This window comes from Luteimonas sp. MC1828 (assembly GCF_016461615.1).
GTDB lineage: Bacteria > Pseudomonadota > Gammaproteobacteria > Xanthomonadales > Xanthomonadaceae > Luteimonas.
In genome coordinates this window covers 559,059-616,160 of record NZ_JAEMNY010000002.1, presented here as the reverse complement: position 1 = coordinate 616,160, position 57,102 = coordinate 559,059, and the positions used below count along the sequence as shown (strand labels likewise).

Annotated in this window: 49 protein-coding genes, 1 other RNA gene and 2 pseudogenes (1 of these 52 cut by a window edge); 10 read left to right on the top strand and 42 right to left on the bottom strand. The window is 70.5% G+C overall.

The features are described 5' to 3' along the window. Window positions 1-388, top strand: the 3' portion of a protein-coding gene (locus tag JHB91_RS12720) for a DUF721 domain-containing protein (protein WP_199373425.1). It extends 38 nt beyond the left edge of the window; only the last 388 of its 426 coding nucleotides appear in the window; its start codon lies beyond the left edge, outside the window; it ends in the stop codon at window positions 386-388. Between the two features lie 102 nt (window positions 389-490). Here JHB91_RS12720 and lpxC read toward each other — a convergent pair whose 3' ends face one another. The 15 genes and pseudogenes from lpxC to JHB91_RS12645 form a co-directional block, all read right to left on the bottom strand. Further along, complete coding sequence (lpxC, locus tag JHB91_RS12715) at window positions 491-1,399, bottom strand: UDP-3-O-acyl-N-acetylglucosamine deacetylase (RefSeq protein WP_199373426.1); 909 nt, start codon at window positions 1,397-1,399, stop codon at window positions 491-493. Window positions 1,400-1,529: 130 nt separating this feature from the next. After that, the gene (ftsZ, locus tag JHB91_RS12710; RefSeq protein WP_199373427.1) at window positions 1,530-2,768 is read right to left on the bottom strand and encodes a cell division protein FtsZ; all 1,239 of its coding nucleotides are present in this window, start codon (window positions 2,766-2,768) and stop codon (window positions 1,530-1,532) included. A gap of 128 nt (window positions 2,769-2,896) precedes the next feature. Further along, window positions 2,897-4,132: a cell division protein FtsA gene (ftsA, locus tag JHB91_RS12705; RefSeq protein WP_182824922.1), complete on the bottom strand. Its 1,236-nt coding sequence runs from the start codon at window positions 4,130-4,132 to the stop codon at window positions 2,897-2,899. 23 nt (window positions 4,133-4,155) lie between these two features. Next, a pseudogene (locus JHB91_RS12700) lies at window positions 4,156-4,836 on the bottom strand (cell division protein FtsQ/DivIB); the annotation flags it as partial. After that, window positions 4,833-5,774: a D-alanine--D-alanine ligase gene (locus tag JHB91_RS12695; protein ID WP_199473116.1), complete on the bottom strand. Its 942-nt coding sequence runs from the start codon at window positions 5,772-5,774 to the stop codon at window positions 4,833-4,835. The gene JHB91_RS12695 and the pseudogene JHB91_RS12700, both read right to left, overlap by 4 nt. After that, complete coding sequence (murC, locus tag JHB91_RS12690; protein WP_199473115.1) at window positions 5,771-7,219, bottom strand: UDP-N-acetylmuramate--L-alanine ligase; 1,449 nt, start codon at window positions 7,217-7,219, stop codon at window positions 5,771-5,773. Before murC ends, JHB91_RS12695 begins: the two co-directional genes overlap by 4 nt. After that, complete coding sequence (gene ftsW / locus JHB91_RS12685) at window positions 7,216-8,529, bottom strand: putative lipid II flippase FtsW (RefSeq protein WP_199473114.1); 1,314 nt, start codon at window positions 8,527-8,529, stop codon at window positions 7,216-7,218. Before ftsW ends, murC begins: the two co-directional genes overlap by 4 nt. After that, window positions 8,529-9,614, bottom strand: a complete 1,086-nt coding sequence (mraY, locus tag JHB91_RS12680) for a phospho-N-acetylmuramoyl-pentapeptide-transferase (RefSeq protein ID WP_199473113.1) — start codon at window positions 9,612-9,614, stop codon at window positions 8,529-8,531. Before mraY ends, ftsW begins: the two co-directional genes overlap by 1 nt. Next, complete coding sequence (gene murF, locus JHB91_RS12675; protein WP_199473112.1) at window positions 9,604-10,992, bottom strand: UDP-N-acetylmuramoyl-tripeptide--D-alanyl-D-alanine ligase; 1,389 nt, start codon at window positions 10,990-10,992, stop codon at window positions 9,604-9,606. The genes mraY and murF overlap by 11 nt, the downstream gene beginning before the upstream one ends. Continuing rightward, window positions 10,989-12,464, bottom strand: coding sequence for a UDP-N-acetylmuramoyl-L-alanyl-D-glutamate--2,6-diaminopimelate ligase (locus JHB91_RS12670; protein WP_199473111.1), 1,476 nt, complete (start codon window positions 12,462-12,464; stop codon window positions 10,989-10,991). Before JHB91_RS12670 ends, murF begins: the two co-directional genes overlap by 4 nt. Beyond that, window positions 12,461-14,293 (bottom strand): penicillin-binding protein 2, encoded by a 1,833-nt coding sequence (locus JHB91_RS12665; RefSeq protein ID WP_199473110.1) that lies wholly within the window; start codon window positions 14,291-14,293, stop codon window positions 12,461-12,463. The genes JHB91_RS12670 and JHB91_RS12665 overlap by 4 nt, the downstream gene beginning before the upstream one ends. Continuing rightward, entirely contained in the window at window positions 14,290-14,553 is a 264-nt protein-coding gene (gene ftsL / locus JHB91_RS12660) for a cell division protein FtsL (protein WP_199373436.1), read from the bottom strand. The genes JHB91_RS12665 and ftsL overlap by 4 nt, the downstream gene beginning before the upstream one ends. After that, window positions 14,550-15,506 (bottom strand): 16S rRNA (cytosine(1402)-N(4))-methyltransferase RsmH, encoded by a 957-nt coding sequence (gene rsmH, locus JHB91_RS12655; protein WP_343225102.1) that lies wholly within the window; start codon window positions 15,504-15,506, stop codon window positions 14,550-14,552. The genes ftsL and rsmH overlap by 4 nt, the downstream gene beginning before the upstream one ends. After that, a complete protein-coding gene (mraZ, locus tag JHB91_RS12650) occupies window positions 15,503-15,988 on the bottom strand; it encodes a division/cell wall cluster transcriptional repressor MraZ (RefSeq protein WP_199473108.1) in 486 nt (161 codons plus the stop codon). Before mraZ ends, rsmH begins: the two co-directional genes overlap by 4 nt. A 270-nt stretch (window positions 15,989-16,258) precedes the next feature. Then, window positions 16,259-19,156: a TonB-dependent receptor gene (locus JHB91_RS12645; protein WP_199473107.1), complete on the bottom strand. Its 2,898-nt coding sequence runs from the start codon at window positions 19,154-19,156 to the stop codon at window positions 16,259-16,261. Between the two features lie 388 nt (window positions 19,157-19,544). Here JHB91_RS12645 and JHB91_RS14135 point away from each other — a divergent pair, with 388 nt between their 5' ends. Both JHB91_RS14135 and JHB91_RS12635 read left to right on the top strand, forming a co-directional pair. After that, window positions 19,545-20,408, top strand: coding sequence for an AraC family transcriptional regulator (locus JHB91_RS14135; RefSeq protein WP_343225101.1), 864 nt, complete (start codon window positions 19,545-19,547; stop codon window positions 20,406-20,408). 127 nt (window positions 20,409-20,535) lie between these two features. After that, a complete protein-coding gene (locus tag JHB91_RS12635; protein WP_199473105.1) occupies window positions 20,536-22,902 on the top strand; it encodes a winged helix-turn-helix domain-containing protein in 2,367 nt (788 codons plus the stop codon). 171 nt (window positions 22,903-23,073) lie between these two features. Here JHB91_RS12635 and rnpB read toward each other — a convergent pair. Next, an RNA gene (gene rnpB / locus JHB91_RS12630) (RNase P RNA component class A) lies at window positions 23,074-23,442 on the bottom strand. 50 nt (window positions 23,443-23,492) lie between these two features. Further along, the gene (gene rsmI, locus JHB91_RS12625) at window positions 23,493-24,317 is read right to left on the bottom strand and encodes a 16S rRNA (cytidine(1402)-2'-O)-methyltransferase (protein WP_199473254.1); all 825 of its coding nucleotides are present in this window, start codon (window positions 24,315-24,317) and stop codon (window positions 23,493-23,495) included. 57 nt (window positions 24,318-24,374) lie between these two features. Here rsmI and JHB91_RS12620 point away from each other — a divergent pair, with 57 nt between their 5' ends. After that, window positions 24,375-25,556: a penicillin-binding protein activator gene (locus JHB91_RS12620; RefSeq protein ID WP_199373442.1), complete on the top strand. Its 1,182-nt coding sequence runs from the start codon at window positions 24,375-24,377 to the stop codon at window positions 25,554-25,556. Further along, window positions 25,553-25,924 carry a YraN family protein gene (locus JHB91_RS12615; protein WP_199373443.1) on the top strand — a complete coding sequence of 124 codons (372 nt, stop codon included), beginning with the start codon at window positions 25,553-25,555 and terminating at the stop codon, window positions 25,922-25,924. Before JHB91_RS12620 ends, JHB91_RS12615 begins: the two co-directional genes overlap by 4 nt. 11 nt (window positions 25,925-25,935) lie before the next feature. Here the strand turns inward: JHB91_RS12615 and thiL are convergent, their stop codons facing one another. The 10 genes from thiL to JHB91_RS12565 all read right to left on the bottom strand — a co-directional run bounded on the left by thiL (window position 25,936) and on the right by JHB91_RS12565 (window position 34,475). Continuing rightward, a complete protein-coding gene (thiL, locus tag JHB91_RS12610; RefSeq protein ID WP_199473104.1) occupies window positions 25,936-26,895 on the bottom strand; it encodes a thiamine-phosphate kinase in 960 nt (319 codons plus the stop codon). Window positions 26,896-26,911: 16 nt separating this feature from the next. Further along, entirely contained in the window at window positions 26,912-27,346 is a 435-nt protein-coding gene (nusB, locus tag JHB91_RS12605; RefSeq protein WP_199473253.1) for a transcription antitermination factor NusB, read from the bottom strand. Window positions 27,347-27,381: 35 nt separating this feature from the next. Further along, the gene (gene ribH, locus JHB91_RS12600) at window positions 27,382-27,849 is read right to left on the bottom strand and encodes a 6,7-dimethyl-8-ribityllumazine synthase (RefSeq protein ID WP_199373445.1); all 468 of its coding nucleotides are present in this window, start codon (window positions 27,847-27,849) and stop codon (window positions 27,382-27,384) included. 42 nt (window positions 27,850-27,891) lie between these two features. Next, window positions 27,892-29,016 (bottom strand): 3,4-dihydroxy-2-butanone-4-phosphate synthase, encoded by a 1,125-nt coding sequence (gene ribB, locus JHB91_RS12595; protein ID WP_199473103.1) that lies wholly within the window; start codon window positions 29,014-29,016, stop codon window positions 27,892-27,894. Between the two features lie 3 nt (window positions 29,017-29,019). Further along, on the bottom strand, window positions 29,020-29,613 hold the full coding sequence (locus JHB91_RS12590; protein WP_199473102.1) for a riboflavin synthase: 594 nt from the start codon (window positions 29,611-29,613) through the stop codon (window positions 29,020-29,022). A gap of 192 nt (window positions 29,614-29,805) precedes the next feature. Then, complete coding sequence (ribD, locus tag JHB91_RS12585) at window positions 29,806-30,885, bottom strand: bifunctional diaminohydroxyphosphoribosylaminopyrimidine deaminase/5-amino-6-(5-phosphoribosylamino)uracil reductase RibD (protein WP_233398699.1); 1,080 nt, start codon at window positions 30,883-30,885, stop codon at window positions 29,806-29,808. Between the two features lie 29 nt (window positions 30,886-30,914). Beyond that, on the bottom strand, window positions 30,915-31,634 hold the full coding sequence (locus JHB91_RS12580) for a DUF4272 domain-containing protein (RefSeq protein WP_199473101.1): 720 nt from the start codon (window positions 31,632-31,634) through the stop codon (window positions 30,915-30,917). 5 nt (window positions 31,635-31,639) lie between these two features. Next, entirely contained in the window at window positions 31,640-32,173 is a 534-nt protein-coding gene (gene nrdR / locus JHB91_RS12575; protein WP_199373450.1) for a transcriptional regulator NrdR, read from the bottom strand. A 54-nt stretch (window positions 32,174-32,227) separates the two neighbouring features. Continuing rightward, window positions 32,228-33,511 (bottom strand): serine hydroxymethyltransferase, encoded by a 1,284-nt coding sequence (gene glyA / locus JHB91_RS12570; protein WP_199473100.1) that lies wholly within the window; start codon window positions 33,509-33,511, stop codon window positions 32,228-32,230. Window positions 33,512-33,971: 460 nt separating this feature from the next. After that, window positions 33,972-34,475: an RcnB family protein gene (locus JHB91_RS12565; RefSeq protein WP_199373452.1), complete on the bottom strand. Its 504-nt coding sequence runs from the start codon at window positions 34,473-34,475 to the stop codon at window positions 33,972-33,974. 208 nt (window positions 34,476-34,683) lie between these two features. Between JHB91_RS12565 and ettA the strand changes: the two genes are divergently transcribed. Beyond that, window positions 34,684-36,345 carry an energy-dependent translational throttle protein EttA gene (gene ettA / locus JHB91_RS12560; protein WP_199373453.1) on the top strand — a complete coding sequence of 554 codons (1,662 nt, stop codon included), beginning with the start codon at window positions 34,684-34,686 and terminating at the stop codon, window positions 36,343-36,345. A gap of 81 nt (window positions 36,346-36,426) precedes the next feature. Next, window positions 36,427-37,239: an orotidine-5'-phosphate decarboxylase gene (pyrF, locus tag JHB91_RS12555; protein WP_199473099.1), complete on the top strand. Its 813-nt coding sequence runs from the start codon at window positions 36,427-36,429 to the stop codon at window positions 37,237-37,239. A 14-nt stretch (window positions 37,240-37,253) separates the two neighbouring features. On the opposite strand, the gene pncB is transcribed toward pyrF, so the two are convergent. The 14 genes and pseudogenes from pncB to gspE all read right to left on the bottom strand — a co-directional run bounded on the left by pncB (window position 37,254) and on the right by gspE (window position 50,957). Further along, a complete protein-coding gene (pncB, locus tag JHB91_RS12550; RefSeq protein ID WP_199473098.1) occupies window positions 37,254-38,444 on the bottom strand; it encodes a nicotinate phosphoribosyltransferase in 1,191 nt (396 codons plus the stop codon). Next, a complete protein-coding gene (locus JHB91_RS12545) occupies window positions 38,441-39,352 on the bottom strand; it encodes a glycosyltransferase family 2 protein (RefSeq protein WP_199473097.1) in 912 nt (303 codons plus the stop codon). Before JHB91_RS12545 ends, pncB begins: the two co-directional genes overlap by 4 nt. Then, entirely contained in the window at window positions 39,349-40,239 is an 891-nt protein-coding gene (locus JHB91_RS12540) for a glycosyltransferase (protein WP_199473096.1), read from the bottom strand. The genes JHB91_RS12545 and JHB91_RS12540 overlap by 4 nt, the downstream gene beginning before the upstream one ends. A 24-nt stretch (window positions 40,240-40,263) precedes the next feature. Beyond that, a complete protein-coding gene (gene gspD / locus JHB91_RS12535) occupies window positions 40,264-42,483 on the bottom strand; it encodes a type II secretion system secretin GspD (RefSeq protein ID WP_199473095.1) in 2,220 nt (739 codons plus the stop codon). 10 nt (window positions 42,484-42,493) lie between these two features. Further along, window positions 42,494-43,315: a general secretion pathway protein GspN gene (locus JHB91_RS12530; RefSeq protein WP_199473094.1), complete on the bottom strand. Its 822-nt coding sequence runs from the start codon at window positions 43,313-43,315 to the stop codon at window positions 42,494-42,496. Further along, entirely contained in the window at window positions 43,305-43,937 is a 633-nt protein-coding gene (gene gspM, locus JHB91_RS12525; protein ID WP_199473093.1) for a type II secretion system protein GspM, read from the bottom strand. Before gspM ends, JHB91_RS12530 begins: the two co-directional genes overlap by 11 nt. Next, the gene (locus JHB91_RS12520) at window positions 43,918-45,105 is read right to left on the bottom strand and encodes a PilN domain-containing protein (RefSeq protein ID WP_199473092.1); all 1,188 of its coding nucleotides are present in this window, start codon (window positions 45,103-45,105) and stop codon (window positions 43,918-43,920) included. Before JHB91_RS12520 ends, gspM begins: the two co-directional genes overlap by 20 nt. Further along, entirely contained in the window at window positions 45,105-45,956 is an 852-nt protein-coding gene (locus JHB91_RS12515; RefSeq protein WP_199473091.1) for a type II secretion system protein GspK, read from the bottom strand. Before JHB91_RS12515 ends, JHB91_RS12520 begins: the two co-directional genes overlap by 1 nt. 122 nt (window positions 45,957-46,078) lie before the next feature. Continuing rightward, a pseudogene (locus JHB91_RS12510) lies at window positions 46,079-46,690 on the bottom strand (prepilin-type N-terminal cleavage/methylation domain-containing protein); the annotation flags it as partial. After that, entirely contained in the window at window positions 46,687-47,103 is a 417-nt protein-coding gene (locus JHB91_RS12505) for a prepilin-type N-terminal cleavage/methylation domain-containing protein (RefSeq protein WP_199374304.1), read from the bottom strand. The gene JHB91_RS12505 and the pseudogene JHB91_RS12510, both read right to left, overlap by 4 nt. 5 nt (window positions 47,104-47,108) lie before the next feature. Then, window positions 47,109-47,582, bottom strand: coding sequence for a GspH/FimT family pseudopilin (locus JHB91_RS12500; RefSeq protein ID WP_199473089.1), 474 nt, complete (start codon window positions 47,580-47,582; stop codon window positions 47,109-47,111). Window positions 47,583-47,593: 11 nt separating this feature from the next. Further along, window positions 47,594-48,028 (bottom strand): type II secretion system protein GspG, encoded by a 435-nt coding sequence (locus JHB91_RS12495; protein WP_199373465.1) that lies wholly within the window; start codon window positions 48,026-48,028, stop codon window positions 47,594-47,596. A gap of 2 nt (window positions 48,029-48,030) precedes the next feature. After that, window positions 48,031-49,248 carry a type II secretion system F family protein gene (locus JHB91_RS12490; RefSeq protein ID WP_199473088.1) on the bottom strand — a complete coding sequence of 406 codons (1,218 nt, stop codon included), beginning with the start codon at window positions 49,246-49,248 and terminating at the stop codon, window positions 48,031-48,033. A 2-nt stretch (window positions 49,249-49,250) separates the two neighbouring features. Further along, window positions 49,251-50,957 (bottom strand): type II secretion system ATPase GspE, encoded by a 1,707-nt coding sequence (gene gspE, locus JHB91_RS12485; protein ID WP_199473087.1) that lies wholly within the window; start codon window positions 50,955-50,957, stop codon window positions 49,251-49,253. Between the two features lie 71 nt (window positions 50,958-51,028). Between gspE and JHB91_RS12480 the strand changes: the two genes are divergently transcribed. From JHB91_RS12480 to JHB91_RS12470, 3 genes are all read left to right on the top strand, one after another. Continuing rightward, entirely contained in the window at window positions 51,029-51,613 is a 585-nt protein-coding gene (locus tag JHB91_RS12480; RefSeq protein WP_199473086.1) for a hypothetical protein, read from the top strand. A 472-nt stretch (window positions 51,614-52,085) separates the two neighbouring features. Next, window positions 52,086-52,586 carry a hypothetical protein gene (locus JHB91_RS12475; protein ID WP_199473085.1) on the top strand — a complete coding sequence of 167 codons (501 nt, stop codon included), beginning with the start codon at window positions 52,086-52,088 and terminating at the stop codon, window positions 52,584-52,586. A 2-nt stretch (window positions 52,587-52,588) separates the two neighbouring features. Continuing rightward, window positions 52,589-53,098, top strand: coding sequence for a hypothetical protein (locus JHB91_RS12470; RefSeq protein ID WP_199473084.1), 510 nt, complete (start codon window positions 52,589-52,591; stop codon window positions 53,096-53,098). A 32-nt stretch (window positions 53,099-53,130) separates the two neighbouring features. Here JHB91_RS12470 and purL read toward each other — a convergent pair whose 3' ends face one another. Then, window positions 53,131-57,072 (bottom strand): phosphoribosylformylglycinamidine synthase, encoded by a 3,942-nt coding sequence (gene purL, locus JHB91_RS12465; protein WP_199473083.1) that lies wholly within the window; start codon window positions 57,070-57,072, stop codon window positions 53,131-53,133. Window positions 57,073-57,102: the final 30 nt, after the last annotated feature.

The following is a 57,102-nucleotide window of genomic DNA, read 5'->3' as shown; positions in this document are numbered from 1 at the left end:
TCCACGCGCTGCCCTCGACGCGCTTCTGGCCGATACCGCCGGCCGTCCGATCCAGCGCGCCATGTGGCTCGACGCTCTGGACCGCCTGCTCCGTCCCCACTTGCCACCTTCACTGGCCGCGCACGCGCGGCTTGCGAATGTGGATGGCGCGAAGCTGGTCTATCTGGTGGATTCGCCAATCTGGAACGCCAAACTCAGGCTTGCCGCTCCGGGACTCATCGAGGCCGCCCGATCGAACGGACTGGACGTCAACGAGCTCAAGGTCAGGACCACCACCCAGCCGCTTCTCCCGCCTGCGCGGACAGAAACAACCGTACTTCCCCTGTCGGCGACCGCTCCCGAATCGTTGCGGGCCGCCTTGGCATCCTTGCGCGACGGGACATCCTAAACGTCGAGGCGACGTGAAAAGTTAACGGAACCGGTGCTGCCGGCGCCATTTTCGTTAATTTTTCGTAAAATTGTGACCCGGGTTACCCGGATCGCGGCGCGTTCAGGCGGGTTGCAGGGCGCCGTAGACCACCGGGCCGGTGCCGGCCTCGGCAAAGGTGACTTCTTCCCAGGCCGAGCGGTCCGCGAGCAGCGCGCGCACCAGCGTGTTGTTCAGCGCGTGCCCGGACTTGAAGCCTTCGAAGGCACCGATGACCGGGTGCCCGGCGAGATACAGGTCGCCCACCGCGTCGAGGATCTTGTGGCGCACGAATTCATCGGCGTAGCGCAGGCCGTCGTCGTTGAGCACGCGGAAGTCGTCGAGCACGATCGCGTTGTCCATCGAGCCGCCGAGGCCGAGGTTGCGGTCGCGCATGTATTCAAGGTCGTGCATGAAGCCGAAGGTCCGCGCACGGCTGACCTCGCGGATGTAGTTCTCGGTGGAAAATTCCACCTCGGCGCGCGACTGGCTGGTCGGGATGGCCGGGTGGTTGAACTCGATGGTGAAGCCCAGGCGGAAGCCGTCGTAGGGCTCGAAGCGGGCGATCTTGTCGCCGTCGCGCACCTCCACGGTCCGCTTGACGCGGATGAAACGCTTTGGCGCGTCCTGCTCGACGATGCCCGCCGACTGCAGCAGGAACACGAACGGACCCGACGAGCCGTCCATGATCGGCACCTCCGGCGCCGACAGCTCGATCAGGATGTTGTCGATGCCCAGTCCGGCGAGCGCCGACATCAGGTGTTCGACCGTCTGCACCTTGGCACCGCCCTGCGACAGGCCGGTGCACAGCGTGGTCTCGCTGACCAGCATGGCGTCGGCCGGGATCTCGACCGGCGGCTCCACGTCGACGCGGCGGAACACGATGCCGGCGTCGGGCGCGGCCGGACGCATGGTCAGGTACACCTTTTCACCGCTGTGCAGCCCGACGCCGGTGGCGCGGGTGACATTCTTGATGGTGCGCTGCTGGACCATGGGGGCTCTGTGGGGACGCCGGCGTCGCAGCGCGGCAGATGAAAGCGGTTCGCAATTTACCACGCCATCCGCTGAACCTGAACGCACCGCCCCTTCCCCCGCGCACGGGGGAAGGAACGGCGGCACGCGGTCAGTCCGCCTGGCGGCGCAGGAACGCCGGGATGTCCAGGTAGCTGTCGCTGCCGAAGTCCGCCACGGCCGGGGTGGCCGCCGCCGGCTCCGCCGAACCACGGCGCAGGCCGAACCCGCCCACCGCGGACGCCGGCGCCACCGCCTGGCCGTCATCCTCTTCGATGAACATGCCGGTGGTGCCGTCGCGACGGCCCTGGGTGTTGATCAGCTGCACGTGCGGGCGCTGGCGCGGAGCTTCGCCGAAGGCCGTGTCGCGGCCGGTCTGGCGCACGTGGCCACGGTTCAGGCCGGTGGCGACCACGGTGACGCGGACCTCGTCCTGCATGTCCGGGTCGAGCACGGTGCCGATGACGATGGTCGCGTCCTCGCTGGCGAAGTTCTCCACGGTGCGGCCGACTTCGTCGAACTCGCTCATGGTGAAGTCCGGACCAGCGGTGATGTTGACCAGGATGCCGTTGGCGCCGGCCAGGTTGACGTCGTCGAGCAGCGGGTTCTGGATCGCGGACTCGGCGGCGGCCTGCGCGCGGTCGTCGCCGCGGGCGGTGCCGGTACCCATCATCGCCAGGCCCATCTCGCTCATCACGGTGCGCACGTCGGCGAAGTCGACGTTGATCAGGCCCGGGCGGACGATCAAGTCGGCGATGCCCTGCACGGCGCCGAGCAGCACGTCATTGGCGGCGCGGAAGGCCTGCACCATGGTGGCGTTGCGGCCGAGCACGGTGATCAGCTTCTCGTTGGGGATGGTGATCAGCGAGTCGCAATGCTGGCTCAGGTCCTCGATGCCCTTGAGGGCGACCTGCATGCGGCGGCGGCCTTCGAACGGGAACGGCTTGGTGACCACGGCGACGGTCAGGATGCCCATCTCCTTGGCCAGCTGCGCCACGACGGGTGCCGCACCGGTGCCGGTGCCGCCGCCCATGCCGGCGGTGATGAACACCATGTCCGCGCCCTGCAGCGCCGCCATGATCTGGTCGCGGTCCTCGAGCGCGGCCTGACGGCCGACTTCGGGGTTCGCGCCGGCGCCGAGGCCCTTGGTGACGCCAGTGCCGAGCTGCAGCTGCAGCCGCGCGCCGCAGGTGCGGATGGCCTGCGCGTCGGTGTTGGCTGTGATGAATTCCACCCCGTCCACGCTGCCGTTGACCATGTGCGCGACCGCGTTGCCGCCGCCGCCGCCCACGCCGATGACCTTGATGACCGCGTTGGGGGCCATTTTTTCAACCAGTTCGAAGTGCGCCATGTCCGTGTCCTTTATGTAGTTATGTATTGCTGTTGTCGTGTCGCGGCATTGCCAGGTGTTGCAAACTGCGTTTTCGTTTTCGTCGCCTCGCCCGCGGGGGTCCGGCGCGCGGTGTGTTCGCGTCCATCTCAGAACTCGCCGTTGAACCAGGTCTTGATCTTCTTCAGCAGGCTGCCGGCGCGGCCGCTCGGGATCACCGGGCGCCGCGGATGCTCGATCTGGCTGCCCATCAGCAGCAGGCCCACGCCGGTGGCGTGCACCGGGTTGTTGACCACTTCGCCCAGGCCGGTGACGTGCTGCGGGATGCCCACGCGCACCGGCATCTGCAGCATTTCCTCGGCCAGTTCCACCACGCCTTCCATCTTTGCCGAGCCGCCGGTGAGCACCATGCCGGCGCGCACGTGCTGCTCGAAACCCGAGCGGCGCAGTTCGGCCTGCACCATCTCGAAGATCTCCTCGTAGCGGGCCTGCACCGCCTGCGCGAGCGACTGCCGCGGCAGCCTGCGCGGCGGGCGGTCGCCGACGCTGGGCACCTGGATCGATTCTTCGCTGGTCGCCAGCTGCGCCAGCGCGCAGGCGTAGCGCACCTTGATCTGCTCGGCTTCCGGGGTGGGCGTGCGCAGCATGTGCGCGATGTCCTCGGTGACCTTGTCGCCGGCGATCGGCAGGCTCGCGGTGTGGCAGATCGCGCCCTGCACGAACACCGCCAGGTCCGTGGTGCCGGCACCGATGTCGACCATCACCACGCCCAGCTCGCGCTCGTCGCTGGTCAGCACCGCGGTGCTGGACGCCAGCGACGACAGCACCAGGTCGTCGATCTGCAGGCCGCAGCGCTGCACGCACTTGGAGATGTTGGCGGCGGCCGACTGCGCGCACACCACCAGGTGCGCGTGCACCTCGAGGCGCACGCCGGTCATGCCGACGGGATTGCGGATGCCTTCCTGCGAATCGTCCAGCACGTACTCGCGCGGGATGGCGTGCAGGATCTTCTGGTCGGCGGGGATGGCGACGGCCTTGGCGGCGTCGAGCACGCGGTCCAGGTCGCCCCAGGTGACCTCGCCGTCGCGGATCGGCACGATGCCCGGCGAGTTCTTGCACTGCACGTGGTTGCCGGAGATCGACGCGTACACCGAGCGGATTTCGCAGCCGGCCATCAGCTCGGCCTCTTCCACGGCGCGCTGGATGGATTGCACGGTCGACTCGATGTCGACCACCACGCCGCGCTTCAGGCCCCGCGATTCGTGGCTGCCGATACCGATCACCTCGATCGGGTTGCCCGGCGAATACTCGCCGACCAGGGCCACGACCTTGGAGGTGCCGATGTCGAGGCCGACGATGAGGGCCTTGTCGCCTTTGCGGTTCATGCGTTTTGTTCCTTGGCCCATGTCAGGGCAAAGCCATTGGTGTAGCGAAGGTCGGCGCGGGCCAGCGGCCTGGGCGTCTGGGCCATGAGCTGCGGCAGCAGCCGCGCGAAGCGCGCAAGGCGCAGGCGCGCCTCGTGGCTGCCGATCACGACTTCGGTGTTGTTGGAAAGCACCAGCGTCCAGCTGCCGCGGCTGTCGAGCAGCAGCGCGGTCACGCCATAGCCGGTGGGCGCGAACAGCGTGCGCGACTCGTTGTAGAGGGCCACCACGTCGGCGGTACGCGCGGCCGGGCCGTGCAGGATCGGCAGGCCGGCCGGTGCGGTGACGCCCGCGGCCGGGAACACCTTGCCCTGCTGCGACAACAGGCTGTCGGTGCCCCAGCGTGCGAACGGGCGGTGCTCGTGCACCCGCACTTCCAGCACATCCGGCCAGGTCTTGCTGACTTCCGCATGGTCGACCCACGGCAGCACCGCGACGGCGGAGCGGGCCTCGTCCAGCCGGATCGCGAAGAAGCCCTGGGTGGCGTAAGGCAGCACCGCTTCGCGCACCTTCGCGGCGTCGACCTGCTGCAGGTTGTCGTTGATGCGCAGCGTGCGCAGCGGCCAGCGCTCGGCGCCGATCCAGCCCTTGACCACGGCGACGACCGGCAGCGCGATCAGCGCCACCGCCAGGGTCCAGGCCAGGATCCGCGCCAGCGCGTTCACAGCGTCTGCTCCAGCACGCGCCAGCACAGTTCGGCGTAGTCGCAGCCGAGTACGGCGGCAGCCTTGGGCACCAGCGAATGACTGGTCATGCCCGGCGCGGTGTTCACCTCGATCAGCTGCAGCCCGCGCGCGTTGTCGCGCATCACGTCCACGCGGCCCCAGCCGCTGCACCCCGCGGCGAGGAACGCCTGCAGCGACAGCGCGCGGATCGCGTCCTCGTCGCTGCCGGACATGCCGGGGCACAGGTACTGCGTGTCGTCGGCGATGTACTTGGCGTGGTAGTCGTACCACTCGCCGGCCGGCACGATACGGATCGACGGCAGCGCCACGTCGCCGAGGATGCCGACGGTGAGCTCGTCGCCCTGCACCATCTGCTCCATCAGCAGCTCGCCGTCGTAACCGGCGGCGAACTCGATGGCCGGCGCCAGGTCGGCCGGCGCCAGCACGCGGAACACGCCGACGCTGGAGCCTTCGCACGACGGCTTGACGAATACCGGGTAGCCCAGCGCCTCGGCGGCGGCGCGCAGGTCGGCGCCTTTCGGCAGGCGCTCGAAGCGCGGCGTGGGCAGGCCGGCGGCGATCCACACCTGCTTGGTGCGCACCTTGTCCATGGTCAGCGCGCTGCCCAGCACGCCGGAGCCGGTGAACGGCACGCGCAGCGCCTGCAGCACGCCCTGCAGCACGCCGTTCTCGCCGTCGCCGCCGTGCAGGATGTTGAACACGCGGTCGAACTGGCGGTCCTGCAGCTCGCGCAGCAGGTTGGGCACGCCGTCCACCGCGGCCACGTCCACGCCGCGCGACTGCAGCGCGGCCAGCACGTTGCGGCCGGAGTCCAGCGACACCTCGCGCTCGGCGCTGGCACCGCCCATCAGCACGGCGACGCGACCGAAGTCTGCGGCGTGGGTGGTGCGCAGCGGAGGCAGGACGGATGCGGTCATGCGGCCTCCTCCGGGAAGCCTTCGCTGGCCAGCTGCTGCGCGACGTGGCCGATGTCGCCGGCGCCCATGACCAGCAGCAGGTCGTTGTCCTGGAGGATGTCGGGCAGCACGTCGCGCAGCTCCGACGGGCCGCCCACGACAACGGGATCGATGCGGCCGCGCGCGCGGATGGCACGCGCCAGCGCGCGCGAATCGGCGTTGGCGATCGGCGCTTCACCGGCCGGGTAGACCTCGGTCAGCACCAGCGCGTCGACGCCCGACAGCACGCCGGCGAAATCGTCGAGCAGGTCGCGGGTGCGGCTGTAGCGGTGCGGCTGGAACGCCACCACCAGGCGGCGCTCGGGCCAGCCGCCACGCGCGGCTTCGAACACCGCGGCGAGCTCGTTGGGATGATGACCGTAGTCGTCGACCAGCTGCACCTTGGCACCGCGCGCGGTGGTGAGTTCGGCCAGCATGTTGAAGCGACGGCCGATGCCCTCGAAGCCGCGCAGTGCGGCGGCGATGGCATCGGTGGACACGCCCAGCTGCCAGCCCACCGTGGCCGCGGCCAGCGCGTTCTGCACGTTGTGGCGGCCGGGCAACGCCAGCTGCACAGCGGTGCGCGAGCCGTCGGGCAGGCACAGCGTGAAGTGCATGCTCGGGCCCGACTGGCTGACATCGACGGCGCGCACGTCGGCATCGTCGTGGAAGCCGTAGGTCATGACATGGCGCGACACGTTGCCGGCCAGCGCGGCGACCTCGGGGTCGTCCAGGCACAGCACCGCGAGACCGTAGAACGGCAGGCGGTGCAGGAATTCGGAGAACGCCTGCTGCACGCGGCTGAAGTCACCGCCGTAGTTCTCGAGATGGTCGACGTCGATGTTGGTGACGATGGCGACCAGCGGGTTCAGGCGCAGGAAGCTGCCGTCGCTTTCGTCGGCTTCGGCCACCAGCCATTCGCCGCCGCCGAGGCGCGCGTTGGCGCCGGCCGCGAGCAGCTTGCCGCCAATCACGAACGTCGGGTCCAGGCCACCTTCCGCCAGCACGCTCGACAGCAGCGAGGTGGTGGTGGTCTTGCCGTGGGTGCCGGCCACGGCCACGCCGCGGCGGAAGCGCATCAGCTCGGCCAGCATCTCCGCGCGCGGAACCACCGGGATGCGCTGCGCACGCGCCTCGAGCAGCTCGGGGTTGTCGGCGCGGATCGCGCTCGACGCCACCACGACGTCCTTGCCGAGCACGTTCGCCGCGGTGTGGCCGCGGTGGATGGCGATGCCGAGGCCGGCGAGGCGGCGCGTCACGGCATTGTCGGCAGTGTCCGAGCCGGAGACGTCGTAGCCCAGCGTGCGCAGCACCTCGGCGATGCCGCTCATGCCGGTGCCGCCGATGCCGACGAAGTGCACGCGCGAATGGCGGCGTGCGAAGTCGGCCATCGCGATGCCGTGGCTTTCATCAAGGCGGCGCATCATGCCCGGGCCCTCGGTGCAAAGGTGGGTTCGACGCGCTGGCGCAGGCGGCTGGTGCCGCGCGCGGCCAGCGAAGGCGTCGGCTGGGTGGTATCGGGTGGCGGCGGCATCGGGGCCTGCGCAGCCGCGGCGCCCTCGCCGCGCAGGCGCGCGACCTGGCGCTGGGCGCGGTCGAGTTCGTAGGAGACGCGCAGCAGCACGCCCATCGCGGCGCAGGTCATCAGCACGCTGGAGCCGCCCGACGACACCAGCGGCAGGGTCAGCCCCTTGGTGGGCAGCAAGCCGAGGTTGACGCCGATCGACACCAGGCTCTGCAGGCTGATCCACAGCGCGATGCCGAATGCGCAGTAGCCGGCGAAGTGGCGACGCATCTCCACGCACTTCAGGCCGATCCAGAACGCGCGCCCGACCAGCAGCGCGTACAGGCCGATCACCGCGCACACGCCGATGAAGCCGAGTTCCTCGGCGATCACCGCGAGGATGAAGTCGGTGTGCGCTTCCGGCAGGTACGACAGCTTCTGGATCGACGCGCCCAGGCCCACGCCCGTCAGCTCGCCGCGGCCCACCGCCATCAGCGCGTTGGCCAGCTGGTAGCCGCTGTTGAACGGATCGGCAAAGGGATCCATGAACGACGTCAGGCGACGCATGCGGTAGGGCTCGGCGATCGCCACCAGCGCCAGCACCGGCAGCAGCGCCAGCACGGGTGCAGCCATGCGCGGCAGGTGCACGCCGCCCAGCACCAGCATGCCGGCGGTGATGGCCAGCACCAGCGCCAGCGAGCCGAAGTCCGGCTGCAGCGCCAGCAGCGCCATAAGCGCGACCGCCACGCCCAGCGGCTTCAGCATCGCGCCCCAGGTGGCGTTGACCTCGTCGCGGAAGCGCACCAGGTAGCTCGCCAGCCACACGATGTACATCAGCTTGACCGCTTCGACCGCCTGGAACTTGGACACGCCGAGGTTGAGCCAGCGCTGCGCGCCGTTGACGCTGCTGCCCAGCCCCGGCACGAACACCAGCACCAGCATCAGGAAGCAGCCGACCAGCAGCAGGCGGTCGAAGCGCTCGATGGTCTTCAGCTCGGTGCGCATCGCCCAGAACGCGAGGCCCGCGCCCAGCGCCAGGAACACCAGGTGCCGGGTGAGGAAGTAGAACGGGCCGACGTCGAGGTCCTCGCCGATGGCGATCGAACTCGACGCCACCATCACCACGCCCAGCGCCGCCAGCCCGACCACCGCGGCGAGCAGCCACGGGTCGAAGCGGCCGGCGATGGCATCGAGCCGGGTGGCCTGCGCGGAATGGTCGTGGCTGCGGTCCATCAGCGCACCTTCAACGTGGCGAGGCCGACCAGCACCAGCACCACCGAGATGATCCAGAAGCGCACGATCACGCGCGGCTCGGGCCAGCCCTTGAGTTCGAAGTGGTGGTGGATGGGCGCCATGCGGAACACGCGCTTGCCGGTGAGCTTGAACGACGCCACCTGGATCATCACCGACAACGTCTCGATGACGAAGATGCCGCCCATGATCACCAGCACCAGTTCCTGGCGCACGATCACCGCGATGCAGCCCAGCACCGCGCCGAGTGCCAGCGCGCCGATGTCGCCCATGAACACCATGGCCGGATAGGTGTTGAACCACAGGAACCCGAGCCCGGCCCCGGCGATGGCGGCGCAGATGATCACCAGCTCACCGGCGCCCGGCACGCGCGGGATCTGCAGGTACTCGGAGAACTGCGCATGGCCCGACGCGTAGGCGAACACGCCCAGCGCGCAGGCCACCAGCACCGTCGGCATGATCGCCAGGCCGTCGAGGCCGTCGGTCAGGTTGACCGCGTTGGAGAAGCCGACGATCCAGAAGTAGGCGATCGCCACGAAGCCGACGCCGGCCAGCGGCAGCGCGATCGACTTGAAGAACGGCACGTAGAACGTGGTGGCGGCGGGCACGTCCGCGTACAGCCACAGGTACAGCGCCGCGGCCAGGCCGAACACCGACTGCGCGGCGTACTTCCAGCGCGACTTCAGGCCGTTCGGGTCGCGCCTGACGATCTTGATCCAGTCGTCGTACCAGCCGATGGCGCCGAAGGCCACCATCACGCCCAGCACTACCCACACGTACTTGTTGCGCAGGTCGCCCCACAGCAGCACCGATGCCAGCACCGTGACCAGGATCAGCGCGCCACCCATGGTCGGCGTGCCGGCCTTGGAGAAATGCGTCTGCGGGCCGTCGCTGCGGATCGGCTGGCCACCCTTGTACTGCGCGAGCTTGCGGATCACCGCCGGGCCCCACCACAGCGACAGGAACAGCGAGGTCAGCGCCGCCAGGATGCCGCGGAAGGTCAGGTAGCCGAACAGGCCGAACAGGCCTTCGAGCTGCTGCAGCCAGCGGGAGAGTTCAAGCAGCATGGGTGTCGTCCTTCGTCAGCAGCGCGGCAACCACGCGATCCATCGCGCTGCCGCGCGACCCTTTCACCAGAATTGTCGGAACGTCCGCAGCGGGTGCGGCCGCTGCCAGCGCGGCGGCCAGCGCATCCGCGAGCTCGGCATGCGAGGCGTGCACCTCGCCGCCGGGGCCGAACGCCTCGGCGGCGACCGCGCTCAGCGCGCCCAGTGCATACAGGCGTGCCACGCCGGCATCACGCGCACGGCGGCCGGCGGCCTCGTGCAGCGCGACGGCGTCGGCACCGAGTTCGCGCATGTCGCCCAGCACCAGCCAGCCTTCCCCCGGTGCCGCAGCCAGGATGTCGATGGCCGCAGCCAGCGAGCCGGGGTTGGCGTTGTAGCTGTCGTCGACCAGCCAGGCGCCAGCGGCCAGGCGATGGCGCACCAGGCGACCCGCGACCGGCTCGACGCTGGCCAGGCCCGCCGCGATCGCGTCCAGCCCCGCGCCGCACGCCAGCGCGAGCGCCGCGGCGGCCAGCGCGTTGGCCACGTTGTGGCGGCCCGGCAGCGGCAGCGTCACCGCGATCTCGCCTTCGCGCGCCACCAGCACGAACGTGGTGCCGTCCTCGCCGAGCACCACGTCGCGTGCGCGCACGTCGGCGCGCGCGTCGAAGCCGAAGCGCAGCAGGCGGCGGCCGTGCGCGCGTTCGGCGAAATAGGGTTCGAACGCATCGTCGGCGTTGAGCACCGCGGTGCCGTCGTCGGGCAGCGCGTCGTAGATCGCGGCCTTGGTGTCGGCCACGCCGAGCAGGCTGCCCATGCGCTCGAGGTGCGCGGGCGCCACGTTGTTCACCACCGCCACCCGCGGCCGCGCGATGGCGGTCAGGTAGGCGATGTCGCCGGGCTGGCCGGCGCCCATCTCGTAGATGGCGAACTCGGCATCATCCGGTGCGTCTATCACCGCCAGCGGCAGGCCGATCTCGTTGTTGCGGTTGCCCGGGTTGCAGTAGGTGCGGCCGCAACGCGACAGGATCGGCAGCAGCAGCTGCTTGACGCTGGTCTTGCCGTTGCTGCCGGTGATCGCGACCACCAGCGTGCTGCGCTGCGCCTGCAGCGCGGCGGCGAGCGAGCCGAGTGCGGCGACGGTGTCGGCCACCACCACCTGCGGCAGCGGCGCATCCACCAGGCGCGAAACCAGCGCCGCGCGCGCGCCGGCGGCGGCCGCCGCGGCCACGTGGTCATGGCCATCGAAGGTGTCGCCGGCGATCGCCACGAAAAGCGCGGCGCCGGAGCCGGCGTGCAGGCCGCGGGAGTCGGTTACCACGGCATCGACCACGATGTCGTCGCCTTCGAGACGGCCGTTGCAGGCCTGGGCGATGCGCGACAGTGCCAGCGGATTCATGCGCGGGCCTCCAGCGCGCGACGCGCGACGTCGCTGTCGTCGAAGGGATGGCGCACGCCGGCAATTTCCTGGCAGGGCTCATGGCCCTTGCCGGCGACCAGCACGATGTCGCCCTCGCCCGCCGTTCCGACCGCGCGCGTGATCGCCGCGGCGCGGTCGCGCAGGACGATCGCCGCGGCCGGGTTGCGCAGGCCGGCAAGGATCTCGGTGACGATCGCGTCGCCATCCTCGTTGCGCGGGTTGTCGTCGGTGACGAACACCACTTCGGCGCCGGCTTCGGCGATCGCCGCCATCTGCGGGCGCTTGCCGCGGTCGCGCTCGCCGCCACAGCCGAACACGCAGGCGATGCGGCCGCTGGCGTGCGCGCGCAGGCTGGCCAGCGCCTGTTGCAGCGCGTCGGGGGTGTGCGCGTAATCCACCACCACCAGCGGCTGGCCGGCACTGCCACCCAGGCGGTTCATGCGCCCGGCGATCGGCTGCAGCTGCGCCAGCACGCGCGCGATGTCGCCGATGCCGACCTGCTGCGCGTGCAGCACGCCGGCGACCGCCAGCAGGTTGTCGACATTGAAGCGGCCCAGCAGCGGCGAGCGCACCGCTGCGCTGTCGCCCGCGATACCGAGCGTGAAGCCGATGCCGGCGGCATCGAGCACGATGTCCGAGGCCGACACGCCGGCGCCATCCGCGCCACGCGCGCTGGTGCCGACGCGTTGCAGGCTCGCCGGCAAGGCCGCGAACAGCGCGCGGCCATGCTCGTCGTCCAGGTTGACCACCGCCGCGGCCAGGCCCGGCGTCGCGAACAGCCGCGCCTTGGCGGCGCCGTAGCTGGCCATGTCGCCGTGGTAGTCGAGGTGGTCGCGGGTGAGGTTGGTGAAAACGCCGAGCTGGAACCGCACGGCGTCCACGCGGCCCTGATCGAGCGCGTGCGAGCTGACTTCCATCGCCACCGCGTCCGCGCCGGCATCGCGCAGCTCCGCGAGCAGCGCGTGCGTCTGCAGCACCAGCGGCGTGGTGAAACCGGTGGCGCGCACGTCACCGTGCAGGCCGGCGCCGAGCGTGCCGATGGTGCCGGCACGGCGACCGAGCAGCTCCCAGGCCTGGGCCAGCAGCTGCACGGTGGAGGTCTTGCCGTTGGTGCCGGTGACGCCGACGGTGGTCATCGCCGCCGAGGGCCGGCCGTGGAATTCATGCGCCATCGCGCCCATGCGCGCGCGCAGCCCGGGCACCGCGATGGCGGCGGCCGGTGGCGCCGGCATATCGGCCGGCACCGGCGGCTCGAACAGCACCGCCGCAGCGCCATCGGCCAGCGCTTGCTGCGCGAAATGCAGGCCGTGCGTGCCGAAGCCGCCGATCGCGACGAAGGCGTCGCCGGCGCGCAGCGCGCGGCTGTCCTGCACCAGGCCGGACACCTCGAGCGTCGCCGGCACCGCGGCGATGTCGGGCAGCAGCGCCGCGAGTGGCATGCGCCGGCTCATGGGCGCGCCCCGACGGTGGCCGCTGCCGGCGCTGTGGCGTCGGGCAGCGTGGCCACGGCTGCCGGGCGCCGGGCGTTCGCCGCCTGCGCCTTGGCCTGGTCCTTGGCCTGCGCGGCCAGCCAGGTGTCGATGTCGTCCGGCGGCACGTCCATCAGGCGCAGCGCGCCATCCATCACCCGCTGGAACACCGGCGCGGAGACCGCGCCGCCGCCGTACACGCCGGCCGATGTGTCGGGATCGTCGATCACCACCGCCATCGAGAAGCGCGGGTTGTCCACCGGCACCAGGCCGGCGAAGAAGGCCACGTAGCGACGCGCGTATCCGCCACCGGAGGCCTTGCGCGCGGTGCCGGACTTGCCGGCGACGTGGTATCCGAGGATCGCCGCGCGCGTGCCCGTGCCGCCGGGCTCGGTGACGGTCTGCATCATCCGCACCACCTCGTCGGCGATCTCCGGCGCCAGCACCTGCGCGGGTTCGCCGCCCTGGCCCTTGACCAGGGTCGGGGTCATCGCGCGGCCGTGATTGCCAAGCGTCGCGTATGCGTGCGCGATCTGCAGGGGCGTGGCCGACAGGCCATAGCCGTAGGACATCGTCTGCTTGCTGGTACCGCTCCAGCTTGCCGGCGGCGGCAGCAGGCCGGCGGCCTCGCCGGGGAAGCCGCTGCCGGTGGACTGGCCATAGCCAAAGCGGCGCAGGAAGTCGTAGAAGGTCTTGTCCGGCAACCGGTGCACGATCTTCGAGACGCCGACGTTGGAGCTCTTGGTCAGGATGCCGGTGATATCCAGCACGCCGTAATTGCGGAAGTCGCTGGTGCGGTAGCGGCCGTTGGCGATCCAGCCCGGGCTGGTGTCCACGCGGCTGTCGGGGGCGATCACCCCCGCCTCGATGCCGGCGGCCACGGTCAGCGGCTTGATCGTCGAGCCCGGCTCGATCAGGTCGGTCACCGCGCGGTTGCGGCGCGCATCGCGGTGCTCGCCGGTGACCGCGTTCGGGTTGAACGTGGGCAGGTTGGCCATGGCGAGGATCTCGCCGGTGGCGACATCCAGCACCACCGCCGAACCGGCGCTGGCACCGGTTTCCAGCAGCGCGCGGCGCAGTTCGCGATGCGCGAGGTACTGGATGCGCCGGTCGATGCTGAGCACCAGGTCCTTGCCCGGCTGCGCGGCGCGCACCAGGTCGACGTTCTCGACGATGCGGCCGCGGCGGTCGCGGATCACCTTCTGCGCGCCCGGCGTGCCGCGCAGCCAGTCGTCGAACGCCAGCTCCACGCCTTCCTGTCCGAGGTCGTCGATGTTGGTGAAGCCGAGCACGTGCGCCAGTGCCTCGCCCTGCGGGTAGAAGCGACGGAACTCGCGCTGCGAGAACACGCCGGGAATCTTGCGCGCGAGGATCTTCTCGGCGGCGGCCGGATTGATGCGGCGCTGCAGGTAGACGAATTCCTTGTCTGCGCGCTGCGCCAGTTTGCGCTCGAGTTCGTCCAGCGGCACGCCCAGTGCTTCGGCCAATTCAGGCAGGCGCGCGGGCGACTTCAGCAGTTCCTGCGGGTTGCCCCACACGGTGTCGACCGGCGACGACACGGCGAGCGGCTCGCCGTTGCGGTCGGTGATCATGCCGCGCGAGGTCGGGATCGGGATCTCGCGCAGGAAGCGCGAATCGGCCTTCTGCTGGTAGTAGGCGTTGTCGACCAGCTGCAGGTCGACGGCGCGCGCCACCAGCGCCAGCGCGCACAGGCCCAGCCCGCCGGCGACGATCTTCAGGCGCCCGCGCAGGTCGAAGCGTGCGCGGCCGCGGGGCTTGGTGACGCCGTTGCGGTCCTTGCCGAACTTCATGGCCGCACCACCACGATCTCGCCGGCCTCGGGGAACTTCATGCCCAGGCGGGTGCGCGCGACCTGGTCGACGCGGTTGCTTTCAGCCCACGTGGCCTGTTCCAGCTGCAGGCGGCCGAAATCGATGTTGAGCTCGTCGCGCGCGTGCTCGAGCCGGGTCAGCTCGACGAACAGCTGGCGGTGGCGGTGGCGCGCGTGCACCACGCCGATCGCCGCCACCACGTTGGCCGCCAGCAGCACGATCACCAGGAAGCGGGTCACGGCCGCACTTCCAGCTTCTCGGCCACGCGCAGCACCGCGCTGCGCGCGCGCGGGTTGGCGGCGAGCTCGGCCGTGTCGGCCTTGGTGGCGCCGCCGATCTCGCGCAGGCCGGGCACGAACGCCTCCGGCTCCGGCAGGCGGCGGTTGCCCGCGGGCGCCTTGGCATGGCGCGCGATGAAGCGCTTGGCGATGCGGTCTTCGAGCGAATGGAAGCTGATCACGACCAGGCGGCCGCCGGGCTTGAGCGCGGCGAACGCGGCGTCCAGCCCGTCTTCCAGATCGCCCAGCTCGCGGTTGATGTGGATGCGGATCGCCTGGAACGAGCGCGTGGCCGGGTGGATCTCGTGGCGGCCGGGCTTGGGCCGCGGCATGACCGAGGCGATCAGTTCGGCCAGCTGCGCGGTGCGCAGCAGCGGCGCATCGGTGCGGCGTTCGACGATCGCGCGCGCGATGCGCCGGCTCAGGCGCTCGTCGCCGTAGGTCCAGAGCACGTCGGCGATCTCGTCGGCGGTGGCACGCGCCAGCCACTGGGCCGCGCTCTCGCCGCTGTCGGGATCCATGCGCATGTCGAGCGGGCCGTCACGGCCGAAGCTGAAGCCGCGCTCGGCGACGTCGAGCTGCGGGGAGGACACGCCGAGGTCGAACAGCACGCCGTCGAGGCCGGCGGCCACGGCGTCCCAGCGGCCCAGGTCGGCGAAGCTGCCGCGGCGGATCGCCACGCGCGGGTCCGAGCCGAACTCGCGTTCGGCCACGGTGATCGCGTCGGGATCCTTGTCCATCAGCAGCAGCCTGCCCTGCGGTCCGAGTGCTTCGAGCACGCCCCGGGCGTGCCCGCCACGGCCGAACGTGCCATCCAGGTACGTCCCGTCCCCACGCACGTGCAGTCCTTCCATGACCTGCGAATACAGAACCGGAAGGTGCGCGGAGCGGCGATCCGCGGCACCCGCGGTCACAACAGCAGCCCGACCAGGTCGTCGCCGAGGTCGTCGTCCCCGAGGGTCCGCTCGATCTGCTCGCGATGCGCCTGCTCACTCCAGAGCTCGAACTTGTCGCCCATGCCAAGCAGCACGGCGTGTTTTTCGATGCCGATCGCCTTGCGGTGGCTGGCGGGGATGGAAATCCTGCCGTTGCCGTCGGGTTCGACGATCGCCGCGGCGCCGACCAGCTTCAGCTGCAGCTCGCGGTTGGTCCTGCGGACCTTGGACAGCCCGTTGACCTGGTCGCGCACGCGCTCCCACTGGGCGAACGGGTAGAGGTACAGCGAGCCCTTCTCGAAGGGGTTGTACGTGACCACCAGGCGGTTCGAGCACGCGGACGCGACAAGCTCCCGGTAGCTGGTAGGGATCGCCAGCCGGCCCTTGTCATCGATCGTGATGGCGGTCTCGCCCTGGAACACGTTGCCTGTCACTCCATGCCCGTCTGCGGCGGGCTTCATGCGCAGGAAAACCACGAATATCCATGTCTTCCCACGTGTAGCCACCTTAGGAGCGGCCACAACCCTTGTCAACAGGCTGGAGTGACGAATTTCATTAAGCAGGTCAAGGACTTGCGGCGAACTTCAGAGACTTGTTCAAGGTTTATCCACAAGCAACTGTTTAGTCTCAAATTTTGAGAATCGCAACGCGGTCTTCACCTTAACCGTGTCTTCGCGCACAAAAAAGCCGGGGCCCCTTGCGGGACCCCGGCTGGTGTCACACAGCGCCGATCAGAAGCGCTGCTGGTACTTCATGAACACGAAGCGGCCGAGGTCGAAACCGCCGTAGTAGGCGAAGTTCGAGTTCGGCTGGTCGAACGCCGGAGCCGCGTAGTGGTTGAACACGTTGTTGGCACCGACCGCCACCGTCGCGTTCCACGGGGTCTTCACCGCGAACTGGACGTCGTGGAAGGTGTTCGAACCGGTCTCGTTCATCGGGACGTTCTGGCCCTGGGTGTCAGGCGCCGCGTAGTCCGGGATGTTGCAGATCGAGTCGAAGTAGCACTCTTCCTTCATGGAGGAGTAGTAGCGCATCCCCCAGTTTGCCGAGAACGGGCCATTTTCCCAGTTCATGTTCAGGTTCGAACGCAGGCGGAAGTTGCCGCCGAAGCCGACGTACACCGATTCCGGCGTGGTCGCTTCGTTGGTGGTCTTCAGGTTGTTCTTGCTGACGTAGGTGTTCTGCCAGGTCGCGCCGATGTTGCCGAAGCCCGTCTGCACGCGGTAGGACACGTCGAAATCGAAGCCTTCCGTCTCCTGGTAGCCGGCATTGCGCAGGCCGTAGGTGAGGTCGTTGACGATGCCGGTCACCGGATCACGGCTGAAGCCCGAGCAACGCGACTCGATCAGCGAGATGTAGCAGTCGCTGAGCATCTGGTTCGGGCTGTCGGACACCAGCGTGTTCTCGATGGTGATGTTCCACCAGTCGAGCGTCAGGCTGAGGCCTTCGACCCACGACGGGCTGTACACCACGCCGATCGTCTTGGACTCGGCCGTTTCCGGCGACAGGTTCGGGTTGGAGCCGCTGGTGAACGGCACCGGCGTCTGCGCTGCCGGACCCTCGGTCGGGATGAAGCCCTGCTGCAGCTGGCGGTAGTTCGCCGCCACGTCCTGCAGGCAGCGCTGCGAGCCGGCCGCGGTGCCGTATTCGCTGTCGCAGGGATCGCGGAAGCCGGTGGTGAAGGTCTGCGAGCCGCCGCCGTACAGGTCGGAGATCGTCGGCGCGCGGAAGCCCTCGGCCCAGGTGCCGCGAACCAGCAGGTCGTTGATCGGACGCCACTTCACACCGAACTTGTTGTTGGTGGTGTCACCGAAGGTGCTGAAGTCCGAGTAGCGGCTTGCGAGGTTGAAGCTCAGCTCCTGTGCGAACGCCATGTCGGCCAGCACCGGGATGTTCAGCTCGACGTAGAACTCGTCGACGTCGTACTCGCCGTAGGTCGGACCGGCGGCCAGGTTGGTCGAGTTGCCCGACTGCGAGATCGCGTCGGGGGTATAGCCGCCCTGCTCCTTGCGGTACTCGTAGCCCACCGCGAAGCCAAGGTCGCCCGCCGGCAGGGTCATGATCGAACCGGCCAGGTTGGCGAAGTAGCTGGTGGTCTCGGTTTCGCCCAGCGCGTGCTCCTGCTTGAACAGGTAGTCGCGCACGGCCTGGTCATCGAGCGAGTTGGCGACGCCGCCGGTGCCGAAGCCCGCGAAGGGGTTCCACGGCGTGCAGCCGGCGATCACGTTGCCCGGGGTGCCGCAGACCACGTTGCCGGTGGTCTCGTCGAGGAAGGACGAACCCACGGCATTGCGCACGTTCGGGATGTAGAAGTTGCCGTTGCTGATCTTGCTCAGCTCGTTCTTGTTGTACAGGTAGCCGGCATCCCAGTCGAAGTAGCGGTCACCGATCTCGAACGCGCCGTCGAGGCCCGCCGTGAAGCGCCACGTGGTGAGTTCGGACTCGGTGGTGCGCGGGTTTTCCCAGCCGCGACGACGCCAGTCGACGGCGCGGCCGTCATCGAGCGGGTTGAAGTAGCTGTCGGCCGCCATCGGCGCCCTGATCGCCGTCGACTGGACCGGATAGCCTGCGATCTGCGAATTGGCGACGCGGTTGTTGTAGCCGATGTCGGTCGAGAAGCGGACGTTGTCGGTCAGGTCGTACTGGCCGTTGACGTACAGCGAGCGGCGCTCGAGCGGCGTCAGCACGTGCATCTGCTGCGCGGCGTTGCTCATGTCGTCGGCGGTCTGCGGGTGGAACGCATCCGAACCGAGGGCGTTGCCGCCGCGGTTGGGGGCACGCCAGTCAGCTGGCAGCGGCGTGGTCTTGCCATCGGCGTTGAGCACCGGCGAACCATCGGGGTTGCGCTCGATCAGGCCGCTGTTGGCGTTGTAGTTGCCCCACTTGCCGACCGGGCTGAGGCTGTACTGCGGGAAGCCCGGGTAGGAGTCGCGGCTGAACCAGCGGTCGCGGGCCCAGACGCCGTCTTCCTTGTGGTACTCGGCGGCCAGCGTGAGCGAACCGCGCTCACCGGACATGCCCATGATGAAGTCGTAGCTTTCCTTGGCGCCGTCGCCCTCGCCGAACTGGCCGTAGTAGGCATTGGCCTCGGCACCGTCGAAGTTCTTGCGGGTGATGATGTTCACCACGCCGGCCATCGCGTCGGAACCGTAGATCGACGACGCGCCGTCCTTCAGGATCTCGATGCGGTCGACCATGACCGACGGGATCGAGGCGACGTCCTGCAGGCCGTCGGTGGTGATGCCCAGGCGCTTGCCGTTCACCAGCACCAGCGTGCGGTTGGCACCGAGGTTGCGCAGATCGATGTACTGGCCACCCACCGCTTCACCGGAGGCGAGCGACTCGGAGCGGCTGATCGCCGGGGAGCCGGCGGCGGTCATGTTCTGGAGGATGTCGGACACAGTGCGGAAGCCCTGGCCCTCGATGTCCGCGCGGCTGATGGTCAGGACCGGCTGCGCCGTCTCCATGTCGACCTGGCGGATGCGCGAACCGGTGACCTCGATGCGATCAAGCGTCGTGGCGGCGGCGGCTTCCGGGGCGTCCTGCGCGAACGCGGGCAGCGAGACCGCCAGGGTCGCGCCGGCGAGCAGCGACGTGCGGATGGCGTCCCGCAGCAAACTTGTCTTCATGAGTACTCCAAGATCTTTGGTTGATGAGTGCAAACAGTTAACGCGTCGTTAAAAGAAGCCGACTCGCCGACATTAGGGACGGACCGGTTCCGCCGGGTGCTCGCGCTGTCGCTTCGGCGTGCCCGAAATCGCCATCCCGCCCGATCCCCGGCATTTGTCACCGGGTGTTCATGAGTTTTTGGGAGGGCGCCGCAGCGGCTGGCGAGGTCGCCGCGCCACGCGCGCCCGCGGCGCCCTGTCAGGCTCCAGCCCAGTGCTCATGCGGGGTTTCGTCGAAACGTCATCGATACGTCCTGCCGGAAGTCGAAACGTCTGCGTGGCTTCGCTACTTCGGGCACGCGGAACACCACCCTTGGGCACGTATTCAAGTGACAGGGGGCAAGACGTCGTGGAAGTGAAGTTCTGGCGCGTGGGACCGGGCAGCGGGATCGACCTGGCCGGCGCCAAGGCGGTGCATTGCGTGCGGGGCTCCGGCCGCGGCAGCCACGCCCTGGTCGCGGCGGGCACTGCGTCGCTGTGGTGCGTGCTGCGCGGCAGCGTGGAAGTGGGCAGTCCGGATGGACCCTTCCGGGTATCGCGCCGCCATTTCCTGGCGTTGCCGGCCGGTGCCGCCGTGCGCGCGGTCGGCCGTGACGGCGCGGACTGGGTGGCGTTGACAGTGCCGCCGGCCGCGGTCGCCGGGATCCTGCGCGGCATGGGCACGCGCCGGGGACCCGGCCCGCTCCTGTTTCCTGCCGTGCTGCCGATCGACCGCGCCCTGCTGCGTGCAGTGGTCGCGATCGCAAGGCAGGCCGGGGACGCCCCGCGGGCGGCACCGGACATCCTTCTGGGCGGCGTTCTGCAGGCAGCGCGCGACGCCCAGGCCCCGACCCGCGAGTGGCTGGCGCGCGCCAGCGGCCGTACCGAGGGCCACCGGCGGCAGACCGTGCTGCGGCTGCTGAGCGCCCGCAACCGGATCCTGAACTCGCCGTTCGAAGGCAGCGACCTCGACAGCCTGGCGGCCGCGGCGAGCTACTCGAAGTCGCACTTCCTGCGCAGCTTCCGCGACGTGTTCGGCATCACCCCGCACGACCTGGTGATCCAGACGCGGATGGAACTGGCCAAGGACCTGATCGCCAACAGCGACCTGGCGATTTCGGAAGTCGCGGCCAGCGTCGGCTATGAAAGCCGGTTCGCCTTCGCGCGCTCGTTCAAGAAGTGCGTCGGCCTCACCGCGACCCGGTTCCGGCAGGACCTCGCCGACGCCGCCTGACGGCCCCGTAAAGCTGCCCGCCAGCTACGGGCGGCTACACTGTTCCGCCATATGACGCTTCGCGGCGCTTCGCGCAGCCAGCCCGCGCTTGCGCCGGCGGCCCGCCGCCGCGGACCACAGGTGATCCTTGTCCCGAGCCGCAGATGATCGCAGCCGCGACGGTCTCCACCGCCAGCAACTGCGCGTCGGCGTATTCCACGTCGACGCCGGAGCGCTGCAGGTGGAGTCCGGCGGACACACCACGCGCCTGAAGCCCAAGGCCATGGCGGTGCTGCTGGCGCTGGCCCGCGACGCGGGCATGACCGTGTCGCGCGACGAGCTGCTCGACGAGGTCTGGGGCAGCGTGCACGTCACCCCTGGCGTGGTCGGGCATGCCATCACCGCGCTGCGCCGCGCCTTCGGCGACGACCTCGAGCGGCCCACCTATATCGAGACCATCCCGCGGATCGGCTACCGGCTGATCGCGCACGTGGAGTGGCCAGGCAGCGCTGATGCGGTCGAGCCCGCCCAGGAAGCGACCGACCAGGACGCAACCGACCAGGACGCGGACACCGTGCCGAAGGCTGCGGGCGGGGGTGCGCGCCTGCTGGACCTGCCTCCGGCCAGGGCCGGCGCCGGGGACGAGGGCGAGGCCTCCGCGGCGGCGGACGCGACCGCTCCAGTCGCGCCCCCGGGCGATCTGCCTCCCCAGATGGACGACGCGCGCCCCCGGACTCGCGTGCAGCGCTGGTGGCCGCAGCTGGCCGCTGCCGCAGTGGCGCTGGTGGCGGCCGCGCTGTTCGTGGCTGGCCCGTGGCGCGGTGATGGGCAGCTGAGGACGCCAGCCGCGGCCGACAGCGGAATCACCGCGGGCCCGATACGCCGCGTCACGTTCGCCCCAGGCAGCGAAGACAGTCCGCGCTTCAACCCGGGCGGCGACTGGCTGGTCTACAGCCGCCGCGACCGCCTTGGCGACCCGCCCGGCCTGTTCCTGCAGTCCCCGCACGGCACGGAGGCACGCAAGCTGGCCGGAGGCGATCACGCCGAACGTCCGGCATGGTCGCCCGATGGACGGGAAATCGCCTATGTCTGGCGCTCGGCCGACGGCACGGACTGCGAAATCCGGATGACCAGCGTCGACGGCGGCGGCCAGCAGACGATCAGCCAATGCCCGGCGCGCAGCATCGTGTACCTCGACTGGAACCCCGCCGATGCCAACCAGATCGCCTACTCCGCGATCACCACCGGGAGCCCCGGCGACACGCGCGTCACCCTGCTGCGACGGGGCCAGGGGTGGTCACGGGAGCCGTTCGAGTACGGAGACCTGGACACGGCCACCGACCTCTATCCGCGCTTCTCTCCGGATGGCACGCGAATCGCATTCCGCGGCATCTCCAACCCCACGTCCGACCTGTATTCGATGTCCACTGGCGGCGGTGAGGTCACGCGACTGACCACGCTGCGCTCGGAGATCCAGGGCTTCGACTGGCTGCCCGACGGTTCCGGGCTGGTGTTCTCGTCCAACCACGAAGGCCAGCGCGCGCTGTACGTGCTGGAGCTTGCCGACGGCCGGATCACCGCGCTCGGGATCACCGACGCCTCGTCGCCCGACATCGCAAGCCGGGCCTGGAACCTCGCCTTCCAGATCGAGGACTGGCGCTCGGCCCTGGCCGAGTATCCGCTGGATGGCGGCCCGAGGAAGCTGCTGGCACCGTCGTCCGGGCGCGACTTCTCCTCCGCGATGTCGTCCGACGACAGCCGCCTGGTGTTCGCCAGCGACCGCGACGGCAGCTCGCAGCTCTGGCTCCTGGACCGCGGCGCGGACCAGGCCACGCGGCTCACCAGGCACGAGTCCGGCCGGGTGGAGGCGCCGGTGCTGTCGGCCGACGGCCGCCGCGTGCTGTACGTGCTCCGCGTGCAAGGACGTCACGAGCTGCATGAATTCGACTTCGACCGGGGCGTGTCGCAGCGCGTCGCGGAGGCAAGCGCGTCGCTGCGCAATGCCATCTACGCCAGCGATGACCGCTCGATCTGGTACGCCGGCTGGAGCGAGACCGGCTGGCGCCTGCATGCCTGCCGTCGATCCGGCGACTCGCCCGGCTGCAGCGGCCAACCGACGCAACTGCCGGCGTTCCGGGTGGAGCGCGCAATGGTGGACGGGCGTTCGGCACTGCTGCTGGCCGAAGTGGGCAGCCAGGGTCGCGTGTTGCTGTATGCCGAAGACGACCTCCACCCGCTGCGGGACGTGCCGCTGGTGATCGAGGAGCCGTGGCAGGTCGTCGGAGATGCCGCGTGGTCCCTGCGCTCGCAGGGTGACGGTTCCGGGGTGGCGACGCTCCAGGCGCACTCCTTGCGCGATGGCGCGGTCACGCATCTGGCCACGCTGCGCGGGGCTCGCCCGCTGCTTGGCGGCGGGTTCCAGGTCGGTTCGGACCGCCGCCACGTGGTGCTGCCGGTGGTGACGGAGAACCGCGCCGACATCGCCGTGGCGCGCCTGCACCGCAACGGCGGCTGAGCCGCCGGCGAAACCGCAACTTCGGCAAACCGAGTGCGCAGCCAAGGCAACCCCTGCCGCGACGCCGCGCACGAAACTGTCGCCAAGGGCGCGAAAGCCCGACAAACCAAGTGAGTCTTGCGCACGGCCCTCCCTCTCTCCCGGGCCGTGCGCGATTTTTTGTGAGGAAGGTAGCGGAGCCGGCCGATAAGCCGGGTTCTGTCGTGGACAGTCATTCCTCTAGGCGCATCGTCGCCGATACGCTCAAGCAACCTACCCGGACCCGACGCGGGCCGCGCCATTAGGTCCCTATTTGGTCTTGCTCCCGGTGGGGTTTGCCGTGCCGGCCTGTTGCCAGGCTCGCGGTGCGCTCTTACCGCACCATTTCACCCTTGCCACGCGCTTCTTGCGAAGCCGTTCGGCGGTATCTTTCTGTTGCACTTTCCGTCGGCTCGCGCCGCCCAGGCGTTACCTGGCACCGTGCCCTGTGGAGCCCGGACTTTCCTCGGCACCCGGTTCCACCGAAATGGTCCCGGATGACGCGACTGTCTGGCCGACTCCGCCGCGCGTATTCTCGCACGCCGCACGGCGCAGCACGCCCGGTTCCGGCGCTAGCCGCCGTACAGGCTCTTGCGCGGCGCCCCGCTGATATCCGCCGCAACTTTCGCGGCGGTCGAGGGTGGCAGGTGCGCAGCGAGCTTCGCGTACAACAGCCTGCCCTGGGCGACCCTGGCATCCGCATCTTCGCCGACGCCCTCCACCACCAGCACGAACTCGCCCTTGCGCTGGTTGGCGTCGGCCTCTACCGCGGCATGCAGGTCGGCCAGCGAGCCGTCGAGGACGGTTTCGAACAACTTGGTCAGCTCGCGCGCGAGCACCGCGCGACGCGCGTCGCCGAATACCGCGCGCAGGTCGGCCAGCGATTCGACGATGCGGTGCGAGGACTCGTAGAAGATCAGCGTGCGCGGTTCGCCTGCCAGCTGCGCAAGATGCTCGCGGCGCGCACCCGCCTTGACCGGCAGGAAGCCCTCGAACACGAAGCGGTCGCTCGGCAGGCCGGCGGCGCTCAGCGCGGCCACCAGCGCGCTCGGGCCGGGCACCGGGCTGACGCGGATGCCGGCGGCGCGCGCGGCGCGCACCAGGCGGTAGCCGGGGTCGCTGACCAGCGGCGTGCCGGCATCGGACACCAGCGCCAGCGAGTCGCCGGCCAGCAGCCGCGCCACCAGCCGCGTGGCCTGTTCGTCCTCGTTGTGCTCGTGCACCGCAAGCAGCGGGCGTTCGATGCCGAAGTGCGCCAGCAGGTGGCGGGTGTGACGGGTATCTTCGGCGCAGATCGCGTCGACGGCGCGCAGCGTGTCCAGCGCGCGCGGCGACATGTCGGCGAGGTTGCCGATCGGCGTGGCGACGACGTGGAGGGTTCCGGCGGAGGTCTGCATCGTGTCCATGCGGGCGGGACGGTAGAATCCGGCCATTCTCGCAGCCGGGCAGCAACGATGCGTCATTCTTGGAAGCAGGGACTCGCCGCCACCATCGCCAGCGTGGCGCTTGCCGGCTGCGCCGCGGTGCAGGTCAGCACGCCGGCCGCACCGGTGCAGGCCATCCCGGAAGCAACGCGCAACATCCACTGGCGGTTCGACGACGGCGGCCGTCCGCCAGCCGAGCGCGACGGCTACCGGCCGCCACTCAAGCTCGCGGTGTTGCTGCCGCTCACCGGCAGCCTGGCCACCGCGTCCGCGCCGGTCCGCGACGGCCTGCTCGCCGGCTACTACGGCGAACGCCGCCGCCGCCCGGACCTCGAGTTCTACGACACCGCCGGCACCGCCCATGGCGCGGTCGCCGCCTACCAGCGCGCGGTCGCCGAAGGCGCCGACCAGGTGGTCGGACCGCTCGGCCGTGACGAAGTGGACGCGGTGTTCGTGCAGACCGTGCCGTCGGTGCCGCTGCTCGCGCTCAACCGCGCCGGCACGCCCCCGCCCAATGCCGCGAGCTACGCGCTTGCACCAGAGGACGAAGGCAGCGGCGCGGCGGATTTCCTGGCGGCGCGCAACGCGCTGCGCGTGCTGGTGCTGAGCTCCGGCGATGACAGCGCGCGACGCAGCATCGATGCCTTCACCACCCGCCTGCAGTCGCACGGCGGCAGCGTGGTGCAGCTGCTCGCGGTGGTCGGCGATGCGCCGGGCGACATGACCGCGCTCATGCAGGGCGCGCTGCAGCGCGAGGGCGGCGTGGATGCGGTGTTCATGGCGCTGCGCGGCCCGCAGGCGCGGCTGGTGGCGCCGCAGGTCGCCGCCGCAGGGCTGGCGACGCGTCCGCGGGTGGCGACCTCGCAGATCATGGCGGGCACCGGCAGGGCCGGCGACGACGCCGCGCTCGACGGCATCGCCTTCCCGTCCGACGCCTGGTCGGTGACCGGCGTGCCGGGCCTGCCGGCCGCGTCCAGCGTGGCGGCGTCGCTGCCCACCGCGCGTGGCCCTGCCGCCCGGCTGTTCGCCTTCGGCTACGACGCCTGGCTGCTCACCGCCTACCTCGAACACCTGGCCACCTCGCCCGACGCCAGCGTGCCCAGCGCCAGCGGCACGTTGCGCATGGATGGCGACGGCAACGTGCTGCGTTCGCCCGCCTGGTCGACCTTCAGCGGCGGCCACGTGGTGCCGCTGGCCGGCGTCGGCGGTTGAGCGAGACCCGGCGCCGCGGCGCCGAAGTCGAGGCCGCGGCGCGCACGCACCTGCTGCGCGCCGGGCTGGTCGACGTGGCGGCCAACGCCAACTACCGGCTCGGCGAGCTCGACCTGGTGATGCGCGACGGCGACACGCTGGTGTTCGTGGAGGTGCGCTACCGCGCCAGTGCCGATTACGGCGGCGGCGGGGAATCGGTCGACCGCGGCAAGCGCCAGCGCATCGTGCGCGCCGCGCAGCTGTTCCTGCTGCAGCACCCTGCCCTCGCCGAGTCGTATTGCCGCTTCGACGTGGTCGATGCCAGCGGCGATCCGGCCGCGCCGGACTTCACGTGGCATCGCGACGCCTTCCGGCTCGACGACGCCTGACGGCGCCGCGCTCAGGCGCCGAAGTGCACGTGCCCGCTGTGCGGTGCGACCCACGGCTTGCCCGCGCCGTGCGCGCGGACGCCATGCGTTTCCACGACCGCGCCGATGCGCGTGACCGCCACGCCGGCCGCACGTCCAGCAGCCTGGATCGCGCTGTCCGCTGACGCGGGCGCGGTGAAGCACAGTTCGTAGTCGTCGCCGCCGCCGGCCTGCAGCGCGCGCAGCGCATCGCCTGCGAACGCGGCCTGCAGCGCGGCACTGGCCGGCAGCGTGTCGACGTCGATCTCCGCGCCAACCCCGCTCGCGGCGCAGACATGGCCCAGGTCGGCGAGCAGGCCGTCGGAGACGTCCAGGCAGGCATGCGCGAGCCCGGACAGCGCGCGGCCGAGCGCGATGCGCGGCAGCGGGCGCTCCAGGCGCGCGCGCAGCGCCGCGTCGATCGCGTCGATGGCGCCGCGTGCCCGCCACTGCGCAAGCGCCGCGGCCGCATCACCGAGCGTGCCGCTGACCCAGACACCATCGCCGACGCGTGCGCCGTCGCGGCGCAAGGCGACACCCGGCACCACGACGCCATGCACGGTCACCGAGATCGACAGCGGTCCGCGCGTGGTGTCGCCGCCCACCAGCGCCACGCGATGTTCCGCGGCCAGCGCCATGAACCCGTCGAGGAAGGCCGCGACCCACGCGGCGTCGCCTTCGGGCAGGGACAGCGACAGCGTGCACCACGCCGGCTCCGCGCCCATCGCGGCCAGGTCGGACAGGTTCACCGCGAGCGCCTTCCAGCCGATGTCGGCGGGCGCGGTGCCTGCGGGGAAATGCACGCCGGCGTTGAGCGTGTCCATCGCCACCACCAGCTCGCGCCCGGCGGGCACGCGCAGCACCGCGGCATCGTCGCCGATGCCGAGCAGCACGTCGTCGCGGGCGTGCGTGGCACGCGCGCGGATGAGATCGATCAGTTCGAACTCGGCCACGGCCGCGTGCCGGCGGTCAGCCGCGCGGGGACTGCACTTCGGCCGCGCGCCACTCGGCGGCGGCGCGGTCGAGCACGCCGTTGACGTAGGTGTGGCCATGCTCGGAACCGAAGCGCTTGACGGTCTTCAGCGCCTCGTCGATCACCACGCGGTACGGCACGTCGACGCGGTGGCGCAGCTCGTAGGCGGCGATGCGCAGCATGGCGCGCTCGATGGGGTCGACTTCGGCGATGCCGCGGTCGAGGAACGGGGCCAGCGCCTCGTCGAGTTCGCGGCGATGGTTTTCCACGCCGCGCACCAGGTCTTCGAAGTACTCGAGGTCGGCGACTTCGTTGGCCTGCTCGTGGGCCAGCTGCGAGATCGCGTCGCGCGCGTTGGCGCCCGACAGCTGCATGGCATACACCGCCTGCAGTGCGCGGCGCCGCGAGCGCGAGCGCGCGACCGGATCCATACCGCCGTTGCGCGCGCCGCCGCCGCGATGCGGCCTCACGGCAGCACCGCCAGCAGGCTGGCCATCTCGAGCGCGACCAGCGCGCACTCTTCGCCCTTGTTGCCGTGGCTGCCGCCTGCGCGGTTCTCGGCATCGGCCTGCTCGTCGACCGCGAGCACGCCGTTGGCCACCGGCACGCCGTGGTCGAGCTGCACGCGGGCCAGGCCGTCGGCGCAGCGGTCGGCGACGTGTTCGAAGTGGCGGGTATCGCCACGCACCACGCAGCCCAGGGCGACGATGGCGGCGTGCCGCCCGCCCTGCGCCAGGCGCGCGGCGGCCAGCGGGATCTCCCAGGCGCCGGGCACGCGGACCACGTCGACGTGGTCCGCGGCCACGCCGTGGCCATCGAAGGTCGCGCGCGCGCCCGCCACCAGCGCATCGACGATGCGCGGGTTCCAGCGGCTGGCGATGATGGCGAAGCGCGCGCCGTTGGGGGCGCGCAGGTCGCCTTCGTGGTGGGTCATGGGGGAAATCCTCGGGTAGGCCGGCATTCTAGCCGAGCGCGATTACGCGGGCGGGTCGACGTACTCGACCACTTCCAGGCCGAAGCCCGCCAGGCCGACCTGCTTGCGCGCGGTGCCCATCACGCGCAGGCGGCGCAGGCCGAGGTCGGCGAGGATCTGGCTGCCGGCGCCGTTGCGCCGCCATTCCAGCAGCGCCCCGCCCCGCGGCGCTTCGGCAGGTGCCGGGACCGCATCGTCGGCGGAACGGATGCGCGCCAGCAGCGCGTCGGGGGTCTGGGCGCCATCCAGCAGCACCAGCGCGCCGCGGCCCTCGCGGGCGATCGCGGCCAGCACGTCGCCAACGGCCGGGCCGAAATCGGCGCGCCGCCAGTGCACGGCATCGGCGAGCGCGTTGCGCACCTGCACGCGCACCAGCGTGGGCGTGTCGGGATCGGCCTCGGGCTCGCCGCGCACCAGCGCGAAATGCAACGCATGGCCCAGGCGGTCGCGATAGCTGAGCAGGCGGAACGGGCCGTGTTCGGTCTCGATCGCGCGCACGTCGACGCGCTCCACGGTGTGCTCGGTGGCCAGGCGATGGCGGATGAGCGCTTCGATGGAGCCCATCTTCAGGCCGTGCTCGCGCGCGAACACCTCCAGCTCCGGGCGCCGCGCCATGGTGCCGTCGGGGTTGAGGATCTCGACCAGCACGCCGGCCGGCTCCAGGCCGGCGAGCATCGCCAGGTCCGCGGCGGCTTCGGTGTGGCCGGCGCGCGCCAGCACGCCACCCGGCTGCGCGGCGAGCGGGAAGATGTGGCCCGGTTGGGCGAGATCCGCCGGCGTCGCGTTCGGGCGCACCGCGGTGCGCACGGTGTGCGCGCGGTCGTAGGCGGAGATGCCGGTGGTGACGCCCTCGGCCGCCTCGATGCTGACCGTGAAGTTGGTGTGGTGCGACGAGGTGTTGGACTGCACCATCGGCGGCAGGCCGAGCTGCGCGCAGCGCTCGCGGGTCAGCGACAGGCAAACCAGTCCGCGCGCGTGGGTGACCATGAAATTGATGTCGGACGGCCGCACCAGCTCGGCGGCCATGATCAGGTCACCCTCGTTCTCGCGGTCCTCGTCGTCGACGATGACGACCATGCGGCCGGCGCGGAGTTCTTCGAGCAGTTCGGGGACGGTGGCGAAAGGCATGGTTCAGCGGTCCTGCAGCAGGCGCTCGACGTAGCGGGCGACGAGGTCGATCTCGAGGTTGACGGAGTCGCCGACGGTCGTGGCGGCGAACGCGGTGTTGGCGACGGTGTGCGGCACCAGCGCGACGTCGAAGGTGTCACCTGCCACGGCATTCACCGTGAGGCTCACGCCGTCGACGCAGATCGAACCCTTCTGCGCGATGTATTTCATCAGCGCGACCGGGGCCTGGAAGCACCAGCGCTGGGCGCGGCCGTCGTCGCTGACCGCGAGCACACGGCCGATGCCGTCGACATGGCCGCTGACCAGGTGTCCGCCGAGGCGGTCGCTGGCGCGCATGGCGCGCTCGAGGTTCACCGGCGCGCCTTCGGCCAGCGCACCGAGCGTGGTGAGCGCGAGGGTCTCGTTGGAGGCGTCGGCCTCGAAATGGCCGGCGCCATGCGCGACCACGGTCAGGCAGGTGCCGTTGACCGCGATGCTCTCGCCCAGGGCGGGATCGGCGAACGGCAGGTTGCCGACGGCGATGCGCAGGCGGGCGTCGCCACCTCGTGCCTCACGCTGCTCGAGGGTGCCGACGGCTTCGATGATTCCGGTGAACATGCAGGCTTTCCGCCGTCCTTCAGGGCTCCGCGTGCGCCGCGCGCGACGCGGCCCGCACCGGCGGAACGGGCAGGCGCAGGCGTCGGGTGGTGCCGCGTGCCGGGGCATCCGGCGGCGCGGATTCTACCATCGGGGTCGCGGGCGGCCGCGCGGACGGTGCGTCCCAGCGGCGGCCTCCGCCGCGCGGCGCGCTCAGGCGGCGGGTTGCGCGGTGGCTACCGGATACAGGCGCATGCGCATGTCCTCGCCCACCGCAACCATCTCCTCGACCCGCATCTGCATGCGGTGGGCCATGTCGTCGATCCCGAGCCCGGAAAACAGCGGGCGCGCGTGCGCACCCAGCAGGATCGGCGCCATGTAGATCAGCATCTCGTCCACCAGGCCGGCATGCAGGAACGCGCCGGCAAGCGTGGCGCCCGCTTCGAGCTGCACCTCGTTGATGCCGCGCGTGGCCAGCAGCCGCAGCACGGCATCCAGGTCGAGCGCATTGCCCTGCGACGGCACCGCGACGCGCTCGATGCCGGGCAGGCGCGGCGGCTTGGCGTTGCCGGCGTGCAGGTACAGGGTGGGCGCGTCGCCCTCGCGCACGCGGCCGCGGGCAACTGTGGCCAGGCCAGGGTCGAGCACCACGCGCAGCGGCGGCACGAAATCCGGCTCGCCGGGTAGGCGCACGGTGAGCTGCGGGTCGTCCGCCAGCACCGTGCCGGAACCGGTCAGCAGCGCACCGCTGCGCGCGCGCCAGCGCATCACGTCCTCGCGCGACGCGTCGCCGCTGATCCACTTCGACTCGCCGTTGGCGAGCGCGGTGCGTCCGTCCAGGCTCATCGCCAGCTTAACGCGCAGCCACGGCCGGCCGCGTTCCAGCCGCGCCAGGTAGCCGCGGTTCAGCACCCGCGCCTGCTGTTCCATCAGACCGGACTCGACCGTGATGCCGGCGGCGCGCAGGCGTTCGAAGCCACTGCCATCGACCTCCGGGAACGGGTCCGGCATGGCCCCCACCACGCGCGCCACGCCGGCCGCGACGAGCGCATCCGCGCAGGGGCCGGTCCGCCCGGTGTGCGCGCAGGGCTCGAGGGTGACGTAGGCGGTGGCGCCGCGCGCGCGCGCGCCGGCCGCTTCAAGCGCGTGCACTTCGGCATGCGGACCGCCGGCGCGCTGGTGCCAGCCTTCGCCGACCACCTCGTCGCCTTGCGCGAGCACGCAGCCGACCATCGGATTGGGCCGGGTGGTCCATGCGCCGCGCTCGGCGAGGCGCAGTGCGCGCGCCATCATGGCGTGATCGACAGCCGAAAATCCCTGCATCAGGTGCTGGTATCCACGTTGGAGTAGAGGGGGTCGCCGCCGAGCAGCCAGTTGGCGGCCTGGTGGCGCTCGCCGGCGATGCTCAGGCAGCGCTGCAGCTGTTCGTCGTCGGCCTGGTCGATGCGCGCGCCTTCGACGGCCAGGTCGCCGTCGAGCAGCGCGCCGTCATCGACATCCAGGCTGGCCCAGGTGCACTCGCGCACGAAGGCGGCGAAATCCATGGGCTCCGGGCGCAGCTGCCAGTCACGCAGGCGCCAGTGCAGCGCCAGCTGGCGCGCGGCGAAGGTGTCGAGCGCACGCTCGCCGCGCAGCTGGGGCGCAGGATCCCGGGCCAGCGGCGCGTCGTCGAGCAGCCCCACCGCCTCCGCGGCCGCGACCGGGTCGACGAGGCGGTCGTGCGCCAGGCCGGGCTGCAGGTCCAGCGCCCAGGCCAGCACGTACAGGCCTTCGGCGCGCCAGCTGGCGTCGATGGCGGCCTTGCGCGCGAGCTGCCCCAGCGGCGTGGCAATGACTTCGGCTTCGCCCGGCTCCAGCGTCGCCTGCAGGCCGGTGGCGTCGAGCCAGTCGCGCAGGCGCCTGCACATCGCCTCGGCGTCGGCGTCGCCCGGATCCTGCTCCAGGCTGGCGCGGCAGGCGATGCTGGCCAGGGCCAGCGCGCGCTCGTGCACGCGACGCGCGCCAGGGCGTGGGTGCAGGCCTGCCTGGCCGGGGTGCTGCATCGGGCTCAGCGCTTGCGGCCCTTGCCGGAGCGCGCGTCGAACGGCAGCACGTCGCCTCCGAGCAGGGGCAGCTGGCCGTCGCCCGGGCCTTCGCGTTCGAGGCGGTCGAGCTGCTCGCGGAAATCGGCGACATCCTCGAACGCCTGGTACACCGATGCGAAGCGCACGAAGGCGATGTGGTCGATCTTGCGCAGCTCGGCCATGACGAATTCGCCGACCCGGCGCGAGGCGATCTCGCGCTCGGTGGTCATGCGCAGCTGGTGCACCACTGCGCGCACCGACGCCTCGATCTGCTCCTCGGAGACCGGGCGCTTGTGCAGCGCGCGGTCGAAGCCCAGGCGCAGCTTGCGCGCGTCGAAATGCTCGCGCCGGCCATCGGACTTGATGATCGCCGGCAGCTTGAGCTCGATGGTTTCCAGCGTGGAGAAGCGCTCGCCACAGGCCTCGCACTCGCGGCGACGGCGGATGGTCGCGCCGTCGTCGCTGACCCGCGAATCGATCACGCGGGTGTCGTGGTGCTGGCAGAAGAGGCAATGCATCGGCGGCGGGCGCTGTGGTCCTGTGGCGGGGTGTGGTGCCGGTCCGGCCTCACCTTATCCGTAGACGGGGAAGCGTGCGCACTGGCGGGTCACGTTTTCACGGACCCGGGCGATCACCGCCTCGTCGGCGGGCTGGTCCAGCACGTCGCAGATCCAGTTGGCCAGCTCCACGCAGTCGGCTTCCAGATAGCCGCGCGTGGTGACCGCCGGCGTGCCCAGGCGCAGACCCGAGGTCACGAACGGCTTCTGCGGGTCGTTGGGCACGGCATTCTTGTTGACCGTGATGTGCGCGCGGCCCAGCGCCTCCTCGGCGGCCTTGCCGGTGACGCCCTTGCCGATCATGTCGACCAGCATCAGGTGGTTCTCGGTGCCGCCGGAGACGATCTTGTAACCGCGCTCGATCACCACCTTGGCCATCGCCTGGGCGTTCTTGACCACCTGCTGCTGGTAGGCCTTGAACTCCGGCTCCAGCGCTTCCTTGAACGCCACCGCCTTGGCAGCGATGACGTGCATCAGCGGGCCACCCTGGATGCCCGGGAACACGATTGACTGCAGCTTCTTGGTGATTTCGTCGGCAGCTTCACCCATGGCGGTGCGGCTGGCGACGATGATGCCGCCGCGCGGGCCGCGGAGCGTCTTGTGCGTGGTCGACGTGACGATGTGCGCGTGCGGCACCGGGTTGGGATACACGCCGGCCGCGACCAGCCCGGCGACGTGCGCCATGTCGACGAACAGGTACGCACCGATCTTGTCGGCGATGGCGCGGAAACGCGCCCAGTCGACGACCTGCGAATAGGCGCTGAAACCGGCGACGACCATCTTCGGCTTGTGTTCGACGGCGAGGCGTTCGACCTCGTCGTAGTCGATCATGCCGGCCTCGTCGACGCCGTACTGCACGGCCTTGAACAGCTTGCCGCTGATGTTGACCTTGGCGCCGTGGGTGAGATGGCCACCATGCGCCAGCGACATGCCGAGGATGGTGTCGCCCGGCTGCAGCAGCGCCAGGTACACGGCCTGGTTGGCCTGCGAGCCCGAATGCGGCTGCACGTTGGCGTACATGTCGTCCACGGAGCCGGCGGCGAACAGCTGCTTGACGCGGTCGAGCGCGAGCTGCTCGGCGACGTCGACGTATTCGCAGCCGCCGTAATAGCGCTTGCCCGGATAGCCCTCGGCGTACTTGTTGGTGAGCTTGGAGCCCTGCGCTTCCATCACCCGCGGGCTGGCGTAGTTCTCAGAGGCGATCAGCTCGACATGGTCTTCCTGGCGGCGGCCTTCGTCGGCGATGGCCTGGGCCAGTTCGGGGTCGTAGCCTTCGATGCGCGCGTCTCGCGGGAACATGGTCACTCCGGGCGGAAGATGGGGGTCCGGGCAATTGTAGCCCGCGGCCGCCAACGACCCAGCCGCGCAAGAAAGGTGTCGTCTCCCTCCCCATGGAGTAGAGGCGCCGGGCTTGTATGGGCGCCGGGTACCAAGCCCCTTGAGGACTCATGTCCCCCGGCGATGCCCTGCGGCCATCGCCTCCTCCTTGGCTTCGCCCTCAAGGGCCTTGGCACCCGGTCCGCTGCACTGCGCGGTGGTTCGAGGGGCAGAGCCACGGCCCGCAATCTCTCGCGGTACCGGCAGCCGGCGAAGAGCCCCGGAGTGGCCGCGAGGCAGTCGCGGGGAAGTCAAGGAGGAGGCATCCGCCGCAGGCGGATCCGGGGGACATGAGCCGCGACGGCCTCGCGGCCACCACGGGTTGCTCCAGAAAAAGAAGGGCGCGCCCTGAGGCGCGCCCTTGGTTCAACCCTGACCGGACTCAGCGGCCGAGGAAAACGTCGGCAATGATGCCGGTGGCCACCGCGACCAGCAGGAATTCGCCGGCATCGCTGCGCCGCCAGTGGTGGCCGCGCGGCGGATTGCGCAGGCCGTAGTGGCGATAGTCCTGGACCACGTAGGTGGGAGCGTAGCCGGCGTACTGGTAATGGCGGCCGCGGGCCCACGGCGGCGGACCGCGATGGCCGCGGTTGTGGTGCACCACCACCGGCGGACGGGACACATAGACCACGTGGTCGCGGTGGCCGTGGCCCTTGCCATGGCCCTTGCCGTGACCCTTTCCATGCCCCTTGCCGCGGCGCGAATCGCGGTCGCGGCGGTAGTCGTCGCGGGCATAGCGGTCATGGCCGTAGCCGCGGTCGTAGTCGCGGTCGTAACCGCGGTGATCGCCGCGGCGATCGTGGTCGCGCGCCATCGCCGGGGCGGCGAACGCCGCGCCGAGCGCCAGCAGCAAGGTGGCCAGTGCAAGGTTCCTGGTGTGTTTCATCGCCGTCTCCCGTGGTTGTGGGATCGACTATCGGCAAAGCGGCCTGAACGGATGCCCTACCTGCACGGTGGTCCCTCGGGGCCATTCAGATTCAGGCAAGCCCGCCCTCGGCGGGTCCCCGCACGGGCCGGTATAATCGCGCCATCCCCAGCCACCGATCCTGCCCGCGCACCCGCGTGGGCGGCGGCGGCGTCGCACCGGAGCTTCCATGTCGCAATACATCTACACCATGAACGGCGTCAGCAAGACGGTGCCGCCGAAGCGCCAGATCATCAAGGACATCTCGCTGTCGTTCTTCCCGGGGGCCAAGATCGGCCTGCTGGGCCTGAACGGCTCGGGCAAGTCCACCGTGCTCCGCATCATGGCCGGCGTGGACACGGACTTCTCGGGCGAGGCGCGCCCGCAGGCCGGCATCAAGGTCGGCTACCTGCCGCAGGAACCGCAGCTCGACCCGACGCAGACCGTGCGCGAAGCGGTCGAGGAAGGCGTGGGCGACGTGCTGCAGGCGCAGAAGCGCCTCGACGAGGTCTATGCCGCCTATGCCGAGGAAGGCGCCGATTTCGACGCCCTCGCCAAGGAACAGGAGCGCCTCGAGGCGATCCTTGCCGCCGGCGATGCGCATACGCTGGAAAACCAGCTCGAGGTGGCCGCCGACGCGCTGCGCCTGCCGCCGTGGGAGGCGGTGATCGGGAACCTGTCAGGCGGCGAGAAGCGCCGCGTGGCGCTGTGCCGCCTGCTGCTGCAGAAGCCGGACATGCTGCTGCTCGACGAGCCCACCAACCACCTCGACGCCGAGTCGGTGGAATGGCTGGAGCAGTTCCTGGCGCGCTACACCGGCACCGTGGTCGCGGTGACGCATGACCGCTACTTCCTCGACAACGCGGCCGAATGGATCCTCGAGCTCGACCGCGGCAAGGGCATCCCGTGGAAGGGCAACTACACCGACTGGCTGACCCAGAAGGGCGACCGCCTGAAGCAGGAAGAGTCGTCCGAGAAGGCGCGCCAGAAGGCGATCCAGAAGGAGCTCGAGTGGGCCCGCAGCAATGCCAAGGGCGGCCGCTCCAAGGGCAAGGCCCGCCTGGCGCGCATCGAGGAGCTGCAGGCGGTCGACTACCAGCGCCGCAACGAGACCAACGAGATCTTCATCCCGCCGGGCGAGCGCCTTGGCGCCAAGGTGATCGAGTTCAAGAACGTCAGCAAGAAGTTCGGTGACCGGCTGCTGATCGACGACCTGAGCCTGATGGTGCCGGCCGGTGCGATCGTCGGCATCATCGGCCCCAACGGCGCGGGCAAGTCGACGCTGTTCAAGATGATCACCGGCCAGGAAAAGCCGGATTCGGGCACGATCGAGCTCGGCTCGACGGTCAACATCGCCTACGTCGACCAGAGCCGCGACGCGCTGGAGGGCGACCACAACGTGTTCCACGAGGTGTCGGGCGGCCTGGACATCCTCAACATCAACGGCATCGAGATCCAGTCGCGCGCCTACCTGGGCCGCTTCAACTTCAAGGGCCAGGACCAGCAGAAGCTCGTGGGCACGCTGTCGGGTGGCGAGCGCGGCCGCCTGCACATGGCCAAGACCCTGCTGCAGGGCGGCAACGTGCTGCTGCTCGACGAACCGTCCAACGACCTGGACATCGAGACCCTGCGCGCGCTTGAAGACGCGCTGCTGGAGTTCCCGGGCAACACCTTCGTGATCTCCCATGACCGCTGGTTCCTGGACCGCATCGCCACGCACATCCTGGCGTTCGAAGGCGACAGCCACGTGGAGTTCTTCCAGGGCAACTACCGCGAATACGAGGAAGACAAGAAGCGCCGCATGGGCGACGACGCGGGCCCGAAGCGGCTGCGCTTCAAGGCGCTGAAGTAAGCGCCAGCGGCTCTCCTTCCCCCGCCATGCGGGGGAAACGGCTGGCACGATGCCGGGCAGTGGCAGGATCGGGGTGACTTGATGGGTTTCATGCAACAGCTGCGGCAGCGCTGGGCCACGTCCGGGTCGCTGGTCTGCGTCGGGCTGGATCCGGAGCCGGCGAAGTTTCCGGCGCGGTTCGCGGCTGACGACGATGCGGTATTCGCGTTCTGCCGCGACATCGTCGACGCCACCGCGGAGTTCGCCTGTGCGTTCAAGCCGCAGATCGCGCATTTCGCGGCGCTCGGTGCCGAAAGCGCGCTTGAACGATTGATTGCGCACGTGCACGCGGCGCATCCGGGAATCCCGGTGATCCTCGATGCCAAGCGCGGCGACATCGGTTCCACCGCCGGGCGCTACGCCGTCGAAGCCTTCGGTCGCTTCGCCGCCGATGCGGTCACGGTGAACCCCTACCTCGGCGGCGACTCCCTGCAGCCCTTCCTCGACCACGCCGAACACGGCGTGGTGATCCTGTGCCGCACGTCCAACCCCGGCGCCGCCGACCTGCAGGACCTGCCGGTCGACGGCCGGCCGCTGTACCAGCACGTCGCCATGAAGGCGGCGCGCGAGTGGAACGGCCATGGCAACGTCGCGCTGGTGGTCGGCGCCACGTGGCCCGGGCAACTGGGCGAGGTGCGCGCCATCGTCGGCGACATGCCGCTGCTGGTGCCCGGCGTGGGTGCGCAGGGCGGAGACGTGGAAGCGGTGGTGCGCAACGGCCGCAGCGCCGATGGCACGGGCCTGCTGGTCAGTTCGTCGCGGGCGATCCTCTACGCCTCGGCCGGCGACGACTACGCGGCTGCAGCCGCGGACGCCGCGCGCGCGCTGCGCGACGCGATCAACCGCCACCGCTGAGGGCGGCGGCACGGTCAGCTGTCGCTGGCCGCCTCGGGCACCACAAACACCTGGCGCAGGTAGCGCAGGTAGCCGGCGTCATCACACATGGTCTTGCCGGGCGAGTCGCTGAGCTTGGCCACCGGCTGGCCGTTGCAGCGGACCATCTTCAGCACGATCTGCAGCGGCGCCGGCCCGACGTCGTTGGTGAGGTTGGTGCCGATGCCGAACGACATGCGGCAGCGGCCGCGGAAGTGCGCGTACAGCTCCATGACCAGGTCGATGTCGAGGCCATCGCTGAACACCAGGGTGCGCGTGCGCGGGTCGATGCGCATGTCTTCCAGATGGGCGAGGACGCGCTCGCCCCACTCCACCGGGTCGCCGGAATCGTGGCGCACGCCGTCGAACAGCTTGCAGAAGTACAGGTCGAAATCGCGCAGGAACGCGTCCAGGCCGATCACATCGGTCAGCGCGATGCCGAGGTCGCCGCGGTATTCGCGCGCCCAGCCGTCGAACGCGGCGACCTGCGAGTCGCGCAGCCGCGGCCCCAGCGCCTGGTGCGCCTGCAGCCATTCGTGCGCCATCGTGCCCTGCGGCACCAGCGCATGGCGGCGGGCAATGTCGACGTTGCTGGTGCCGGCGAACTTCACGCCCAGGCCGCGCGCCAGGTGCGGCACCAGGGTGTCGTGCCAGTCGCGCGAATAGCGGCGCCGGGTGCCGAAGTCGCTGATGCGGCAGTCCTCGAAACCGATCGCGTCGTTGATGCGCGCGAGCTTGGCGTCCAGCCGGCGCACGCCCTCGCCGGTATCCGCCGGCCCGTATTCCGCGCGGAACCAGATCTCGTTGACGATCGCCAGCAGCGGCACCTCGAACAGGATGGTGTGCAGCCACGGCCCGCTGATGGTGAGTTCGATCTCGCCCGGCACCGCGTCCGACGCCTGTAGCCGCACGTGCTTGCGGTCCAGCTGGAACAGCCCGAGGAAGTCCACGAAATCCGGCTTCATGAAACGCAGGCCGCGCATGTACTCGAGCTCGTCGGGGCCCAGGCGCAGCGCGCACAGCGCATCGATCTGCAACGAGATCGCATCGATGTGCCGCGCCAGGTCGATGCCCGGCGTGCGGCACTTGAAGCGATACTCGGCATGCGCGGCCGGATGCTGGTGCAGCACCGCCTGCATCATGGTGAACTTGTAGAGGTCGGTGTCGAGCAGCGACTCGATGATCACGGCGCGGCCCCGCGCGCGTTGGCCATGAAGACGGCCGGCAGGCGCGAGGCCCAATGCAGCCAGACCGCGCCCCACACCGCCATGCGCACGAGCCACCCGCGCCGCGGTGCCTCGAAACGACGGAAATAGCGCCACAGGCCGCGGTGCTTGTGCCATTCCACGAAGCCGGGGCGCGAGCGGGCGGAGACCCCGCGCACATGCACCACGCGCACGTCGTTGGCGACCGCCACCGTGGCACCGGCCTCGCGCGCGCGGCGACAGAAGTCGAGGTCTTCGACGTGCAGGCGATAGCCGGCGTCGAATCCGTCGATACGCGCGAACAGCGCGCGCGGCAGCAGCATCAGCGCGCCCGACACCGCGTCGACCCGCTGCAGCACCTGCGCAGGATCGACCTCGACATCCAGCGGCCGGCCGTGGCGCGCCTGCAGCGGCCCGCGCAGCATCGCCAGGAAATCGGGATCGTTGCGGCGCGCGGCGCCGTCGCGCACCCCGTCCTCATCGACCAGGTCGGCGCCGAGCAGCACGTCGACTGCCGCTGCGCCGGCGGACGCGCCGGCGGATGCCTCAGCGCGGCCCAGCGCCTGCGCATGCGCCAGCAGCCGCGCCAGCGAGTCCGGCTCGAGCATGCAGTCGGGATTGACGAACGCCAGCCATGGCGCGGTGCTGTCCGCCGCGCCCTGGTTGCAGGCCACCGCGAAGCCGGGGTTGTCCGGGTTGGCGACGAAGCGCACGCGCGGATCGGCGAGCGCGTGGCGCTGCACCACGACCAGGGTGCCGTCGCTGGAGGCGTTGTCGACCACACGGATCTCGGCCACCGCGGCCGCCGCGCGCAGGCGCGCCAGGCAGGCATCGATGGTGCCGGCGCTCTGGTGGCTGACGACGATGGCGGCGACGGCGGCGACGGTCACGCCTCCGCCCGCTGGCCCGTGGTGTCCGAAGCGGGCGCCGCGTCCACCGCGCCCACGAACAGCTCGCGCTGTGCCGGAGGCTCCAGGCCTTCAAGCCGGCGGCCCAGCGCCGCGCGCTCGGCGTGCAGCGGGTCGTGCATCAGGAATTCGGCGAGCCGCGAATGCCAGCGCGGCCAGCGCGCGGCGAGCGCGTCGAGATCGCCGTCGGCCGGGCCACCCTCGCCGCCGCGCGCGACGAACGCGGTTTCACACAGCGCGTTGCGCCAGCCGAGGCCGGACATGCGCAGCGACAGGTCGATCAGCGCCGCGTACCACGACGCGTAGCTCGCGGAATCCAGCCCGCCGGCACGGCGGCGTGCGCGACCGCGCAGGTACACGGCATGGTCCACTGCGGCGGGCAACTCCGCGTGCACCGGCGCCATGCCCTCGGCGGCACGCGACAGACGCCCGAGTTCGTGGTCATCGGGCAGCGCGGAGACCTCGCCGCTGCGCGGCCAGGCGGCGGTCTCGCCGGCATTGCACCAAGGCGTCGCGGTGGCGATGGAAGGATCGCGCGCGGCGCAGGCCGCAAGCTGCCGCGCCCAGCCCGGCGCAGGCACGGCGTCGGCGGCCAGCACGATCACGTCGTCGTCGCCGCACGCAGCCAGGGCCTGGTCGATGTGCGCCACTTCGCCCAGGCGCCGCTGGCGGCGCGTGTATTCCGCCTGCAGGCGGGTGCGCGCCAGCCACCGTTCGATGATGGCCAGACCGCGTGGTCCGGCCTGTGCGTCGTCGGCCAGCCACACCCGCGTTCCGGCGGGCGTGCCCGCCTCCAGCGCCGCGAGGCAGGCATCGAGCGCGTCGTCGTCGACCGCGACCGGCAGCAGCACGACCGGGAGTTCAGCCATGCCGGCCACCGACGTGGGCCATGCTCAGTCGCGTGACCGGTTGAGCGGCTCCAGCGCGCGGAAGCGACGGCCGTATTCGTCGGTCAGGTCGCGCGCGTCCTGCTGGTTGCGCACCAGGGTCGGCGTCATCAGCACGATGACTTCGCTGCGCGTGGTATTGGAGCTCTGCCGCCCGAACAGGCCGCCGAGCACCGGGATGCGGCTCAGGCCCGGGAAGCCAAGGGAACCCCGCGTGGTGCTGTCCTGGATCAGTCCGGCCAGCATCACCGTGTCGCCGCTCTGGACGATGGCGTTGGTCTTCAGGCGGCGCGTGTCGATGCGCACGTTGCCGTTCTGGTCGGGCTGGCTGCCGGGGCTGCTGACCTCCTGGACGATGTCCAGGAACACGGTGCCGTCCTTGGTGACGCGCGGGCGCACCTTGAGGATGGTGCCGGTGTCGAGGTACTGCACCTGGCTGTAGGAGCTGTCGCCGCCGAAACCGGGGTTGACGGTCACCGACGAGATCGGGATGCGGCTGCCGACGTTGAGCGTGGCTTCGTAGTTGTTGCGCACCATCACCGACGGCGTCTGCAGCATCTGCACGTCGCTGACTTCGTCGAGCGCGCTGATGATGGCCGCGGCGTTGCGGCCGAGGAAGGTCCAGGCCAGGCCGGGGGCCACGCCGCCGGTCTGCGAGCCCGTGACGTTGCCGGCGATCGCGCTCCAGGTCTCGCGGCCCACGGCGCTGGGCAGGCCGGCATCGGTCACCGCACGTTCGAAGAACCAGTTGACGCCGTAGCTCAGGTCGCCGCTGAGCGTGACCTCGACCACCTGCGCCTCGATGTGCACCTGCAGCGGCATGATGTCCAGGCGATCGATGACCTGCCGGATGGAACGCCAGGCTTGCCCGGTGGAGCGCACCAGCAGGGTGTTGGTCTCGTCGACCGCCGACACGCCGACCTTGTCGCCGTCGACTTCAAGCGTCACCGCGGCATTGCCGCCGGTGCGCTCGCCGAGCGACAGCGAACCGCTGCCCAGCCCGCCGCCGCCACCGCTGTCGCCGCCGCCGCCACTGTACGGGTCCCCGCCGACCCGCGCGGAACTGCCGCCATCCATGCCGCCGTCGCTGATCTCGGTGGACTCCAGGCCCGGCATCAGCGAGGCGCCACCGCGGCCGCCTGAACTGCCGCCGCGGCTGCCATAGACTTCCGACAGGCGTTCGGCCAGGTCCTTGGCGGTGATGTACTTGAGCTCGTAGGAGAACAGCTGCACGCCGCCGCCGGCGCCGTCGATGCGCTCGATCCACTGCTCGATCTGGTCCAGGTACTCGGGCTGCGAAGTGATCACCAGCACCGAGTTGGCGCCTTCCAGCGGCATGAAGCGGAACATGCCCGCCACCGGCGACTTGCTCTGCTCGCCGAACACCGTTTCGAGATCGCTGACGACCTGCGCCGCCTTGCCGGCGACCAGCGGGAACACGCCCACCGACATGCCCGACAGCCAGTCGACATCGAAGATTTCGATGGTGCGCAGGTAGTTCTCGAGCTCCTGGCGCGTGCCGGCGATGGTGATGACGTTGCGGCCGGAATCCACGCTGACGATGGCGTTGGCGCGCGCGTAGGGCTTGAGCACCTTCTCCATCTCGGCCGCGGAGATGTAGCGCAATGGCACCACGCGCGACTCGAAGCCGCGCGCGCCCGCCGCCGAGCCGGTGCGCGGCGCGACCGCGCCGCTCGCCATGGCCTGGTCCGCGCCGACGATGTTGTAGCGGCCGTCGGCATAGATCATGCGGGCGTTGTTCCAGCCCAGCACCATCTCCAGCAGGCTCAGCGCCTGCGCCGGGCTGACGGTCTTCGGCGTGGCCAGCGTCACCGTGCCCTGCACGCCCGGTGCGATCACGTAGTTCTGCCCGAGCATGTCGCCGAGGATCACCTTGATCACCGCGTGCAGCGATTCGCCTTCGAAGTTGAAGGTCGCCTCGCCGGTGCTGCCGGACAGGTTGGGCGGCGCGGACCGCGCTACCGACTGGTTGATGACGTGGCCGCTGCCGCGGTGGAGCTGGGCGCGCGGACCGTCGGGCAGCGCCTCTTCCTGGATGCCGTCGGCACTTGCGGCCGCATCGCGCGGCACTCCACCGACCTGCATGACCGGCATGGGCACCTGTGCATCGCGGCGCACGGTCGGGGCCGGCACCGAGGCGCAGGCGACAAGGACTGTGGCGAGGAACGCCACGAGCGCGGACTTGAGGATCGAGGTCGGGGTCATCGGCTGCATTCTAGGGAGTCTGGGCCGGCGGCGTGCCGTTCTGGGCCTGCTCGCGCAGGCGCGCGCGGCGGGCTTCGATTCGCTGGCGGATCGCCTCCACCTGGGCATCCGGCGTCTGCACGCTGGGTTCGGGCGCGGGCTCCGCCTGCGCGGCCTGCCCGGCCTGCGGCACGTTGACCTGGGTGGGCGCGGGCGAGCTGGACGTGGTCACCACCACCGGGCGGTTGCCGTTGGCGGACCCGGGCGCGGCCGCGGGCGCGGCGGGCGCTGCGCCAGGCGTCGATGCGACCGGGGCAGGCGGCGGCGCTGCGATCGCGGTGGGTGCCTGGCCGCCGGTGCCGTCGAACACCCGCAGTTCCAGGGTGCGGTCGCCTTCGGGCCCGCTGAACACGGCGCTGCGCGCGGCCACCGAGGCCAGCCGCCAGCCGGGCGCGGATTCGGGCGCGTCGCCGACGCGCAGGCGCACCGGCTCGCCGCCGCTTCCGGGCTGCACGATCGCCATCTCCAGGCCGGGCGCCAGCAGCACGCTGGTCAGCACGAACTCGAATTCGGCCGGTTGCTCTTCACCCTCGGGGTTGATGAAGAACGGCTGCGGCCGGCGGTCGGCGGTGAACAGCGGCCGGTCACCGATGGCTGCATACAGCGGCAACTCGCCGAGGCGATCCTCGCCAGGCTCGACCACGGCGGGCAGCGCCTGTACCAGCGCGGGATCAGGCGGCAGGCGCTCGATGCGCCCGCCCAGGCCGAACAGCCCGAGCACCCACAGCGCCAGCGCCCACAGCGCCACGCCGCCGAGCAGCCAGGTACGCGCGCCGGCGGTCTCAGCGCGCATTGCCGCCCTCCGCGCGTGCCGGTGCGGCGGGCTGCGCCCGCAGGTAGCCGTAGAGGTCGAAGGTCACGTCCAGCCCCGACCCCTGTCCTCCGCTGCCGCCGGCGGCGAAGAACTGGCGCTGCACCAGTACGTTGAGGTTGTCGACGAACAGCCGCGGCGAGCCGCTCTCCAGCGAGTGCAGCACCGCGGCGAGTTCGGGATTGCCGCAGCGCAGGCGCACCTGCACCACCGCGCGCGGAAAACGCCCCTGGCGCGGGTCGGTCATCGGCGAGCGATTGCTGATCGCGCAGCTGCGGTTGCCGGGGCTCGCCTCGGCGACCGCGGTTTCAAGGCGCTGCACCAGCGCGGCGATGGCGAGCTCGGTGCTGCGCTCGGCCATGAAACCGGGCACGCGCTCGGCCAGCGCCTGCGCCTCCGCAAGCTTGGCCTGCACTTCCGGCGCCTGCTCGAGTTCCATGCGCACGCGAACGTCGCGTTCCTGCAGGGACGCGATGCGCGCGCCCACTTCCTGCATCGGTGCCGTCCACCACGGATGCACCAGCACCAGGTAAGCCAGCGCCAGCACCGCCGCCAGGATCGCCAGCGCCAACCAGCGGTCGCGGTCAGGGATTGCTTCGCGCATCGGCGGCCCCCCTGCCATCGGCGGCTGCGGCGGTCGGCACGTCGGCAACCGCGAGTTCCGCGGTCAACGTGAAGCGGTCTCGGCCGCTGCGCGGATCGGGCTGCAGCGCACCGGCCAGGGCCGGCGAACGCCACAGCGGCGACCCTTCCAGGCGCTGCACCAGCGACGAGGCCTCGCTGCTCAATCCGATCAACAGGATCCGGGTGTCCTCGATCGACAGTTTCTCGATGTAGGTGCTGTCGGGCAGGCGCCGCGACAGCTCATCCAGCACTTCCACCGTGGTCGGGCGGGCGGCGCGCGTGGATGACAGGAAGGCCATCCCTTCGATCAGGTCGACCAGCTCTTTCTTCTGCGCTGCAGCCCCGCGGGCGCGGGTGGCCGCCTGTTCGACCTGGGCCTCGAAGACGTCGGCGGCCAGCGTGCGGTTGGCCAGCACCTGCCACAGGCCGGCGGCAAGCGCGATCACCGCTACCGCGCCCAGCGCCAGGTTCCAGGTCATCCACGGGTCGGCGCGACGCACGCGGCGTGCGCCCGGCAGCAGGTTGACGCCGAGCCCGCCGCCGCCCGAGTCGGCGACGTCGACACCCGCCAGGGTGGCCGCCAGCGGGCCAAGCGCGGCCAGCCGTGCCTCCAGCAGGGGCCGTGGCACCACCACCAACTCGGCCTCGAGCTGGCCGTCGCCGCGGCGTGCGACCACGCGCGCGTCGTATTCGACTTCGGCCAACGGAAACGGTGTCTGCCGTTCCACCTCGAAAGCCATCACCTCGCGCAGTCGCTCGGCGGCGGCGGCCGGCAGCGGCAGGCTGCGGCGCAGTACGTCGCTCGCCGGCAGCAGCAGCCAGCGCGGGAGTTCGGCCACGCGCTGAGCGAGCAGCGGCGCGAGCGGATCGGCGTCGCTGCCGGTCTCGGGGAACGGCGGCAGCTCGGCGACCGCGCGCACGGCGTCGCCGCGGTCCATCGACAGGCGCAGGCCGTCCGCACCCGCTGCCAGCAGCAGGCGTTCGTGCGCCAGCCCGAAAAGCTCACGCAGCCGTGCCGGCAGCCAGGTCGCGAGCGCCTGCGTCCACCAGCTCCAGAATCCGGCGACGCCGGGGCGCAGTGACCCACCCATGCGCCCGAGGCGCTGGCGGATCGGCGTGCTGTCAGCGGTGTGATCGACGGCAGGCATCAGCGCGGAGTGGCTCCTTCTTCCCATCGCAATGGGGTGTAGGCCGAGCCCGGCACCCCGCTTCCGCCGGCGCGGACGACCGCTCGCAGGACGGCCTGGCGGCCATCTGCGAGCCGTGCGCGGCTGTCGATACTATACGTGCCGCTGCCGCCGCCACGCAGGCTTTCGGCAAGCGCCTCACCGCCGGCTTCGCGCAGGGCGAGCGTCATCGCCGGGTCGATGCCCAGCGCGCCAAGCACCTCGGCGCTGGCGAAGCGCTCATCCGGTTTCTCGAGCCCGCTGAACACCGTCAGGTGCGGCGCGGCGAGCGCGTACAGCGCCGGCGTCATGCCCAGCACCTGCTCGACTTCGGCGATGGTGTCGAACGGCGCATCCTTCGCGCCGTAGGGCAGGCCCGCGGCGGCGTACTGGCCGTCTTCGGCGCCGCCGGAGGCCTGGGTCAGCGAGTCGCTGTCGCGCCAGTCGACAATCGCCGCGGCGACCGCGTCGGCCTGCGACGGTTCCACGCCCAGCGTGCGGAACAGGCCAGCCAGCAACATCACGTCGGCGGCGTTGAGGTCGATCTTGGCGGACTCGTCGAGGATGCGCAGCTCCACGTCGGCGCCGCCGTAGCGCCAGCGGTAGGAGCGGCCGTCGGCCTGCCAGGCGCGACGCGGCTCCTGGTCCTGCAGGCGCACCAGGGCGTATTCCAGCCCGGCGCGCGCCGCCGATTCCGCGACCACCGCGCCATGCAGCACGCGGCCCTGCATGTACTCGATGCGTGCGGTGGTGGCGTACGCGCCGACCAGCGCGGCCAGCAGCGCCACCAGCCACATCACCAGCACCAGGGCCACGCCGCGCTGCCTGCCCATCAGCGACGCCCCCGCAGCCGGTTGCGTCCACGGCCGCCGTTGCCGACCCCGTCACCACTTTGCACCGGGGATGGCTTGCGCAGGCGCGTGCTGCCAAGGCCCTGGCCAAGCGCCGCGCCGGTGGCCGACTGCGGCAGCGCGACGACCAGCGGCGGCCACGCTCCGCCGTCCTTGCTGCTGATCTCCACCGACACCTGCAGCGGCAGTTCTTCGTAGTTTTCCCAGGTGTCGAGCCAGTCGGTCAGGCCCTCGTCGTCGAGGCCGCGATACCGGAAGCGCAATTCGACCAGGTCCTTGACCAGCGGCTCGGGCGGGCGCGGTTGCTCCTCTTCGATGGTTTCGCCCGCCAGCACCATGGCGAACGACACGCCGAGTTCGGGCTCGCGCCGCCCGGCATCGACGCCGATGTCGTGCAGGTGAGGCCCGCCGCGACCGAGGTAATCGGGCAGGTCGGCGACGAAGCGGATCCGGTCGGGCTCGCCGATGAAGCGCAGCGACCCGCCGGTGCTCTCGTCGCTGGCGAACGCGATCGGCTGCGCCGAGGCCAGGCGCCGGCGCAGGAAGCCTTCGACCGCGCGCATGCGGTCGGTGCGGGTGGCCATCGCCTCGCCGCGTTCGCTGGTTTCCATCGTCGCGCGCAGGGTGGTGAACGCGAGCGCCAGCCCCATGGCCAGCAGCACCGTGGCCAGCAGGACCTCGATCAGGGTGAAGCCTGAAACGCGCGCGCGCCTCACTGGCCCTGCCCCGGGTCCGGCTGCACCAGGCGCAGCGATTCGACCACCAGGCGCTCGGCGCGCCGGTCCCTGCCCCAGGCCAGCTCCAGCCGCAGCTGCAGCAGCCGTGGCGCGAATGGATCCTCGAGCACCGGGTCCGGCTGCAGCGGATCGACATAGGGCGCGACATCGAGCTGCCAGCGGTAGCGGCCGCCCTCCAGCTCGCCCTCCTCGCGCCCCGGCTGCAGGGCCACGCCGACGCCGGTGTCGGCGAGCAGCGACTGCGCATGCAGCGCCGCGCGCCCGGCATCGGCCGACCAGCGCACCTGGCGCGTGGCGCCCGACAGCGTGCCCAGCAGCAGCGTGAGCGCCAGGGCCAGGATGCCGAAGGCGACCAGCACCTCGATCAGGGTGTAGCCCTGCTGGCGGCGCATGCTGCTCACGGCGCGGGCTCGCTGCGATGCAGGCTGACTTCGCCGGTCAGCCAGGCGACGTCGATATCCCAGGCCGCGGTGCGGAAGCTCAGCTGCACGCGGCCGCCGGTGGACGCGCCGTCGCCGAAGAACATGATCGCGCCGATGCCGTCCGCAGGTTGCACCTCGCGGGCGCCGGTGAAGTGGATGCCGAGCCGCTCCGGCACTTCGCCGCTGCGGCCGTCGGCGCCCTGCCAGGCGTGGCTGGCGGGATCGATGCTGAAGGTCTGCGGCGTGCCGGTGGCGATCGCACGGGCGCGCGTGAAGCGCAGCTGCGCGGCGATGTCGCTCACCGCCGACTTCAGCTGCATGCGTTCGAATCCCCCGGTGAGCACGCCGGCGGCGAGCACGCCCATGGCGGCGAACAACGCCACCACCAGCAGCACCTCCAGCAGCGAGAAACCCGCCGCCCGGCGCGTTCCGCTGCGTCCGGCGCCCATGTACCTGGCCCTTACTCGTACCGGATGTCGGCGTCGACGCTCTCGCCGCCGGGCTTGCGGTCGGCACCGTAGCTCACCAGGTCGAAGCGGCCGGTCTCGCCGGGAACGCGGTACTCGAGCGGCGTCTTCCACGGGTCGTTGAGATCCGCCGCCTTGGCGTACGGACCAAGCCAGCCGCTGGCGTTGCCGGGCGCGCTCACCAGCTCGCCGAGCGTGGCCGGCAGCACGCCGGTGTCCATCTCGAACTGCTGGATCTTCTGCGCGACCGTCTGCACCTGCGACTGCGCCAGGCGGAAGCGGGCGTTGTCGCCGCCGCCGAGGATCTGGCTGGCCGCGAACGCGACGATGCCGCCGATCAGGATCGTGACGATGATGATCTCGATGAGGCTGAAGCCGGCCTGCGTCGAGCGACGGGGGGGACGTTTGCTTGCACGGTGGAATGTCATCTTCAACCCATTGTGTTGGTGAGCCCGTAGATCGGGATCAGGACGGCCAGGATGACCACGCCGACGACGGTGGCCAGGACCATGGTGATGACCGGGATCAGCGCGGCCATGAGCCTGTCGAGCGCCTGGCTGGTTTCCTGCTCGAAGGTGTCCGCGGTCTTCAGCAGCATAGTATCCAACGCGCCTGACTCCTCGCCCACCTGGATCATCTGCACCGCGAGGCGCGGGAAGCGCTTGCCGCGTGCCAGCGCGGTCGACAGCGCCACGCCGTTCTTCACTTCTTCCGCAGCCGCCTCGACATCGGTCGCCAGCGCGCGGTTGCCCAGCACCGCGCGGCCGATGCCGAGCGCCGTGATCAGCGGCACTCCATTCTTGAGCAGGGTGCCGAGGGTGCGCGCGAGGCGCGCGGTCTCCAGGCGCGCCACCAGCGAGCCGACCAGCTTCTGGCGCAGCAGCCAGTCATCGAACCACGCCCTGAACGCGGGCGCGCGCAGCTTGCGCTCGAACCACCAGGCCAGCAGCGCCGGGGCCACCACCAGCACGATCCACCACTGGCGCACGAAATTGCTGACTCCGAGCACCAGCACGGTGAACCACGACAGCTCCGCATCGAGGCTTTCGTACATGTCGGCGAACTGCGGCACCACATAGCCGAGCAGGAACAACAGCGCGAAGCCCACCACCACCAGCAGGATGGCCGGATAGATCAGCGCGTTGATCACCTTGCCGCGCAGCGCACGGCTGCGCTCCATGTAGTCGGCCAGGCGCTGCAGCGTTTCCTGCATGGTGCCGCCCGCCTCGCCGGCGCGCACCATGTTGATGTACAGCCGGGAGAACGTGCCGTGCTGGCGCTCGAGCGCGGTCGACAGCGCGGTGCCCCCGCGCACCTGGTCGCGGACATCGGTGACCACGCGTTTGGCCGCCGGGTCTTCCGGCAGCTCCAGCAGGATCGTCAGCGCGCGGTCCAGCGGCTGGCCAGCGCCGAGCAGCGTCGCCAGCTGCTGCGTGAACTGCACCAGGCGCTCACCGGAAAACGGCTTGGGCTTGAACAGGGCTTTCCAGGCGCCATCGCCACCGCCATCGCCGGCCAGCCGCGCTTCGATCGGCAGGTGGCCCTGCTCCTGCAGGCGCAGCGCCACCTCGGCGTCGCTGGCGGCCTCCATCTGGCCGTCCAGGGTCTCGCCGCGGCTGTTGAGGGCCTTGTAGCGGTACAGGGGCATGCTCAGGCGTCCTCGGTGACCCGCAACACTTCCTCGATGGTGGTCATGCCGGCCATCGCCTTGATGATCCCGTCCTCGTACATGGTGCGCATGCCGCCCTCGCGGGCCAGCTGCTCGATCTCGCCCATGCCGGCATGGCGCATGACGGCGCGCCGCAGCGCGTCGTTCATCACCAGGAATTCCATGATCGTGGTGCGGCCGAGGTAACCGGTGGGTGCGATGGCCGAGGCGCGCGGACGGTACAGGAAGATCTCGCCCTCCGGCTGGTACTTGCGCAGCGCGAACTTGTCGATTTCCTCGGGCGACGCCGGGTAGCGCTCCGCGTGCGTCGGCTCCAGGCGGCGCACCAGGCGCTGCGCGAGGATGCCGTTGATGGTCGAGGTGAGCAGGTAATCCTCCACACCCATGTCCAGCATGCGGGTGATGCCGCCGGCGGCGTTGTTGGTGTGCAGCGTGGACAGCACGAGATGCCCGGTGAGCGCCGACTGGATGGCGATGCGCGCGGTCTCGAGGTCGCGCATCTCGCCGATCATGATGATGTCCGGGTCCTGGCGCACGATCGAACGCAGCGCATGCGAGAAATCGAGCCCGATCTGCGGCTTGGCCTGGATCTGGTTGATGCCCTCGATCTGGTATTCGACCGGGTCCTCGACGGTGATGATCTTGACGTCGGCGGTGTTGAGCTTGGACAGCGCCGTGTACAGCGTGGTGGTCTTGCCGGAGCCGGTGGGCCCGGTGACCAGCAGGATGCCGTGCGGCTGCTGCAGCACGGCCTCGAACTGCGGCAGGAAGTTGTCGGTGAAGCCGAGCTTGTGGAAGTCGAATACCACCGTCTCGCGATCGAGCAGGCGCATCACCACGCTCTCGCCGTGCGCGGTGGGCACGGTGCTGACGCGCAGGTCGAGCTCCTTGCCCTGCACGCGCAGCATGATGCGACCGTCCTGCGGCAGGCGGCGCTCGGCGATGTTGAGCTTGGCCATGATCTTGATGCGGCTGATCACCGCCGCGGTGAGGTTGGTCGGCGGGCTCTCACCCTCCTCCAGCACGCCGTCGACGCGGTAGCGCACCTTGAGCCGGTTCTCGAACGGCTCGACGTGGATGTCGGACGCACGCAGCTCGACCGCGCGCTGGATCACCAGGTTCACCAGCCGGATCACCGGCGCCTCGCTGGCGAGGTCGCGCAGGTGCTCGACGTCATCCATGTCGCCGCCATCACCCTCCGCGGTCTCGATGATCGCGCCCATCGCGCTGCGGCCCTGGCCGTACCAGCGCTCCACCAGGTCGGCGATCTCCGAGCGCAATGCGACGCGTGCGTGCACGTCCTTGCCGGTCGCCAGGCGCACGGCGTCCAGCGCATACGGCTCCTGCGGATCGGCCGCGAGCACGTCGACGTAGCCATCGCCTTCCGCCACCGGCACCACGTGGAACTGCTTCATGAAGCGCGCGGTGAGCGCCACGCCCTCGGGCGGCAACTCCGGCATGTCCTTGGCGCTGGCCAGCGGCAGCCCGAGGACCGCCGAACACGCTTCGGCGTGGTCGCGCTCCGACACCAGGCCGAGCCGGGTGAGCAGCGACAGCAGGCTGCCGCCGGTTTCTTCCTGCAGGCGCCGCGCGCGGGCCAGGTCGGCGTCCTTCAAGCGGCCCTTTTCGAGCAGGGCGGCGACGATGCGCTCATCGGCGGATGCGGGGATCGTGACGGTAGTGTTCACGTGTTCCGGATTGATTGCATGCGGTGGAGCCGACTCTAACAGACGCGTCGAGGCTGCCCGCGGCGGCCACCATGGCCCGAAAACGCGACGAATACCGTTTCACGCGGTGCGTGGCACAGCTGCGCCCTCCTTTCCGCGAAGAGACACGACACATGACGAAAACGATGCTCCTCCTGGCGACCATGTTCGCCCTGCCCACCGCGGCCACTGCCGGAACCCTGCCCGCTCCCGACTCACGCATCACCTTGGCCGCAGGCGCCTGCCAGACTGCTCTGCCCGTGTTCGACGGCGTGGTCCGCAAGCGCCCGCTCGCGGTGCAGAACGAGGGCAGCACCACCACCTTCGTTACCTGCGGGCTGTCAGGCAAGTTCGGGGGAAGCGGGCCCAGCACCACGATCCTCGTCGCCCTGACCAACAATTCGAGCGGCCCGGCGACAGTGAACTGCACCCTCGTCGACGGTCGGAGCGGCATTTCCAACCCGATCTACCTGCCGAAGTCGGTGACCCTGTCCGCCAACATGCCGATCTTCGAAATGATATGGACCGTCGCAGACAACGAGGGTGCCAGATTCACCTTTCCGGCGATCAGCTGCTCCCTCCCGCCGGGCACCGGCATCAAGGCGGTCGGCCAGCAGTTCCCGGCGCCCGCAGCCTGACACCCGAGCGCTCACAGGTGACGGTCAGCCCCCACCCGCGCGTTGCGGAACATCCTCAGCCACGGCGAGGCATCCGGCCACCCGGCCGGCGCCGCTTGTGAGTCCGGCCACGGCAAGGCATCCCATCCGTCCTGATTGGCGGGGTATCCGGTGGCCGGACGGCTGGCGCCGCGCGGGAGCACCACCGGGACCCGCGAGCGGCCATGCCGCGCAGGAACAGCGGCGGCGACTCCACCACGTCCAGCATCGCCAGCCGAGCCTCGAACTGTTCGCTGCGCTTGCGTTGCCTTCCCTTCCCAAGCCGGGCCGCGACGATGCGCTCGTTCGGCCGACGGGACGAGGCCGGCTTCATGTCCGCCAGCGGGCCGCACCCGTGGCGGTTCACGGCCGCGATTGTCGATTGGTACTCGGTAGGCAGCCACAGTCAGGCCGACCTTCAATTCAACCCTGTTCCAATCCCTAGGACACACCCATGCACAAGCTCCACTTGCTCGCGCTTGCCTTCCTTGCCGCAGCCGGCAGCCCCGAGGCTGCCGCCGCCGACATCAACCGCAGCGCCATCACCATGCCCGCAGGCGCGTGCCAAAGCGCTTTGCCGGTGTTTGACGGCGTGATCCGCAAACGTCCGCTGGGGGTGCAGAACGAAGGCACGACAGCCGCTTTCGTCACCTGCGGGGCTACCACGCCCGGCCAGGCCCGGACCTCGCGAGTCGTGCTGGCGTTCAATAACTCCAACTCCCATGACGTCACGATCGCCTGCACGTTGGTGGCCGGGTACACCGAGTCCACGGCGGTCTATCGCCCCCAGAGCGTCACCATCCCCGCCAACTGGGGCGACGCCATGTTCTGGGTCCCGACCCAATTGCCGAGCGGCATCCCGTACTTCGCGTCGGCGGCCTTCAGCTGCACGCTGCCGCCTGGAACCGGAATCACGCGCGTGCAGACCTCGTACACGGAAGACGTAGGCCAGTAACCATGCGAACGACCCACCTGCTCGCGCTTGTGCTGGCACTGGCAGCAGCCGGCGCCGCCACCTCCGCAGCCGCGGCGACGCAAGTGCGCGAGGACGCGGCCATGGCATCCGCGAACTGCCAGGCAGCCCTTCCTGCATACGAGGGCCTCATCCGCAAGCGGCCCTTGGGCGTGTTCAACGAAGGCTCAAGCTCCGCATTCGTAACCTGCGGCTTTCCCGGGAAGAGAGACCGCGTGGTCTATTCCTTCTACATCTCCGCAGAGAACACCACCAACGCAAGAGTCGATATCGACTGCACGCTCGTCCACAGGTGGGGGCTGCCCGGAAGCCCCGCCCAATACCTGCCGAAGCGAATTCACCTGATTCCCAACGGCTCAGGCGGCCCTACCTGGAGGTCAGTCTTCGAGAACGACAACATCCCGTTTGCAATGGCCTCGGTGAGCTGCAACCTGCCTCCCGGGACTGGCCTCAACTACCTCGAGAACTGGTATCTCGAGGACATCGGCAACTAACGGAGCCACTTGGCCGCGGCAAGCTCCCTGTTTCAGCCGATCGCGACTCGCGCGTTCCTGAACATCCTGAGCCACGGCGAGGCGTCCGGCCATGCGGTCGGCGCCCAGCTGAAGTTGGCCGTGGCGAGGGTGCGTTCGGGGTGCGGCATCATCAGCGTCACCCGGCCGTCGTCACTGGTGAGTCCGGCGACGGCGGCATCCGAGCCGTTCGGGTTGGCGGGATACGCGATGGCCGGACGGCCATCGCCGTCGACGTAGCGCAATGCGACGCGCGCGGCCGTCTGGTCGGCAGGACCGGCGAATTCCGCGCGGCCTTCACCGTGCGACACCACCACCGGGATCCGCGAGCCGGCCATGCCGCGCAGGAACAGCGACGGTGACTCGACCACTTCCAGCATCGACAGGCGCGCCTCGAACTGCTCGCTGCGGTTGCGCAGGAAGCGCGGCCAGTGCGTGGCGCCCGGCACGATGTCCTTGAGCTGCGACAGCATCTGGCAGCCGTTGCACACGCCCAGCGCGAAGCTGTCGCCGCGCGCGAAGAAGCGCTCGAACATGTCACGCAGCGTGTCGCGCTCGAGGATCGAGGTGGCCCAGCCGCGGCCGGCGCCAAGCACGTCGCCGTAGCTGAAGCCGCCGCAGGCGGCGAAGCCCGCGAAACCGGCAAGCGTGGCGCGGCCTTCGATCAGGTCGCTCATGTGCACGTCGATCGCGTCGAAGCCGGCCAACGAGAACGCGGCCGCCATCTCCACCTGGCCGTTGACGCCCTGTTCGCGCAGGATCGCCACGCGTGGCGCGGCACCGGTGGCGATGTACGGCGCGCCGATGTCGTCGCCGGGATCGAAGCCGAGCTTCGGCTGCAGGCCCGGGGCGTCGAAGCGCAGGGTGGCCTCGCGCTCGGCGTCGGCGGATTCGGGATTGTCGCGCTGGCGCTGCATGGCGTGGCTTACCGACCACCAGGCCTCGATCAGTTCTTCCCACTTCCACTCGGCAAGCACTTCGCCATCGGCCAGAACGCGCACCGCGGACGCGGTGGTCGGCCGTGCGATGCGCTGCGCGCATTCGACCAGGCCATGCCGCGCGACCAGGTCGGCGAACTCGACGCGGTCTTCCGCGGCGATCTGCACCACCGCGCCCAGCTCCTCGTTGAACAGCGTGCGGAACACGTCTTCGGTGCGGTCGTCGCCCCAGGCATCGAGGTCGATGTCGAGGCCGACGCGCGAGCAGAACGCCATCTCGCAAAGGGTGGCGAAAACGCCGCCGTCGGACCGGTCGTGGTAGGCGTGCAGCAGCCCGGCTTCGCGCGCGGCGCGGATCAGCTCGAAGAAGTCGCGCAGGCGCTGCGCGTCGTCGAGGTCCGGGCAGGCACCGCCGAATGCATCGTGGCACTGCGACAGGATCGATCCGCCCATGCGCTGCTTGCCCGCGCCCAGCCCGATCAGCCACAGCTCGGTACCCGGCTCGCGCGAAAGCAGCGGCGTGAGCTGCTGGCGCACATCGGCGACCGGCGCGAACGCCGTGACCACCAGCGAAACGGGCGACACCGACCTGCGGGTCTCGCCGTCGGCCTGCCATTGCGCCTGCATCGACAGCGAGTCCTTGCCGACCGGGATCGACAGCTCGATGTCCGGGCACAGCTCCATGCCCACGGCGTGCACGGCGTCATACAGGCGCGCGTCCTCGCCGGGATGCCCGGCGGCGGCCATCCAGTTGGCCGAGAGCTTGGTGCGCGCCAGCGACTCGACCGGCGCGGCGCAGAGGTTGGTGATGGCCTCGCCGACCGCCATGCGCGCGCTGGCGGCGGCATCGATCAGCGCCAGCGGCGTGCGCTCGCCGATCGCCATGGCCTCGCCCGCGTGGCCGTGGAATCCGGCCAGGGTGATCGCGCAGTCGGCCAGCGGCAGCTGCCAGGGGCCGATCATCTGGTCGCGCGCGGTCAGCCCGCCGACGCTGCGGTCGCCGATCGTGACCAGGAACTGCTTGGCGGCGACGGTGGGATGCGCCAGCACCCGCAGGCCGGCCTGGCGCAGCGCCTCGCCCGGCGTCTGGCCCGCAGCCAGCGCGCGCGCGTTGAGCTGCGGCCAGCGCGCAGCCGCGGTACGGCTGCTGTCGCGGTGCATCTTGGGCGTCTTGCCGAAGATGAGGTCCATGGGGAGATCGATGGCGGGCGTGGCATGCCCCGTGGGCTGGGATGGCGACACCCCGTACCCCACCACCAGGCGCTCCTCTTCCGTCGCGTATCCGACCACGGCGAACGGGCAGCGCTCGCGCTCGCACAGTGCGGCGAACTCGGCGACGCGGTCCGGCGCGATGCCCAGCACGTAGCGCTCCTGCGATTCGTTGCACCACAGCTGCATCGGCGACAGCGAGGGGTCGTCGCTGGGCACGCGGTCGAGGTCGATCACGCCGCCCACGCCGGAATCGTGAAGCAGTTCGGGGATGGCGTTGGACAGACCACCGGCGCCGACGTCGTGGCACCACTTGATCGGGTTGCCGTCTTCGCCCAGCGCGACGCAGCGGTCGATCACGTCCTGGCAGCGCCGCTCCATTTCCGGGTTGTCGCGCTGCACGCTGGCGAAATCGAGGTCTTCCGCGCTTTCGCCGGAGGCCACGGAACTGGCAGCACCGCCGCCGAGACCGATCAGCATCGACGGGCCACCCAGCACCACCACGGCATCGCCGGGTGACAGCCGGCGCTTGGCGACCTGTTCGCGGTCGATCGCGCCCAGTCCGCCGGCGAGCATGATCGGCTTGTCGTAGGCGCGCACCAGGCCGTCGCCTTCCACCAGTTCGAAACTGCGGAAATAGCCGGTGAGGTTGGGACGCCCGAACTCGTTGTTGAACGCCGCGGCGCCCAACGGCCCCTCGGTCATGATCTCGAGCGCCGAGGCCATGCGCGGGTTGAGTTCGCGTGGCTGCTCCCAGGGCTGCGGCAGCGACGGGATGCGCAGGTGCGACACGCTGAAGCCGGCCAGCCCGGCCTTGGGCTTGCCGCCGCGGCCGGTGGCGCCTTCGTCGCGGATCTCGCCGCCGGCGCCGGTGGAGGCACCCGCGAACGGCGAGATCGCGGTGGGATGGTTGTGGGTCTCGACCTTGATGCAGAACGCCGAGTCGCGCAGCGGCTCGGCGCGGTAGCGGCCGGTCCCGGGATCCGGGCGGAAGCGCTGCGCCGGATAGCCTTCCACCACCGCCGCGTTGTCGCTGTAGGCCGACAGCGTGTGCTGCGGCGTCTGCGCGTGGGTGTGGCGGATCATCTTGAACAGCGTCTGCGCGCCGCCGTTGGCCGCGCCACCGTCGATGCGCATGTCCTGGCCGTCGATGGTCCAGCTGGCGTTGAAGATCTTGTGCCGGCAGTGCTCGGAGTTGGCCTGCGCGAACATCATCAGTTCGACATCGTGCGGGTCGCGGCCGAGCGCGGCGTAGCGCTCGCGCAGGTAGGCGATCTCGTCGTCCGCCAGGGCCAGGCCGAGGCGCTGGTTGGCCTCTTCGAGCATGTCCAGCGGGATGACTTCGACGCTGCCGCGCGCCGGCGCGGTGAACAGCGCCGCGGCCTGGTCGTGGCTGTCGAGCAGCGACTGCGTCATCGGGTCGTGCAGCGCACGGGCCAGCGCACCCGCGGTGGCGGCATCGGACGGCCAGCCGGCGATGTCGATGCGCGTGCCGCGCTCCACCCTGCGCACCGGCTGGCCGACGTCGCGCAGCAGCTCGCCGGCCTTGCTGGCCCACGGCGAGATGGTGCCGAGGCGCGGCGCGACGTAGCGGCTGGCGGCATCCGCGGCGGCTTCGGCCGTGCCTTCGGCGGCTTCGAGGATGCGATGCAGGATGGCGCGGTCGGGCGTTGCGCCCGCAACGGGCTCGACCCAGTAGACGTGCCAGGCGCCGGTGACGCGGACGGCGGGGGCAATGGCCTGCAGGCGGGCCTGAAGGCGTTCACGCCGAAACGGCGACAGGGCTGGCAGGCCCTCGAGGACGATCATGTCCGGGATTGACCGTGGAACGGGCCGGTC

Coding starts and splice junctions, on each gene's coding strand:
- JHB91_RS12565 (WP_199373452.1), bottom strand. CDS start 34,475: ATGAAACACACCAGGAACCTTGCACTGGCCACCTTGCTGCTGGCGCTC.
- JHB91_RS12490 (WP_199473088.1), bottom strand. CDS start 49,248: ATGCCCCTGTACCGCTACAAGGCCCTCAACAGCCGCGGCGAGACCCTG.
- JHB91_RS12645 (WP_199473107.1), bottom strand. CDS start 19,156: ATGAAGACAAGTTTGCTGCGGGACGCCATCCGCACGTCGCTGCTCGCC.
- JHB91_RS12670 (WP_199473111.1), bottom strand. CDS start 12,464: ATGAGCCGGCGCATGCCACTCGCGGCGCTGCTGCCCGACATCGCCGCG.
- JHB91_RS12530 (WP_199473094.1), bottom strand. CDS start 43,315: ATGCGCGCTGAGACCGCCGGCGCGCGTACCTGGCTGCTCGGCGGCGTG.
- JHB91_RS12540 (WP_199473096.1), bottom strand. CDS start 40,239: ATGGCTGAACTCCCGGTCGTGCTGCTGCCGGTCGCGGTCGACGACGAC.
- rsmI (WP_199473254.1), bottom strand. CDS start 24,317: ATGCAGACCTCCGCCGGAACCCTCCACGTCGTCGCCACGCCGATCGGC.
- nusB (WP_199473253.1), bottom strand. CDS start 27,346: ATGGATCCGGTCGCGCGCTCGCGCTCGCGGCGCCGCGCACTGCAGGCG.
- ftsW (WP_199473114.1), bottom strand. CDS start 8,529: ATGGACCGCAGCCACGACCATTCCGCGCAGGCCACCCGGCTCGATGCC.
- JHB91_RS12580 (WP_199473101.1), bottom strand. CDS start 31,634: ATGCAGCACCCCGGCCAGGCAGGCCTGCACCCACGCCCTGGCGCGCGT.
- gspD (WP_199473095.1), bottom strand. CDS start 42,483: ATGACCCCGACCTCGATCCTCAAGTCCGCGCTCGTGGCGTTCCTCGCC.
- ribH (WP_199373445.1), bottom strand. CDS start 27,849: ATGACCCACCACGAAGGCGACCTGCGCGCCCCCAACGGCGCGCGCTTC.
- JHB91_RS12470 (WP_199473084.1), top strand. CDS start 52,589: ATGCGAACGACCCACCTGCTCGCGCTTGTGCTGGCACTGGCAGCAGCC.
- glyA (WP_199473100.1), bottom strand. CDS start 33,511: ATGTTCCCGCGAGACGCGCGCATCGAAGGCTACGACCCCGAACTGGCC.
- ettA (WP_199373453.1), top strand. CDS start 34,684: ATGTCGCAATACATCTACACCATGAACGGCGTCAGCAAGACGGTGCCG.
- murC (WP_199473115.1), bottom strand. CDS start 7,219: ATGATGCGCCGCCTTGATGAAAGCCACGGCATCGCGATGGCCGACTTC.
- ribB (WP_199473103.1), bottom strand. CDS start 29,016: ATGCCTTTCGCCACCGTCCCCGAACTGCTCGAAGAACTCCGCGCCGGC.
- lpxC (WP_199373426.1), bottom strand. CDS start 1,399: ATGGTCCAGCAGCGCACCATCAAGAATGTCACCCGCGCCACCGGCGTC.
- pyrF (WP_199473099.1), top strand. CDS start 36,427: ATGGGTTTCATGCAACAGCTGCGGCAGCGCTGGGCCACGTCCGGGTCG.
- JHB91_RS12500 (WP_199473089.1), bottom strand. CDS start 47,582: ATGGGCGCCGGACGCAGCGGAACGCGCCGGGCGGCGGGTTTCTCGCTG.
- murF (WP_199473112.1), bottom strand. CDS start 10,992: ATGAATCCGCTGGCACTGTCGCGCATCGCCCAGGCCTGCAACGGCCGT.
- JHB91_RS12495 (WP_199373465.1), bottom strand. CDS start 48,028: ATGACATTCCACCGTGCAAGCAAACGTCCCCCCCGTCGCTCGACGCAG.
- JHB91_RS12590 (WP_199473102.1), bottom strand. CDS start 29,613: ATGTTCACCGGAATCATCGAAGCCGTCGGCACCCTCGAGCAGCGTGAG.
- JHB91_RS12665 (WP_199473110.1), bottom strand. CDS start 14,293: ATGAAGTTCGGCAAGGACCGCAACGGCGTCACCAAGCCCCGCGGCCGC.
- JHB91_RS12520 (WP_199473092.1), bottom strand. CDS start 45,105: ATGCCTGCCGTCGATCACACCGCTGACAGCACGCCGATCCGCCAGCGC.
- ftsA (WP_182824922.1), bottom strand. CDS start 4,132: ATGAACCGCAAAGGCGACAAGGCCCTCATCGTCGGCCTCGACATCGGC.
- ftsZ (WP_199373427.1), bottom strand. CDS start 2,768: ATGGCGCACTTCGAACTGGTTGAAAAAATGGCCCCCAACGCGGTCATC.
- JHB91_RS12480 (WP_199473086.1), top strand. CDS start 51,029: ATGGCCCGAAAACGCGACGAATACCGTTTCACGCGGTGCGTGGCACAG.
- JHB91_RS12505 (WP_199374304.1), bottom strand. CDS start 47,103: ATGCGCCGCCAGCAGGGCTACACCCTGATCGAGGTGCTGGTCGCCTTC.
- JHB91_RS12620 (WP_199373442.1), top strand. CDS start 24,375: ATGCGTCATTCTTGGAAGCAGGGACTCGCCGCCACCATCGCCAGCGTG.
- gspM (WP_199473093.1), bottom strand. CDS start 43,937: ATGCGCGAAGCAATCCCTGACCGCGACCGCTGGTTGGCGCTGGCGATC.
- JHB91_RS12475 (WP_199473085.1), top strand. CDS start 52,086: ATGCACAAGCTCCACTTGCTCGCGCTTGCCTTCCTTGCCGCAGCCGGC.
- mraY (WP_199473113.1), bottom strand. CDS start 9,614: ATGCTGCTTGAACTCTCCCGCTGGCTGCAGCAGCTCGAAGGCCTGTTC.
- nrdR (WP_199373450.1), bottom strand. CDS start 32,173: ATGCATTGCCTCTTCTGCCAGCACCACGACACCCGCGTGATCGATTCG.
- purL (WP_199473083.1), bottom strand. CDS start 57,072: ATGATCGTCCTCGAGGGCCTGCCAGCCCTGTCGCCGTTTCGGCGTGAA.
- ribD (WP_233398699.1), bottom strand. CDS start 30,885: ATGATGGCGCGCGCACTGCGCCTCGCCGAGCGCGGCGCATGGACCACC.
- JHB91_RS12695 (WP_199473116.1), bottom strand. CDS start 5,774: ATGACCGCATCCGTCCTGCCTCCGCTGCGCACCACCCACGCCGCAGAC.
- JHB91_RS12515 (WP_199473091.1), bottom strand. CDS start 45,956: ATGGGCAGGCAGCGCGGCGTGGCCCTGGTGCTGGTGATGTGGCTGGTG.
- mraZ (WP_199473108.1), bottom strand. CDS start 15,988: ATGAAGCCCGCCGCAGACGGGCATGGAGTGACAGGCAACGTGTTCCAG.